At 37.0% G+C, this 57671-nt stretch carries 54 protein-coding genes, 9 tRNA genes, 1 rRNA gene and 1 other RNA gene (1 of these 65 running past the window's edge); 48 read left to right on the forward strand and 17 right to left on the reverse strand.

Annotated features, from left to right (window positions below):
- Positions 1 to 329: 329 nt before the first annotated feature.
- Entirely contained in the window at positions 330 to 812 is a 483-nt protein-coding gene (locus GHI45_RS03575) for a sigma-70 family RNA polymerase sigma factor (protein WP_147779470.1), read from the reverse strand.
- 509 nt (positions 813 to 1321) lie between these two features.
- Here GHI45_RS03575 and dnaA point away from each other — a divergent pair.
- From dnaA to GHI45_RS03600, 5 genes are all read left to right on the forward strand, one after another.
- Positions 1322 to 2692, forward strand: a complete 1371-nt coding sequence (gene dnaA / locus GHI45_RS03580) for a chromosomal replication initiator protein DnaA (RefSeq protein ID WP_147779471.1) — start codon at positions 1322 to 1324, stop codon at positions 2690 to 2692.
- Positions 2693 to 2842: 150 nt separating this feature from the next.
- Positions 2843 to 3985, forward strand: a complete 1143-nt coding sequence (gene dnaN / locus GHI45_RS03585) for a DNA polymerase III subunit beta (protein ID WP_147779472.1) — start codon at positions 2843 to 2845, stop codon at positions 3983 to 3985.
- Between the two features lie 112 nt (positions 3986 to 4097).
- The gene (gene rexB / locus GHI45_RS03590; RefSeq protein ID WP_147779473.1) at positions 4098 to 7394 is read left to right on the forward strand and encodes an ATP-dependent nuclease subunit B; all 3297 of its coding nucleotides are present in this window, start codon (positions 4098 to 4100) and stop codon (positions 7392 to 7394) included.
- Between the two features lies 1 nt (position 7395).
- A complete protein-coding gene (addA, locus tag GHI45_RS03595; RefSeq protein WP_147779474.1) occupies positions 7396 to 11019 on the forward strand; it encodes a helicase-exonuclease AddAB subunit AddA in 3624 nt (1207 codons plus the stop codon).
- Positions 11020 to 11028: 9 nt separating this feature from the next.
- Positions 11029 to 11232 (forward strand): DUF951 domain-containing protein, encoded by a 204-nt coding sequence (locus GHI45_RS03600; protein ID WP_147779475.1) that lies wholly within the window; start codon positions 11029 to 11031, stop codon positions 11230 to 11232.
- A gap of 27 nt (positions 11233 to 11259) precedes the next feature.
- Here GHI45_RS03600 and GHI45_RS03605 read toward each other — a convergent pair whose 3' ends face one another.
- A complete protein-coding gene (locus GHI45_RS03605) occupies positions 11260 to 11931 on the reverse strand; it encodes a helix-turn-helix domain-containing protein (protein WP_187230062.1) in 672 nt (223 codons plus the stop codon).
- A 250-nt stretch (positions 11932 to 12181) separates the two neighbouring features.
- On the opposite strand from GHI45_RS03605, the gene ychF reads away from it, so the two are divergent.
- The 4 genes from ychF to mfd all read left to right on the forward strand — a co-directional run bounded on the left by ychF (position 12182) and on the right by mfd (position 18027).
- Positions 12182 to 13297, forward strand: a complete 1116-nt coding sequence (gene ychF / locus GHI45_RS03610; protein ID WP_147779477.1) for a redox-regulated ATPase YchF — start codon at positions 12182 to 12184, stop codon at positions 13295 to 13297.
- A gap of 45 nt (positions 13298 to 13342) precedes the next feature.
- The gene (locus tag GHI45_RS03615; RefSeq protein ID WP_147779478.1) at positions 13343 to 13582 is read left to right on the forward strand and encodes a hypothetical protein; all 240 of its coding nucleotides are present in this window, start codon (positions 13343 to 13345) and stop codon (positions 13580 to 13582) included.
- A gap of 387 nt (positions 13583 to 13969) precedes the next feature.
- Positions 13970 to 14536, forward strand: a complete 567-nt coding sequence (gene pth, locus GHI45_RS03620; protein WP_147779479.1) for an aminoacyl-tRNA hydrolase — start codon at positions 13970 to 13972, stop codon at positions 14534 to 14536.
- Positions 14536 to 18027, forward strand: a complete 3492-nt coding sequence (mfd, locus tag GHI45_RS03625; RefSeq protein WP_147779480.1) for a transcription-repair coupling factor — start codon at positions 14536 to 14538, stop codon at positions 18025 to 18027. The genes pth and mfd overlap by 1 nt, the downstream gene beginning before the upstream one ends.
- 87 nt (positions 18028 to 18114) lie before the next feature.
- Here the strand turns inward: mfd and GHI45_RS03630 are convergent, their stop codons facing one another.
- Positions 18115 to 18951, reverse strand: coding sequence for a WxL domain-containing protein (locus GHI45_RS03630; RefSeq protein ID WP_147779481.1), 837 nt, complete (start codon positions 18949 to 18951; stop codon positions 18115 to 18117).
- A gap of 257 nt (positions 18952 to 19208) precedes the next feature.
- Between GHI45_RS03630 and GHI45_RS03635 the strand changes: the two genes are divergently transcribed.
- From GHI45_RS03635 to GHI45_RS03725, 19 genes are all read left to right on the forward strand, one after another.
- Positions 19209 to 19484 carry an RNA-binding S4 domain-containing protein gene (locus GHI45_RS03635; protein WP_147779482.1) on the forward strand — a complete coding sequence of 92 codons (276 nt, stop codon included), beginning with the start codon at positions 19209 to 19211 and terminating at the stop codon, positions 19482 to 19484.
- A complete protein-coding gene (locus tag GHI45_RS03640) occupies positions 19474 to 19839 on the forward strand; it encodes a septum formation initiator family protein (protein WP_228386007.1) in 366 nt (121 codons plus the stop codon). The genes GHI45_RS03635 and GHI45_RS03640 overlap by 11 nt, the downstream gene beginning before the upstream one ends.
- A complete protein-coding gene (locus GHI45_RS03645; RefSeq protein WP_147779483.1) occupies positions 19839 to 20126 on the forward strand; it encodes an RNA-binding protein in 288 nt (95 codons plus the stop codon). Before GHI45_RS03640 ends, GHI45_RS03645 begins: the two co-directional genes overlap by 1 nt.
- Positions 20123 to 21562, forward strand: a complete 1440-nt coding sequence (locus tag GHI45_RS03650; protein ID WP_147779484.1) for a 4-hydroxyphenylacetate 3-hydroxylase N-terminal domain-containing protein — start codon at positions 20123 to 20125, stop codon at positions 21560 to 21562. The genes GHI45_RS03645 and GHI45_RS03650 overlap by 4 nt, the downstream gene beginning before the upstream one ends.
- Before the next feature lie 25 nt (positions 21563 to 21587).
- Positions 21588 to 22859 (forward strand): serine hydrolase, encoded by a 1272-nt coding sequence (locus GHI45_RS03655; protein ID WP_370450743.1) that lies wholly within the window; start codon positions 21588 to 21590, stop codon positions 22857 to 22859.
- On the forward strand, positions 22856 to 24136 hold the full coding sequence (gene tilS, locus GHI45_RS03660; RefSeq protein WP_147779486.1) for a tRNA lysidine(34) synthetase TilS: 1281 nt from the start codon (positions 22856 to 22858) through the stop codon (positions 24134 to 24136). Before GHI45_RS03655 ends, tilS begins: the two co-directional genes overlap by 4 nt.
- Positions 24129 to 24668, forward strand: a complete 540-nt coding sequence (hpt, locus tag GHI45_RS03665) for a hypoxanthine phosphoribosyltransferase (protein ID WP_147779487.1) — start codon at positions 24129 to 24131, stop codon at positions 24666 to 24668. The genes tilS and hpt overlap by 8 nt, the downstream gene beginning before the upstream one ends.
- 172 nt (positions 24669 to 24840) lie before the next feature.
- Complete coding sequence (ftsH, locus tag GHI45_RS03670) at positions 24841 to 26919, forward strand: ATP-dependent zinc metalloprotease FtsH (RefSeq protein WP_147779488.1); 2079 nt, start codon at positions 24841 to 24843, stop codon at positions 26917 to 26919.
- A 154-nt stretch (positions 26920 to 27073) separates the two neighbouring features.
- Positions 27074 to 27145, forward strand: a tRNA-Glu gene (locus GHI45_RS03675).
- Positions 27146 to 27167: 22 nt separating this feature from the next.
- Positions 27168 to 27257, forward strand: a tRNA-Ser gene (locus tag GHI45_RS03680).
- A 10-nt stretch (positions 27258 to 27267) separates the two neighbouring features.
- Positions 27268 to 27341 (forward strand) — tRNA-Met (locus tag GHI45_RS03685).
- A 19-nt stretch (positions 27342 to 27360) separates the two neighbouring features.
- Positions 27361 to 27433, forward strand: a tRNA-Phe gene (locus GHI45_RS03690).
- Positions 27434 to 27463: 30 nt separating this feature from the next.
- Positions 27464 to 27534, forward strand: a tRNA-Gly gene (locus tag GHI45_RS03695).
- Between the two features lie 14 nt (positions 27535 to 27548).
- Positions 27549 to 27622 (forward strand) — tRNA-Ile (locus GHI45_RS03700).
- A gap of 2 nt (positions 27623 to 27624) precedes the next feature.
- Positions 27625 to 27740, forward strand: a 5S ribosomal RNA gene (gene rrf / locus GHI45_RS03705).
- A 7-nt stretch (positions 27741 to 27747) separates the two neighbouring features.
- Positions 27748 to 27821, forward strand: a tRNA-Asn gene (locus tag GHI45_RS03710).
- 82 nt (positions 27822 to 27903) lie between these two features.
- Positions 27904 to 28881 (forward strand): polysaccharide deacetylase family protein, encoded by a 978-nt coding sequence (locus GHI45_RS03715; protein WP_147779489.1) that lies wholly within the window; start codon positions 27904 to 27906, stop codon positions 28879 to 28881.
- 82 nt (positions 28882 to 28963) lie between these two features.
- Positions 28964 to 29150: non-coding RNA, 6S RNA (gene ssrS / locus GHI45_RS03720), on the forward strand.
- Between the two features lie 100 nt (positions 29151 to 29250).
- Entirely contained in the window at positions 29251 to 29979 is a 729-nt protein-coding gene (locus tag GHI45_RS03725) for an epoxyqueuosine reductase QueH (RefSeq protein WP_147779490.1), read from the forward strand.
- A gap of 59 nt (positions 29980 to 30038) precedes the next feature.
- On the opposite strand, the gene GHI45_RS03730 is transcribed toward GHI45_RS03725, so the two are convergent.
- Positions 30039 to 30128 (reverse strand) — tRNA-Ser (locus GHI45_RS03730).
- Between the two features lie 163 nt (positions 30129 to 30291).
- Here GHI45_RS03730 and GHI45_RS03735 point away from each other — a divergent pair.
- Positions 30292 to 30642, forward strand: a complete 351-nt coding sequence (locus GHI45_RS03735; protein WP_147779491.1) for a hypothetical protein — start codon at positions 30292 to 30294, stop codon at positions 30640 to 30642.
- A gap of 34 nt (positions 30643 to 30676) precedes the next feature.
- Here the strand turns inward: GHI45_RS03735 and GHI45_RS03740 are convergent, their stop codons facing one another.
- On the reverse strand, positions 30677 to 31045 hold the full coding sequence (locus tag GHI45_RS03740; protein ID WP_147779492.1) for a TIGR02328 family protein: 369 nt from the start codon (positions 31043 to 31045) through the stop codon (positions 30677 to 30679).
- 99 nt (positions 31046 to 31144) lie between these two features.
- The gene (locus GHI45_RS03745; protein ID WP_147779493.1) at positions 31145 to 31324 is read right to left on the reverse strand and encodes a hypothetical protein; all 180 of its coding nucleotides are present in this window, start codon (positions 31322 to 31324) and stop codon (positions 31145 to 31147) included.
- 208 nt (positions 31325 to 31532) lie between these two features.
- Between GHI45_RS03745 and GHI45_RS03750 the strand changes: the two genes are divergently transcribed.
- The 5 genes from GHI45_RS03750 to recO all read left to right on the forward strand — a co-directional run bounded on the left by GHI45_RS03750 (position 31533) and on the right by recO (position 34783).
- Positions 31533 to 31874, forward strand: a complete 342-nt coding sequence (locus tag GHI45_RS03750) for a helix-turn-helix domain-containing protein (RefSeq protein WP_187230063.1) — start codon at positions 31533 to 31535, stop codon at positions 31872 to 31874.
- 25 nt (positions 31875 to 31899) lie between these two features.
- A complete protein-coding gene (locus GHI45_RS03755) occupies positions 31900 to 32403 on the forward strand; it encodes a GNAT family N-acetyltransferase (protein WP_147779495.1) in 504 nt (167 codons plus the stop codon).
- A 107-nt stretch (positions 32404 to 32510) separates the two neighbouring features.
- Positions 32511 to 32583 (forward strand) — tRNA-Lys (locus GHI45_RS03760).
- A 144-nt stretch (positions 32584 to 32727) separates the two neighbouring features.
- Positions 32728 to 33903 (forward strand): pyridoxal phosphate-dependent aminotransferase, encoded by a 1176-nt coding sequence (locus GHI45_RS03765; protein WP_147779496.1) that lies wholly within the window; start codon positions 32728 to 32730, stop codon positions 33901 to 33903.
- A gap of 115 nt (positions 33904 to 34018) precedes the next feature.
- Complete coding sequence (gene recO, locus GHI45_RS03770) at positions 34019 to 34783, forward strand: DNA repair protein RecO (RefSeq protein WP_147779497.1); 765 nt, start codon at positions 34019 to 34021, stop codon at positions 34781 to 34783.
- A 30-nt stretch (positions 34784 to 34813) separates the two neighbouring features.
- Here recO and lpdA read toward each other — a convergent pair whose 3' ends face one another.
- The 7 genes from lpdA to GHI45_RS03805 form a co-directional block, all read right to left on the reverse strand.
- Positions 34814 to 36232: a dihydrolipoyl dehydrogenase gene (gene lpdA / locus GHI45_RS03775; RefSeq protein ID WP_147779498.1), complete on the reverse strand. Its 1419-nt coding sequence runs from the start codon at positions 36230 to 36232 to the stop codon at positions 34814 to 34816.
- Positions 36233 to 36374: 142 nt separating this feature from the next.
- Positions 36375 to 37955: a 2-oxo acid dehydrogenase subunit E2 gene (locus GHI45_RS03780; RefSeq protein WP_147779499.1), complete on the reverse strand. Its 1581-nt coding sequence runs from the start codon at positions 37953 to 37955 to the stop codon at positions 36375 to 36377.
- Positions 37948 to 38928 carry an alpha-ketoacid dehydrogenase subunit beta gene (locus GHI45_RS03785; RefSeq protein ID WP_147779500.1) on the reverse strand — a complete coding sequence of 327 codons (981 nt, stop codon included), beginning with the start codon at positions 38926 to 38928 and terminating at the stop codon, positions 37948 to 37950. The genes GHI45_RS03780 and GHI45_RS03785 overlap by 8 nt, the downstream gene beginning before the upstream one ends.
- A gap of 2 nt (positions 38929 to 38930) precedes the next feature.
- Positions 38931 to 40055 (reverse strand): thiamine pyrophosphate-dependent dehydrogenase E1 component subunit alpha, encoded by a 1125-nt coding sequence (locus GHI45_RS03790; protein WP_147779501.1) that lies wholly within the window; start codon positions 40053 to 40055, stop codon positions 38931 to 38933.
- A 52-nt stretch (positions 40056 to 40107) separates the two neighbouring features.
- Positions 40108 to 41112: a lipoate--protein ligase gene (locus GHI45_RS03795; RefSeq protein ID WP_147779502.1), complete on the reverse strand. Its 1005-nt coding sequence runs from the start codon at positions 41110 to 41112 to the stop codon at positions 40108 to 40110.
- 318 nt (positions 41113 to 41430) lie between these two features.
- On the reverse strand, positions 41431 to 42279 hold the full coding sequence (locus GHI45_RS03800; RefSeq protein WP_147779503.1) for a glycerophosphodiester phosphodiesterase: 849 nt from the start codon (positions 42277 to 42279) through the stop codon (positions 41431 to 41433).
- Between the two features lie 21 nt (positions 42280 to 42300).
- Complete coding sequence (locus GHI45_RS03805) at positions 42301 to 42948, reverse strand: HD domain-containing protein (RefSeq protein ID WP_147779634.1); 648 nt, start codon at positions 42946 to 42948, stop codon at positions 42301 to 42303.
- 550 nt (positions 42949 to 43498) lie between these two features.
- Here GHI45_RS03805 and GHI45_RS03810 point away from each other — a divergent pair.
- From GHI45_RS03810 to GHI45_RS03820, 3 genes are read left to right on the forward strand one after another with little or no spacing between them, the layout of a single operon-like run.
- Positions 43499 to 44029 carry a hypothetical protein gene (locus GHI45_RS03810; protein WP_147779504.1) on the forward strand — a complete coding sequence of 177 codons (531 nt, stop codon included), beginning with the start codon at positions 43499 to 43501 and terminating at the stop codon, positions 44027 to 44029.
- Positions 44030 to 44045: 16 nt separating this feature from the next.
- Positions 44046 to 44369 carry a hypothetical protein gene (locus GHI45_RS03815; protein ID WP_147779505.1) on the forward strand — a complete coding sequence of 108 codons (324 nt, stop codon included), beginning with the start codon at positions 44046 to 44048 and terminating at the stop codon, positions 44367 to 44369.
- A gap of 31 nt (positions 44370 to 44400) precedes the next feature.
- The gene (locus GHI45_RS03820) at positions 44401 to 44688 is read left to right on the forward strand and encodes a hypothetical protein (RefSeq protein ID WP_147779506.1); all 288 of its coding nucleotides are present in this window, start codon (positions 44401 to 44403) and stop codon (positions 44686 to 44688) included.
- Positions 44689 to 44715: 27 nt separating this feature from the next.
- Here the strand turns inward: GHI45_RS03820 and spxB are convergent, their stop codons facing one another.
- Together spxB and GHI45_RS03830 are read right to left on the reverse strand one after the other, a co-directional pair.
- Positions 44716 to 46419, reverse strand: coding sequence for a pyruvate oxidase (gene spxB, locus GHI45_RS03825; protein WP_147779507.1), 1704 nt, complete (start codon positions 46417 to 46419; stop codon positions 44716 to 44718).
- Positions 46420 to 46614: 195 nt separating this feature from the next.
- Positions 46615 to 47184: a TetR/AcrR family transcriptional regulator gene (locus GHI45_RS03830; protein WP_187230064.1), complete on the reverse strand. Its 570-nt coding sequence runs from the start codon at positions 47182 to 47184 to the stop codon at positions 46615 to 46617.
- Positions 47185 to 47642: 458 nt separating this feature from the next.
- Here GHI45_RS03830 and GHI45_RS03835 point away from each other — a divergent pair, with 458 nt between their 5' ends.
- The 4 genes from GHI45_RS03835 (at position 47643) to GHI45_RS03850 (ending at position 49801) form a co-directional block, all read left to right on the forward strand.
- Entirely contained in the window at positions 47643 to 48647 is a 1005-nt protein-coding gene (locus GHI45_RS03835) for a hypothetical protein (protein ID WP_147779509.1), read from the forward strand.
- Positions 48648 to 48651: 4 nt separating this feature from the next.
- Positions 48652 to 48912 carry a hypothetical protein gene (locus GHI45_RS03840; RefSeq protein ID WP_147779510.1) on the forward strand — a complete coding sequence of 87 codons (261 nt, stop codon included), beginning with the start codon at positions 48652 to 48654 and terminating at the stop codon, positions 48910 to 48912.
- 97 nt (positions 48913 to 49009) lie between these two features.
- Complete coding sequence (locus GHI45_RS03845) at positions 49010 to 49411, forward strand: hypothetical protein (RefSeq protein ID WP_147779511.1); 402 nt, start codon at positions 49010 to 49012, stop codon at positions 49409 to 49411.
- A gap of 45 nt (positions 49412 to 49456) precedes the next feature.
- The gene (locus GHI45_RS03850) at positions 49457 to 49801 is read left to right on the forward strand and encodes a hypothetical protein (protein WP_147779512.1); all 345 of its coding nucleotides are present in this window, start codon (positions 49457 to 49459) and stop codon (positions 49799 to 49801) included.
- A 147-nt stretch (positions 49802 to 49948) separates the two neighbouring features.
- On the opposite strand, the gene trpS is transcribed toward GHI45_RS03850, so the two are convergent.
- On the reverse strand, positions 49949 to 50974 hold the full coding sequence (gene trpS, locus GHI45_RS03855) for a tryptophan--tRNA ligase (protein ID WP_147779513.1): 1026 nt from the start codon (positions 50972 to 50974) through the stop codon (positions 49949 to 49951).
- A 482-nt stretch (positions 50975 to 51456) separates the two neighbouring features.
- Here trpS and GHI45_RS03860 point away from each other — a divergent pair, with 482 nt between their 5' ends.
- From GHI45_RS03860 to GHI45_RS11495, 7 genes are all read left to right on the forward strand, one after another.
- Complete coding sequence (locus tag GHI45_RS03860; protein WP_147779514.1) at positions 51457 to 51897, forward strand: OsmC family peroxiredoxin; 441 nt, start codon at positions 51457 to 51459, stop codon at positions 51895 to 51897.
- Between the two features lie 130 nt (positions 51898 to 52027).
- Entirely contained in the window at positions 52028 to 52399 is a 372-nt protein-coding gene (locus tag GHI45_RS03865; RefSeq protein ID WP_147779515.1) for a glyoxalase, read from the forward strand.
- Between the two features lie 241 nt (positions 52400 to 52640).
- Positions 52641 to 55253, forward strand: coding sequence for a magnesium-translocating P-type ATPase (gene mgtA / locus GHI45_RS03870; protein ID WP_147779516.1), 2613 nt, complete (start codon positions 52641 to 52643; stop codon positions 55251 to 55253).
- A gap of 83 nt (positions 55254 to 55336) precedes the next feature.
- Positions 55337 to 55819, forward strand: coding sequence for a hypothetical protein (locus tag GHI45_RS03875; RefSeq protein ID WP_147779517.1), 483 nt, complete (start codon positions 55337 to 55339; stop codon positions 55817 to 55819).
- A gap of 198 nt (positions 55820 to 56017) precedes the next feature.
- On the forward strand, positions 56018 to 56233 hold the full coding sequence (locus GHI45_RS03880) for a hypothetical protein (RefSeq protein WP_147779518.1): 216 nt from the start codon (positions 56018 to 56020) through the stop codon (positions 56231 to 56233).
- Complete coding sequence (locus GHI45_RS03885) at positions 56230 to 56496, forward strand: bacteriocin immunity protein (RefSeq protein ID WP_147779519.1); 267 nt, start codon at positions 56230 to 56232, stop codon at positions 56494 to 56496. The genes GHI45_RS03880 and GHI45_RS03885 overlap by 4 nt, the downstream gene beginning before the upstream one ends.
- Before the next feature lie 118 nt (positions 56497 to 56614).
- Positions 56615 to 56749, forward strand: a complete 135-nt coding sequence (locus GHI45_RS11495) for a hypothetical protein (protein WP_255471389.1) — start codon at positions 56615 to 56617, stop codon at positions 56747 to 56749.
- A 106-nt stretch (positions 56750 to 56855) separates the two neighbouring features.
- On the opposite strand, the gene plsX is transcribed toward GHI45_RS11495, so the two are convergent.
- Positions 56856 to 57671 carry the 3' portion of a phosphate acyltransferase PlsX gene (gene plsX / locus GHI45_RS03890; RefSeq protein WP_147779520.1) on the reverse strand. It continues 180 nt past the right edge of the window, so the window shows 816 of its 996 coding nt (coding positions 181–996); its start codon lies off the right edge, out of view; the stop codon is at positions 56856 to 56858.

Raw genomic sequence — 57671 nt, forward strand, 5'->3', positions numbered from 1 at the left:
TGCCTTGTTCATTTAAACTTGGCTTTGTTTTTTGTCTCAAAATTTATTCTTTTGACAGGTTGGTTTTTTTGAAAGCTGTCCTTGCTTTACATGAGTTATTCTACTTTATTCAGTTTTCAATGGTCTAGCTGTGCTGTTCTCTAGTAACTTGCGTTCGATTGAGACAACTATTATATTCTATCAAACCTTTATCTACTTGTCAACAATTTAACACGATTTTTTTATTTTTTTTTATTATTTGTTCGTTTTTCATTTACAAAGCCTTGTAATCACTGGCTTTATAAAAAAACAAATCTTCATTTTGGAAATGTCGATTTGTTTTTCTCTTGTTATTCTTCAGCATCCGCATCATCGAATAGGATTTTTTTAATCTTTTCTTTCAAACGATGCTTTTCCATTCTTGTTAATACTTCTCCATCGAGTTGTTTTTTTAATAATCTTCTATAGTTAGGACTGAGTCTTTTTGATACTTCCAATTTTAGACTATTAAAAATCATCACATCCTCTGGAGTATTTTTATTACTATTAATGAAGCTTTCTGATTCATAGACATCAATTCCAACTTCATTTTCCCATGCTCGCTTCTGTGCCTGTGTTTTTCTAACCATGTCAATTAGCTTTTGGCGATACTTAACTTTAAAGTGAACAAAGATTTGTTCTTCGTTGCAGCCAGAATTCAAAAGTTCATTTAATGTAATCAAGCCTTTTTGAAAGTAGTCGTCAATATCCCAAGATTTTACGCGAATGCTTCTTCTCGCTTTCGAAATGATTGGCTTAATTTTTTCAAACAGCGAATTTAGATTATCGGTCAAGTTATTTCCTCTTATTTCTATTTGCATATGGATAAGCGTCATAATTGGATCTTAGTTAACAAGAAAACAGGTATTAAGGTGGCCGGTAATTTAATTTTTGCATTGATTTCCTCCTTCACTCAATTTTTATATTCATTTATATTCATTATAGTAGAAAGAGAAAATAACTTGTTTATTTTATTATATCTAAAATTTAGTTTTCCACCTAGCGAAATACGAAAAGTTTTCAACAAAAATAATCCACAAGTTAAATCATAAGTTTTAATTTATTTTTTTTATTCTATGGATTTTCAACAAAAATTGGAGTTTTCATTGCTTGTGGATAAGTCTTTCGAGTGCTGATATGACTTATTTGAGGGGTTATATATTTTTTTCTTATCCACTTTATCCACAATTTTGTAATTTTTTTTCCACTTCTGTGGAAAACTTTTTTTGATATTAAAAAGTTGTGGAAAAATATTTTTTAACATGCTATAATAAGTTATCAACAATCAATACAAAGGAGTATTATGCCTCTCCTAAAAGAAAACCACGAATTTTGGACTAGGGTTAAAGAGTTGGCACAAAAAAATATTAAGTCAGGGGCTTATGAGTATTTTATTGATCCAGCTCAACTTATGAGTATAGAAAATGATACAGCTAATATTTTAGTTGAATCTAGCTTTCACAAAGATTATTGGAGAAAACAGTCGGACCTTATTAGTACGGCTGGTTTTGAGGTCTTTGGAAAACCAATTTCTTATGCCCTTTATGCAAAAGATGAACTTTCAACGAACGAATTAAACAAGCTCTCACAAGAGCCTGAAGAAGATATTCTTCCTGCTAAAAACAATATGGCTTTGTCGCCTGTTTTAACTGGTTTAAATGGAAAATATACTTTTGAAAATTTTGTTCAAGGACCTGGTAACCGATGGACTTTGGCTGCAGCCGTTGCTGTTGCAGATAAGCCTGGGGATACCTACAATCCGCTTTTCATTTATGGCGGTGCTGGACTGGGTAAAACCCACTTGATGCACGCAATCGGAAATGAGATTTTGACCGATAATCCAAATGCAAAAGTTAAATATGTTTCCTCTGAAAACTTCGTTAACGACTATGTCAATGCCACGCGCAAAAATCAAATGGAAAATTTTGAGCATACTTATCGTAATCTTGATTTACTTCTATTGGATGATGTTCAATTTTTTAGTGATAAAGAAGGAACAAAAACGGAGTTTTTCAACACTTTCAATACCTTGTACGAAAAAGGTGCTCAGATTGTCTTGACTTCTGACCGGATTCCGCAAGAATTGAATAATCTGGAAGAACGACTGGTAAGTCGCTTCTCTTGGGGACTTACCACTGATATCACTGCGCCAGACTACGAAACACGTATGGCTATTTTGCTGATCAAATCTGAAGCGAGTAATTTAGATTTTCCAAGTGAAACATTGAGTTATATCGCTGGTCAAATTGACTCCAACGTTCGTGAGCTCGAAGGAGCATTAAACCGAGTGGAATTTGTGGCAAACGCAAATAATGTCACGCGCGTTGACATTGAAACTGCTTCTCAAGCCTTGCGTTCACTGAAAAGTCAAGCCAATCAATCTCTGTCAAATCTGACCATTAAAAAAATTCAAGATGAAGTTGCTAAATATTATCATATTTCAATTTCTGATTTGATTGGACCGAAAAGACCAAAGGAAATCGCCTTTCCTAGACAAATTGCCATGTATCTCGTTCGCGAATTGCTTGGCACAAGCTTGCCTGCGATTGGAAATGCCTTTGGTGGACGCGATCACACCACAGTCATGTATGCTTACAAGCAAATTTCAGATAAAATGAAAAATGATATCGAAGTCCAAAAAGATATTGATAGCATCAAACGTAAGTTTTTGTGATGTGGATAAATCAAAAGTTATGCCCATAATTATGCAAAAGTTATCCACAGGTTAAAAAGCTTGATATAACTGAAAATAAGTGGTTATCCACATACTCACTTGACCTACTACTATTACTAATATATTTATTATAAATAAATAAGGAGTCCCATGATTAAATTTACAATCAACAAAGCAGCATTTCAGAATGCACTTCGAATTACCAAACAAGCAATTGGTTCAAAAGTTGCTATTCCAGCCCTTACCAAATTAAAAATTGTTGTCACTACTGACGGAATTACATTAGTTGGTTCGAATGGACAAATTTCGATTGAAAATTTCATTCCTGCTGACAATAAAGATGCAAACATGGTCATTGAAGGAGAAGGTTCAATCTTGCTTGAAGCATCATTCTTCGAGAGTGTTGTTAGCCAACTTCCTGAAATTGTTTTAGAATTTACAGAACTTGAACAAAAACAAGTTGTTCTCCATTCTGGAAAATCAGAAATTACTTTGAAAGGTCTTGATGCAGAAGTTTATCCCCGCATCCAAGCTATTTCAAAAGAAACTTCACTCAAAATCAAAGTTGGGCTTTTGAAAGCTTTGTTCACTGAAACTGTATTTGCTGTCAGCAATCAAGAAAATCGTCCTATCTTTACTGGTGTTCACCTCCAAGTAATCAACGGAAACGAATTGAAAGCAGTAGCAACAGACTCACATCGAATGAGTCAACGTATCTTAACTTTAGACGAATCTAATCTGTCATTTGATGTTATTTTGCCAAGCAAATCTATCAATTCATTTAAAAATGTTTTTACAAATGATGAAGAAGAAATCGAAATTTTCATCAATAACAGCCAAATGTTGTTTAAGAATGCAACTGTCAGCTATTACAGTCGCTTGATTGAAGGAAATTATCCTGATACCAACCGTCTTATTCCTAAAGAAAGTGACTATAATTTGGATTTGGTCTTTGATGTTGCCGAACTTCGTCACTCAATGGAACGTGCACGTTTGTTGACTACTCAAACAGCCAATGGTACTGTAAAATTGACTTTCAACGGAGATTCAGTTGTAACGACTGCAAATTCTCCTGAGGTTGGTTCTGTTCACGAAGAAGTTTCAACTCTTGAACAAACTGGTTCTGAATTAGCTATCAGCTTTAATCCTGAATATTTGATTGATGCCTTGAAAGTAATCAAGTCACCAGAAGTTCGCATTCGTTTTATTTCAAACGTTCGCCCATTTACTTTGCAACCAAAAAATGATGAAGAAGGCTTTGTACAGCTGATTACACCGGTTCGTACTAACTAATAAATTTCTGACAGAACTGACAGGTGCTTTAAAATCACCTCTCAAATAAAGTCTGAGCGAAAAAGAAAGATTTTGATATAATAGACTTAACGAAAGTTGGGTCTATTTTTTTATGGAAATTTTTTATACTGAAATTACACAAGATTTGACAGCAAATTTACTTGAGATTGCACAAGAAGAAATGGCGAAAAAGCACAAAGTCTTTTATATCGTTCCTTCATCCATGTCATTTGAACAAGAAAAAGAAATTTTAGAGCGGATCAATGGAGGGGCTGATGCGGCCGTTTTTGACCTGCTTGTGACGCGTTTTAAACAGTTTCCGTACTACTTTGACAAAAATGATCAAACAAGCACACAGGTCGAACTGAGCCCTGCTGGAATGGCCATGCTTTTTAGAAAAGTCATGAAAAATTTTAGTAAAGAGGAAATTCCACTTTATTTTGGTTTGCAAAACTCTGCTAATTTTTTTGAAATGCTTGTTAGTCTAAGAAATGAATTAGAAAAAAGTAATTTGGTCATCGATGATTTGCCAGACAATGAAAAAAATCGAGAGTTGAAACTGATTTTTAATCAATTTGAGGCAGATTTGTCAGCGCATTTTGCTAATTTTTCTAGTTTTTCTGATTTTATTGAAGAAGCAAATGCTGGCAAGTTTGATGAACAACTAAAAAATGTCGTGTGTATTGTCGATGGCTATACACGTTTTTCTGCAGAAGAAGAAAAATTTATTGCTTGTTTTAGTCAAAAGGTTGACCGTTTTATCATTGGAACATTTTCTGAAAAAGTGACTAATAATCAGCGTGTAGAAGATTCTGTTTATGCAAATGCACTTCAGATGATTGATAAATTTTCACTGAAATATCAAGCAAAAGTCAAACAAATTAATGATGGAGCTGTCAATAATGTTTACAGCAAATTGACAGAGCTGATTAAGCAAGATCAAGCTTTTGTCATGACTGACCAACCGCTTGTCATTACTGACAGTGAAAAAAAGCAGTTTTCGATTTGGGAAGCTGAAAATCAAACTGCGGAAATAGAGGCTGTTGCCAAACGTATCCGTCAGAAACTTGTCGAGGGGGCAAGATTTAAGGACTTTACGATTTTAGTTGGGCATTCCAAGCAATATGAAATTCCCGTCAAGCAAATTTTTCAACTTTACGACATTCCTTATTTTTATGCTGAAGAAGAAAAAATGTCACATCATCCACTGATTGTTTTTCTCGAAAGTTTATTTGCTGTTAAGAAGAATAATTATCGAGCAACTGATGTTGTTAATTTACTGAAGTGTAAACTTTATGGCTCCGAAGCAGTCAACCTTGACGACATTGATTTCTTTGAATATTATGTTCATCAAAATAGAATTCAAGGAAAAAAAGCCTTTGCTACGCCATTTGAGCAAAATGAATATGCTCATTTTGATGATGTTGAATTATTCCGTCAGCAACTTTTTGGTAACTCCTCAGCAATTCAAAGTTTACTGTCAAGCAATCACTCCCTTTTAGGGAAAACTTGGGTTGATAAATTTCAAGAATTCTTTGAAGAGGGACAAATCATTGCCCACTTGAATGAATTGTATGAAACTGCAGAAGCTGAAAATAATCATGAAATGGCTGATAAACATGAGCAAGTTTGGAATTTATTATTGTCTATCTTGAAGGAATTCTTAGCTGTTTTTGCTGATTCAAAAATGAAAATTGGCGATTTTCTAGATATTATTTTGGCAGGTGTTCGGAATGCAAATTATCGTCAAATTCCTGCTAATGTGGATGTTGTAAACGTTAAAGATTATAGTTTAGTTGAGCCGAGAACCAATAAATATGTTTACGCTATTGGATTAAGTCAAAGCAATTTCCCAAGAACAAAGGTTAATTCTACCCTGATATCTGATGATGAGCGTGCCGAAATCAATGAAAATGCGAGTGAAGGGAAGTTTATTGAACAACTCAATGTTGTAAACTATCAAACGTCAACCTTTACCAATCTTTCATTGATGAACGCAGCAACAAAAGAGCTGATTTTGTCTGTTCCAAAAATCGTTGAAAATGCGCAAGACGATATTTCACCAGTCATTCAACTGATTTTGGAACATTCTGAACCACAAATTAGAAAAAAAATTCATTCGAGTAATGCAGATGAGACGCTGGTTCATATTGGCAATGCACGGTCCGTTATTTCATCTATCGGTAAAATTGAGCGGCAAATGAATGAAAGCCAGGAAGAAGCGAAACATTCTGCTTTCTGGTCAAGTATTTTCCGTCTGCTAACTAAAAATAATTCAGATTTCAAACAGATATTATTGAATTTAGATAAAGATATTTCTACTGTAAATTTATCAGCAGAAACTGTAAACAAGGTTTACAATGGTCATATTTATGCTTCGGTCAGTAGTTTTGAGCGTTTTTATAATTGCGAATATCAGTATTTCTTGGAAAGTACGCTCAAGCTTGAAACCTTTGAAGAAATTGACATCAATTCAAAAGTGGTAGGGAACTTTTTCCATGCGATTTTTGAGAAATTGCTCATTCAAAAAGATTTGACAAGTGAAAATTTTGATGCACATTTAGATGCTGTCATTGCTGACGTAAACAAGGAATATCGCCATTACTTTACCCAAGGACCATCTGCACAATTTACATGGGAAAATCTGGAAGAAATTGTCTATCAAACTGCGGTCATGCTCAAAAAAAATGTTGCTAATCCTCACTTAACAACAAAAATGACTGAAAGCAGTTTTGGACTTAAAAATAGCGAGCTAGGTGAATTCGTCATTGATGACGTTCATTTGCGTGGCCGAATTGACCGAATTGATGAAACGGATAATGAAAGTTTGGGTGCGATTGATTATAAGTCAAGTGCACATCGTTTTAATCTTCAATCTGCCTTTGATGGCACAAGTTTACAGTTCTTGACCTATCTGGATGTCTTGAAGCAGACCTTTGCTGACCAAAAACTTTGGGGAGCCTTGTATCTTCAATTTCAAAATAGCCCAGTTGAATTAGCAAAAATCAATCAACTGTCAGAGATTACAAAAGAATTAGAAAAAGCAATGGCTTATGAAGGCCTCCTTTTAGCTGAAAGCTCTGCTGATTTGAAAGAAATTGACGGCATTACTATCAATAAAAACAATGTGTATCAGCCAGAAGAATTTGAAAAATTATTAGAAATCAATCGCCAGCATTATCAAAGAGCTGCTCATCGATTAAAAGAAGGAAAAATTGCCATCAATCCAATCATGCAAAGAAGTGAAGGAATTGATAAATCAGGTAACGTCAGAGGCTGTAGATATTGTCCTCTGAAGTCTATCTGTCGTTTTGAGGCAAATGTCCACATGAACGATTACACGCGTGAAATTGGCCAGAAAACAGCGAAAAAGCTAAAAGAAGAACTAAGTGGAAAGGTAAAGGATTAAAATGTCCGATGTAAAATTAACTCCAGAACAAGAAGAAGCCATTTTTAGTACTGGAAAAAATATACTCGTTTCAGCCAGTGCTGGTTCAGGAAAAACATTTGTCATGGCCAATCGGATTGTCGAAAAAGTCCGTTCAGGCGTTGAAATCAATCAACTTTTCATCTCTACCTTTACAAAAAAAGCTGCAGCGGAATTAAAAATAAGATTAGAACGTGATCTGAAAAAGGCAAGGCTTGCCTCAGATGAAAATGAAGAACGCCATCGGTTTACACTTGCTTTACAAGGTTTACAGTCTGCAGATATTGGAACGATGGATAGTTTTACTCAAAAACTTGTTCGCCAATACTTTAATCGGATTAACGTTGATCCTAATTTTAGAATTTTAGCAGATAAGACTGAAAGTGATTTGATTAAACAAGATGTGTTTGATCAGCTGGTGGAAAACCATCTGTCAGAAGAACTTGTCAGTACTGATGACATTACAAAAGATGATTTTAAAAAATTAGTCAAGAATTTTTCAAAAGACCGCAATATCAATGGCTTTCAAAGCGTGGTTTACAGTGTTTACAACTTCATGTCATCAACTGAAAATCCTATGGAATGGCTTGAAAAAGACTTTTTAAAGGCCTATGATACATATCAAAAGTTTACAGATTTACCACAGAAAAATCTGGAGCTTACAGTTGAAGCAGTGAAAGATTTTGTTGAATTATTAGAAATATCACTTACAAACAAAGTCATTTCAGGAAAAATAGGAATTGCTAAGGCTAACGCCTTTCTTGATCATAAAGACGTCTTACTGTCAACACTGACAGAGAAAAATTTTAGTGCTTTTGCGGACTTATTCATCCAGCTTGACACAGTTATTGCTGTGGGAAGTTCAAAAGATGAAACGCTAGGTGCGATGAAAAAAGATTTTTCAGCACAGCGGCAAGTGTTAATCGGTAGTAAAAGTACACCGGGAATTGTTTTTGATTTTTACAACCAAGTCAAGCATGGCGCAATTATAGAAAAATATCAACCTCAAGCCTATCAAATCGTAGTGTCATTGCAAAAATTCATGCGCTCGTTTTATCAGGCCTATCTTGAACAAAAAATAAATGAAAATGCTTTTGAATATGCTGATATTTCTCATTTTGCGATTGAAATTTTAGAAGAAAATCCAGATATTCGTGAAGAATTGCAGCAACATTATGATGAAATCATGATTGATGAATATCAAGACACCAACCACACGCAAGAGCGAATGCTGGTTCTCTTATCAAACGGTCATAATTTATTCATGGTGGGCGATATCAAGCAATCTATTTATGGTTTTCGTTTGGCAGATCCAGGACTATTTCTTGAAAAATATAAGTCTTATGATCAACCAGAAAATCCAAATCAACTGATTCGCTTAAAAGAAAATTTCCGTTCGCGCGGTGAAGTTTTGAATTTCACAAATCAGGTCTTTAAGCACTTGATGGACGAAGAAATTGGCGAGATGACCTATGGTCAAGAAGAAAAATTGGTTCAAGGGAACCTGACAGACTATCCGTCAGAGCTGACAGAAGAATTTTACCCAGAACTATTGCTTTACAGCGTAGATACAGAAAAAGATTCTGACAAAAAAGGACAACCAGATACATCAGAAAATGTGGAAGTCATTTCAGATGGTGAAATCAGAATTGCTGCTCAAAGAATTGTGAGTTTGCTGAACTCAGGTGTAAACCCAAAAGATATTGCTTTACTTGTTCGTTCAAAATCAAACAATAATAAAATCGAAGAAATATTGACTTCGTATGATATTCCAGTTGTTTTGGATGAAGGCCGTGTAGATTTTTTGAAGTCTATTGAAGTGCTTGTTATGTTAGATGTGCTTCGGGCGATTGATAATCCTCTTTATGACATTTCATTGGTCGCAATGCTTCGTTCACCACTTTTCGAATTTAACGAAGATGAGCTGACAAGGATTAGTTTACAAGGTGGAAAGGACACACGTTTTTGGGAGAAAGTTCTGTCATCACTGACAGAAGAAGCAATTAACAAAGAACTGATTACAGTACCTCTTAAGGCTAAAATACAGGACTTTGTCAACAAGTTTACAGAATGGCGTAAACTTGTAAACCAAATTTCAATTCATGAATTACTCTGGAAAATATATATTGATACTTACTATTATGATTATGTAGGGGCTTTGTCAAATGGTGATTTACGTCAGGCAAATTTACAAGCGTTGTCAGTTCGGGCAGAATCTTATGAGAGTTCTGGTTACAAAGGATTGTTCAAATTTATTAGATTGATTGATCGATTTATGGAACAAAACAATGATTTGGCAGCTGTAAATATTAAGCTTCCAGAAAATGCTGTGCGTGTTATGACATTCCATAAATCAAAAGGATTAGAATTTGATCATGTATTTCTTATGAATTTACAATCTTCATTTAATCAATCTGATTTATCAGAAAAAGTTATCATTACACGTAAGAATGGATTAGGGATCAAATATGTTGCAGATTTGAAAAATGAGCCAGATGTTCAGACGGAATTTCCTTATGCCTTAGCAAAAATGGATACATTGCCTTATATCGTAAATAAAGAGACCAAAAAAAGAGCAGGTTTGTCAGAAGAAATGCGTGTATTGTATGTCGCATTGACACGGGCAAAGCAAAAACTTTATTTGGTTGGAGCAACCACTAAAAAAGGCATAGATAGTTATGCGGACGCTGTACTAGAACAGACGACGCTGATTAATAAATATAGAGATTCAGCGAATGGTTTCCAGCACTGGATACTTGCTTTACAGGCTGCTACAAAGCTTTCTGTAAAAATGAATATTTATACAAAAGATGATTTGGTAGAACATCAGACCAAATATGTCCAACCTATTTTCTTTGAAAATTTACTTGAACAGTCAACGCAGCTTGATGGCATTATGCAACAGTCGGATGATATAAAACGTGCCAATGAAATTATGACCTTTCAGTATCCTGAGCAAGCTGCGACACAATTAGCAAGTATTCAAACGCCAAGTCAAGTTAAAAAGCGAAGTTATGAGAAGCAACTAGAGCTTGGCGAAGTTCAACCTGTTACAGAGTTTGTCAGAGCGAAAACATTTGGCTTTACATCGCTTCAGAAATCAAAAGTTTCTGCGACTGAAGTTGGATCTGCAACGCACAGTTTCATGCAAGAAGCTGATTTTTCAAATCCAACTTTGGAAAATTTTCAAAAGACATTAAATCAACTTTCTGTTTCTGACGAACTAAAGAAAAAAATTAACCTTTCAAAATTATTGACTTTATTTGATACGGATTTAGGGAAAATTTTGATTGACAATGTTGACAATACTGTAAAAGAAGCTCCATTTTCAATGCTTAAGACAGATCAGTTTGCAAAGGATCAGTACATTGTGCGTGGGATTTGCGATGGTTATATCCGACTAGATGATAGAATTATCCTTTTTGATTATAAGACGGATTATTTCAATAAAATCAGTGCCATTGCTGAAATAAAGGCACGATATCAAGTTCAGATGGATTTATATGCTGAAGCTCTACAGAATGCCAACCCTACTGTAAACCAAGTTGACAAGTATTTGATTTTATTGGGTGGGCCAGATAAAGTTTTAATTGAAAAACTGGATTGAAGGAGAAAAATGAACACATACGAATTAGGCTCATTTGTTGAGATGAAAAAACCACATGCTTGTACAATCAAATCAACAGGTAAGAAAGCGAATCATTGGGAGATTACACGCCTCGGTGCAGATATCAAAATTCGTTGTAGCAACTGTGGCCATGAAGTGATGATGAGTCGTTTTGACTTTAATAAAAAGCTGCAAAAAGTTTTAGAAAAATAGAAAAATCTGGTGTAAACCAGATTTTTTTTAATGATAGATTGACTTGATATTATATTTATAATAATTGAGAAGCCAATGCAAGATAACTTTACTAATTCTTATGAGAAAAGGAACGAGTAAAAGGCCCACAATCAGCATGATTATTATAAAAAGTATTTGCCACCAATCTAAACCAGCACTGGCAGGACGGCCCAAAAGTGAGACCTGACTTGAATGAGATAAGACCCCCAAAATACTGATAAAAGGAGCAAGGAGCAGGCTCAACTCAAGGGCGTAAACTGTAAAAAGAAAGGCAACAACCAGAGTTAGCAAGGCCAAACCAAAGATACTATTGAAAGCTAAGACACCAAATAAGGCAAAAAGATAGAATATTTTTCTCTTTTCAGGTAGCTTAATTCCAGTAACAATGGTGTTTAAATCAACCTTGTAGAGCTTTGCCAGACGAATAAGAACATAAATATTGGGACTTGTTTTTTCTAGCTCCCATCGGGAAATTGCTTGCCTCGTGTAGTATAATTTTTCTGCAACATCTTCTTGAGAAAGACCAGCATTTTGGCGTGCTTTTTTCAGATTATTACCTAAAGATTGCGTTATATCAATAGTTTCAGGAGGAACTTTTTTAGTATTTTTAAGAAAATCTCCCCTGAGATACGCTAAAATATGAGCGATAGTTTTTGAAAATACGACATTTAGTTTCATGAGATGAACTCCTTGCTTTGAGATATTTTCATTATGGAACATTTGATTTTTAAAGTAAAGCAATAAAGGAGAAACGAGATGTTGCTAGAGCTATTTAGAAATTAAAAGCAAGATTGGAGGTTTACACTGGTGTAAACGTTTGATGGCCTTTTAAATCAACCAACAAACCTGTTACAGCGAAGGTTTTTTTGTCTTTTTATGTGATTTAAGGTATAATAAAATAAGATAACGAACAAAGGAATATAAAATAATGTCATTAACAGCAGGTATCGTCGGACTTCCAAATGTCGGCAAATCAACTTTATTTAATGCAATCACACGTGCAGGTGCAGAAGCAGCCAATTATCCATTTGCAACGATTGATCCAAACGTTGGAATGGTAGAAGTTCCAGATAGTCGTTTGGACGCGATTGCAAAGATTTACAATCCAAAGAAAATTATCCCTACTACATTTGAGTTTACAGATATTGCTGGGATTGTAAAAGGGGCTTCTCGTGGCGAAGGTCTGGGAAATAAGTTCCTTGCCAATATCCGTGAAGTAGATGCGATTATCCATGTGGTTCGTGCATTTGACGATGAAAATGTTATGCGTGAAGCTGGTCGTGAGAGTGATTTTGTCGATCCAATGGATGACATTGAAACCATCAATCTTGAACTTATTTTGGCAGACTTAGAGTCCGTAAATAAACGCTATTCTCGTGTAGAAAAAGTAGCACGTACAACGAAAGATAAAGACGCTGTTGCCGAATTTAATGTCCTACAAAAAATTAAACCTGTTTTGGAAGATGGAAAATCTGCTCGTACCGTTGAATTTGATGCGGAAGAACAAAAAGTTGTAAAAGGACTCTTCCTTTTGACAACAAAACCTGTTTTATACGTCGCAAATGTATCAGAAGATGAAGTTGGCGATGCTGACAATATCGAATACGTTAAACAAATTCGTGATTTTGCAGCTACAGAAAATGCTGAAGTAGCTGTTATTTCTGCTCGCATTGAAGAAGAAATTGCTGAACTTGATGACGATGAAAAATCAGAATTCTTGGAATCTCTTGGACTTGAAGAATCTGGTGTGGATCTTTTGACTCGAGCAGCTTATGATTTGCTTGGCTTAGCAACATTCTTTACAGCAGGTGAAAAAGAAGTTCGCGCCTGGACATTCAAAAAAGGCATGAAAGCTCCACAACTTGCAGGTGTGATTCATTCAGACTTTGAGCGTGGCTTTATCCGTGCAGTGACGATGTCCTTTGATGACCTGATGAAGTATGGTTCAGAAAAAGCTGTTCGTGAAGCAGGACGACTTCGTGAAGAAGGAAAAGATTATGTTGGTCAAGATGGAGACATGATGGAATTCCGCTTCAACGTGTAATCCTACTGTCAACTTAGTTTACAAGATAAAAAATAAAGTGTCATTTTGGCACTTTTTGTTTCACGTGAAATCAAAAAAATGAAAATTTATATAGTTGGTACAGTTGCCAGTGGAAAAAGTACACTCGCTAAAGGCTTATCAAAACAGCTTCAATGTCCTTATTTTTCCTTAGATGATATCGTTCATAAAAGTAAAAAAGATAGCTACGGAAATGAAAAACGTTCTGTTGCTGAGCGTGATGAGATTTTCCAGGAAATATTGAAGCGGGAAAATTATATTATTTAAGATGTTGGGCGTGATTGTTTTTCAAACGCCTATGAACAAGTGGATTTGATAATTTGCTTAGATTTTCCACTTTATATTTTGAGAACAAGAATTATTTTTCGATTTCTTAAACAAAAATTAGGAATTGAAAAAGCAAGTTATCATGTTGATTTTCGTATGCTGAGAATGATGTTTAAGTGGGTGAAAGTATCACCTTTGGATAAATTAAAGGGTAATAGCAAGTTAATCGTTTTAAAAAATAAAGCTCAAGTGAAGGCATATTTAAAGTAATTTTCATAAATTTATTAAAATACTTTGTTCTTCAAATTTGGTATAATAAAGAAAAAACAAGCTGATTTATAAAAAATCGGCCTTTTGATGTTTTGTTTTGATAGAAAAGGGAAAAAAATGACTAAAATGATAGTTGGTTTGGGAAATCCAGGCGATAAATATGATCAAACCAAGCATAACATGGGATTTATGGCGCTTGAATTGCTTGCCAAAGAATATGCTACAGAGTTCAAGATGGAAAAAACCTTTATTGCTGAAGTCGCTCAAACTTTTGTTAATGGAGAAAAGCTGTTTCTTGTGAAACCTCAAACCTTTATGAATGAGTCAGGACGTGCTGTTAAACCGTTGTTGACCTATTTTAATATTGATCCAGAAGATTTAACGGTCATCTTTGATGATATGGACTCTCCAGTTGGGCGCGTGAGATTGCGTCAAAAAGGTTCTTCTGGTGGACACAACGGTATTAAGTCAATCTTGACTCATGTGGGAACGGAACATTTCAATCATGTTAAGATTGGGATTGGCCGTCCTAAAAATGGAATGAAAGTTGTCAATCATGTTTTGACAAAATTTGACAATGAAGATGCTCAAGCTGCACAAGAGGGAATTTCCAAAGCTGTTGATGCGGTTAAGTTTTATGTTGAAAATAATGATTTTACGAAAGCAATGAATAAGTACAACTGATGAATATTATTGAATTTTTTGATGGAAATCGAGATATCCAAAATTGGCAACGGAGCTTTTCAAAACGCGAACGCCATTTGCTGACAGGTCTTACAGGGACTGCAAAAGCACTTGTTATGGCTAACGCCTATGAAAATAATCCGGATAAATACGTCATCATCACTGACAGCCAATTTCATGCCAATGAACTTTACGATGAGCTTTCCTCGTTGATTGACGAAAATGACGTGTATCAATTTTTTAGCGATGATAATGTCTATGCCGAATTTGCATTGGCGTCAAAAGACCGGATTGCTTATCGATTAGAAGCCCTAAATTTCCTGTTGGACAATCAGAAAACAGGTTTTTTGGTCGTTCCATTTATGGCCTTGCGGAGTCAACTTCCAAGCCCAGATAATTATTCAGAGAACTATTTATTATTGACTTCTGGTGACGAATACGACTTGTCAGAGCTGACAGTTTTGTTGACTGGAGCAGGTTACGAAAAAACACAACGTGTTATGACTCCTGGTGAATTTTCACAAAGAGGAGATATTTTTGATGTTTACCCACTAGATGCAGAAAATCCAATTCGAGTGGAATTTTTTGGTGATGAGGTTGACGCAATACGTTCATTTGATGTGGAAAGTCAACGGTCACTAGAGAGTCTTGAAAGGCTTGAAATATACCCTGCAAGCGATATGATATTAACTGACAACGAGTTTACACGAGGTGTAAAACAGTTGTCAGCTCTGACAGAAAATCTTGATGATAACAAAACAAAATCATATTTCGAAGAGCTTATTTCGGCAAGTCAGAATCATTATTTTCACAAAGATTTAAGAAAATTTGCAGAGTATTTTTATGAAAAATCAAGCTCATTATTAGATTATTTACCAAAAGGAACTCAAGTTTTTATTGATGATTTTCAGAGAATAAATGAAATGAACAATAAAATTGAGATGGAATTAGCTGATTTTATCCTGTCAGAAAAATCGATGAATCGTGCGCTTGACAATCAAAAATATTTGTTAGACACGATTGCTAAGGTTAGAAATTACAAGCCTGTTAGTTTTTTCTCCAACTTCCAAAAAGGACTTGGAAATATTAAATTTGATGGTTTACACAACTTTAATCAGCATTCTATGCAACAATTCTTTGGTCAAATGGAGCTGTTTTACACAGAAGTTGACCGTTATGTAAAGCAGCAATTTACAGTTGTCTTAGCTGTTCCTAATGAAAAATTACAACAAAGTTTACTTGAACTTGACTTGGAGATAGCCCGTACAAGTGCTGATGATATTCAAGTTGGAAAAATCAATCTTGTCAACCTTGCCTTGTCAAATGGTTTTAATTTTATAGACGAGAAACTGGTTGTCATTACTGACAGTGAGATTTTTGGAAAAGTTCGGAAGAAAAAAGCACGTCGTCTCAATATCACAAATGCTGAACGGCTGAAAGATTACAATGAGCTTGAAGTTGGGGATTATGTTGTTCATAAAAATCACGGGATTGGTAAATATCTAGGCATTCAGACGATTGAAATTGACGGCATGCATCGTGATTATCTGACCATTCAATATCAAAATAATGATACGATTTCTATTCCAGTTGATCACTTGGATATGCTCAGCAAATATACGGCTGGTGAAGGAAAAGCACCTAAAGTCAATAAATTAAATGACGGTCGTTGGCGCAGAACCATGACTTCTGTCAGCAAACAAGTTGAAGATATTTCTGAGGATTTGATTAAATTATATGCAAAACGACAATCTCAAAAAGGCTATGCTTTTGCACCTGATGATGTCAGTCAAGAAGAATTTGACAATGGATTTGCATATCCCGAAACACCTGATCAGTTACGTTCAATCAATGAAATCAAGCATGATATGGAATTGTCACGCCCGATGGACAGATTACTTGTTGGTGATGTTGGATTTGGTAAAACTGAAGTCGCAATGCGCGCAGCTTTTAAAGCAATCAATGACGGAAAACAAGTGGCGGTTCTTGTACCAACAACAGTTCTTGCGGAGCAGCATTATAAATCAATGACCGAAAGGTTTGTAAACTTTGGTGTAAACGTCGCCGTATTAAGTCGTTTTCAAACGAAAGTACAACAAGAAGAAATAATCTCAAAACTGAGAAAAGGTCAAATTGATTTGATTATTGGAACCCATCGACTTTTATCAAAAGATATTGAATTCTTTGATTTGGGATTGATGATTATTGATGAGGAACAGCGTTTTGGTGTCAAACACAAAGAACGTCTAAAAGCGTTAAAATCACAAGTCGATGTCTTGACCTTAACAGCAACGCCTATTCCGCGTACTCTACATATGTCCATGCTTGGGATTCGTGATTTATCAGTCATTGAAACGCCACCTACTAACCGCTATCCAGTACAGACATATGTTATGGAAAGCAATTATGGTGTTGTCAGAGATGCTGTTTTACGGGAAATATCTCGTGGTGGACAGGTTTACTACGTTTACAATCGAGTTGACAGTATTGAACAAAAGGTTTCACAGCTTGAAGAACTCATTCCAGAAGCTCGGATTGGCTTTATTCATGGTCAGATGGGCGAAGTCCAACTTGAAAATACCTTGCTCGATTTTATCGCAGGTGATTATGATATTTTGGTGGCCACAACCATTATCGAGACGGGGGTTGATATTCCAAATGCCAACACTTTGTTCATCGAAAATGCTGATATTATGGGACTTTCACAACTTTATCAACTTCGTGGACGCGTGGGCCGAACCAATCGGGTTGCGTATGCTTATTTCATGTATCGACCTGAAAAAATCCTTTCAGAAGTCTCTGAAAAGAGACTGGATGCCATAAAAGGCTTTACTGAGTTAGGTTCCGGGTTCAAAATTGCCATGCGTGATTTGTCTATTCGTGGAGCAGGAAATTTGCTTGGTGCAGAACAATCAGGCTTTATTGATAGCATTGGGTTTGATTTGTACTCGCAACTTCTTGAAGAAGCTGTTCAAAAACGTTTGGGACACACGAAGACCAGACGCAAGTCAAACTCAGAAATTGCTCTGGGGCTTGACGCCTTTATTCCTGGCTACTTTATTTCTGATGAACGACAAAAGATTGAAATATATAAGCGAATTCGTCAAATTGACAGTCGGCAGACTTACGAAGAGTTACAAGATGAAATCGTCGATCGTTTTGGTGAATATCCAGATGAAGTCGCCTATTTACTCGAAATCGGACTTCTGAAAAACTTCGCAGACAATGCTATGGTTGAAAAAATTGATAAAACTAAATTTGAAGTCATCATTGCTCTTGAAAAATCTGCAAATACGATGTACGATCCTCAACAATTCTTTGAGGCTTTAGCTCAAACGACTTTGCCAGCTACATTAGGTGAGGCGTTTGGCAGAATGACTTTCAAATTTAAGATTGAAAATCGTTCATCAGTTGTTTTGTTAAGCGAAATTATGAATTTTGTTGAAGCACTCTCAAAATTACGAGACAAAAATGAAATACATCAAAAATAAAAAACTGTCAGAGCTGACAGTACAGAAAAAAACCAAAGTACAAGACTTTAGATAGTTTTGAGCTTTGGTTTTTTCTGTTTTATTTACTCAAGGGGCAGTTGTTAAATCCCAAGTTATCGTTCCAGTATATGTATCAGCCAGTGGCACTCCCGAAGGAATCCATAAGGTAAGATTAGCAAAAGGAATTTGTGATGTTCCAGTTGCGTTTAACTCTGGAGCTGGTTGAGGAGTTGAGCCTGATGAGGCAACTTCGAGTGCTGGATTTAAAGACTCGGGAACATTGCCGATCCAAAGTGGATAATTGATTGTGTATTGTGCTTTTATATAAGTTGGTAATTTATCAAGGGCATCATTTACAATACTTCCAGTGGGGTTTACCCCGATAGTGGCGCCATATAAAATGTAACCTTTTGACGAAATTAAATTTGATGGGTAGGCATACAATGACCATCCAGTATCAGTACCACGAGAATCAGTTATCTGTACACCAGCATATTTAAGTGTCGGACTAAAAAGGGAACCAGCCGGTGCAAAATTAGAATTAGAAATCGTTCCAGAAGGGAGATTGGCTGTGATTTCGTCAGATTTTGAATATTGAGTACCAATGGAAGCAGGAACCCAAACATCATCACTCACATTATTGTGTATTGTAGTGCCGTATGGTAAATCACCAGCTTGATGAGTTTCTATTTGTGTACTTTGAAAATTCCAAGTTGTTGCACCGTCAATGGTCAAAAAACCTGATGCTAGAGTTACCGAGTCAGGTACGGTTTGCGTCACATTTGTTGTATTTCCTGTCGAACTTGGAGATGTTGCTGCAAACGAAACGATTGGCGTACTTAATGTGAAAAGTACGAGAGATGCAAAAGAGGTTGAAAATAAATGCAAAATAATTAAGAAAACATTACTTTTTATCTTATTCATTTATTTTTACTCCTTTCTTGATTGGGTGTATTTTATAGACTTCTTAATTCAATTATATAATATTTTTTTTTTTTTCAGTAGACGACATCAAAATAACCTAAAAAATTTTTTTAGATTTAAAAATTAAATAATTGTAATATTTTATTTTTATCTATCTTCCGGAGTGATTTGTCAGAGCTGACAGTTTTTTTTGTCAGAATGAGTAAAACAAGCGCTGTCTGTTTTTCAAAAAAAAATAAATATGTTATAATCGACACATGAGATTAGATAAGTTTTTAAAAGTGTCACGTTTGATTAAACGTCGCACAGTTGCTAAAGAAGTTGCAGACAAAGGACGCGTTAAAATTAATGGAAAATTGGCTAAATCTTCTAGTGATGTTAAATTCAATGATATTCTAGAAATTCGCTTTGGAAATAAAATTGTTGAAGCCAAAGTTTTAGAAACAAAAGAGTTTACACGTAAAGAAGACGCAGAAAAAATGTATGAGTTAATTTCTGAAAAACGCATCAAAGAGGAAGAAAATGATGGATAAACAAGTCATTCATCTGAATAACGACTATACAAAACAAAAGAACAGTGAGAATAAAACGTCCATGCCTCCAAGGAGAAGACATTTAGGACTTATTTTGATTGTTGCGATGGTTCTTTTTAGCTTGGTGAGCTTGAGTTTGGTTCATGCCTATCAAGGCTTTCAAAAACAATTGAAGTTGCAGCAAGTTGTCCTCCAAACGAACACTGAACTTGTAAATGATAACAAAATAAAAAGCGAAGAAATCAAAAAATTAAAAGACAGTGATTTCCTTGCAAAATATGCTCGAACACAAGGTTATTCGGAAACAAATGAAAAAGTTTTTGAAATTCCAGGCATGCAGAATAGTAATAACTAATGATTGGTCAAATTTCAAATATCACAAAATTCGGATTGTTTGTTCGTTTTGATACATCAGAACGAGGCAAACAAAAAGGCCTTTTACGGTGGTCAGCAGTACCCAAAAATTTACCTAAGTTCCAAGTCGGAGATTTTATTGGCATCGAAATTTTAAAAGAACACGATGACGATAAAATTGATTTGAGCTACCTTGATAAAGATTTCAAAAAAACATTCGGCACCTTTATACATGAAACAGGTGAGCGAATGGAAATAATTCATAAAATGAATGAGGAATTAAAATGAGTACAAAAGATGGAAAATTGAATGATGGACGCACTGTTTTTTACGGTGGAAAAAAAGTTGAAGATTTATCGCAAGAACCTGTTTTTGCTAAAACTTTGAAAGTTGTTCAACGCTATTATGAACTTCAAGAAGAAGACCCTGAAACTTATGTTTACGAAGAAAATGGTGAAAAACGTTCCATTTTGTTTATGCCAACGATGACAGTTGAAGATTTGGCACACAAACGTAAAATTTACGAACAAATTGCAAGAGAATCTTATGGTTTTCTTGGACGCACTCCTGATTTTATTGATACAGGGGTTGCCATTTTAGACTTTTATGCAGATATTCTTGGTAAAGACGATCGGACAGATTATGCCAAAAATGCGCGTGATTGGGCAAATCGAGTAAAAACGCAAGATTTATTTATTTCACATGCCATTCAAAATCCACAAGTTGACCGTCAAAAAGGTCTTGCACAACTTTTATCAGAGGGACAAGAATTTGCGGCCGTTTGGGTTAAAGAAGAACGTGAAGATGGAGTCATTGTACGTGGTGCCAAGCAAGTTAACACACTTGCACCATTGGCTGATGAATTACTGATTTTTAATTTGCCAGGCTTGTCTCCAGAAGATGAAAAATTTGCACTTGCGTTCTCATTGCCACTCGCAACTGAAGGTGTCAAGATGGTCTGCCGTAAACCAACCATGAAAAACGATTTTTCATTAAAGGATTATCCATTATCAGGTAACTTTGATGAAATGGATGCTTTTATCATTTTGGATGATGTTTTTGTTCCAAATGAAAACTTGTTCGTTTGTGGTTCAGTAGATAAATCCAATGCTTTCTTCCCAGGTTCAGGATTTTTTGTACATACAGCACATCAGGACGAGGTCAGAGGATATGTAAAACTTGAATTTGTAACGTCACTTGCTATACGTTTGGCTGAAAAACTTGGATTGACAGGATTTTTACGTGTTCAAGAAATGCTTGGTAGTTTGACTGTAAACCTAGAGATGATAAAATCAAGTATCATTGCCAGTGAAGTCACAGCGCACATGGAAAATGGTGTTTTAACACCAAATATGCAAGTTTTACTTGCTGTTCGTGCAAGCTTGACCAATTATTACGATGAGGCAATTCGTGTGATTGCTGAGTTTTCAAGCGGATCAGTAGTCGGAGTTCCAGATTTCCGTGAATTTGAAAACAGTGAGATTTCCGAAATTTTGAAAGCAAGCATGACAAGTCCATTGATTGATGCTGAAGATAGAGCGCTATTGCTTAATCTTGCTTGGGATGTGACGGGCGAATCATTTGGACAAAGACAAAGAACGTATGAGTTTCTCCATGGAGGAAACCCTATGTGGATTAAAAATATGCACTGGTTAAGCGAAGACTTAAGTCAAGGTAATCAGATGTTGGACAAGGTTTTAAATAATGCAAAAGCTGAGCAATAAAGTGAATATCGGAGTGGGCTTGGCGATGATCTTAATGATCATCCCAAGCTTTTTTACATTGTGGTATCAAGATAGTAGTAAAGAAAATCAAAATCAAACAAAGAATGAAACGGTTGTAAAGGCTGCAGATATAAAAGTTGATTATTGGGAAACAATTCCAAGAAGAGCTATATCAGTTGAGCAAATGAACAAATATGCTGATGTTTCACTAACAAAGAAGCTCGGAGTAGTTGCAGCGAAAACTCGACTTAGTATTGTTGGATTAAAGGATAATTCATTCAAACTTAGTGATGGCACCTATGTTTCGGCAAAAAAAGCACAAGTTTCGTCTGACATTGTCCAAAAAACGGAAGATAAATCAGTTGAAATCTATACCAAGAGTACGACGCCAGTTTATTATAATCCTTATACAAGTTACAATACAGAAAGCTTTACTTCAGTAGCAGCTTCTGAATTATTTACAAGCATACAGGTTGCTCAAACACTTTGGGGAACTTACTATGAAGTTAGTTTGCCAAATGGGCAAAAAGGCTGGATCAGTCAAGCAAATGTATCAGAAACAAATCCGAAAATGCAGCAAGTTCAAACCTTGCTCAATCAAAAATACAACGACTCTAAATATTCAATTTATGTCAAACAAATTGACACTAAGTTTACAGCAGGTGTAAACCAAAATGAAAAAATGTATTCTGCTAGTTTAGCTAAAATTCCAATTTTATACTGGACTCAAAAGCAAATAAATAGTGGATATGCGAGCCTTTCGGATGGCTTACGATATGATTCAAAAATCAATAGTTTTTATGGAAGCTACCAACCTCAAGGAACTGGAAATTTACCAAAAACTGCTGATGATAAAGTTTATAGTTTACAAGATGTTATCAATCGGACAGTAAAATTATCTGATAATGTTGGAAGCAATCTTTTGGCTTATTATGAAACCAATCAATTTAGCCAGGCATATCAAAATGCGATTAGCAAACTTGCAGGAGAGGCATGGAATCCTAAAACCAGAGAAGCGTCTGCGCAAATGGTCGGAAATGTCCTCGAGGGCTTATATGAAGAAGGCGGAGCCTCTTTTGATGCACTCTTTAATACTGCTTTTGATAATGTAAAAATAAAAGCAGGCGTTCCTTCAACAGTGTCGGTAGCTCACAAAATTGGAAGTGCTGGATCAGAAAATCACGATGCTGCAGTTGTTTTTGCATCGACACCATACATATTAGTCATTGAAACAACAGGTGGCTCAGACCAACAAATTCAACAAATTTCTCAAGACATTTATGAGGTATTGAAATGACGCATTCAAGCTCAAAATTGAAATTTTTAAAGACAGTAAAAGAAAGACATTATTTTGACCAGCATCAGAAAGTTCTGGTGGCTCTTTCTGGTGGCATTGATTCAATGACCTTGTTTAATTGGCTTTACGAGTTTCAAGAAACTTTAGCGATTGAATTAGGCATTGTCCATATCAATCACGGTTTACGTGAAGCGTCTGAAAATGAAGAAAAGCAAATTAGAAAACTGGGAAATGATTTAGCTGTTCCAGTTTATGTGGCACGGTTTACAGGTGAGTTTACAGAGCAAAATGCGAGAGATTTCCGCTATCGTTTTTTTCAGGAAACCATGGAAAAGAATGCATATACAGCACTTGTCACAGCACACCACAAAGGAGATCTTGTTGAAACGGTTTTGATGCGTCAAATTACAGGAAGACCTTTGCGAAGTTTACAGGGAATAAAAGAGTGTCAACCTTTTGCATCGGGCGAGCTTATAAGGCCTTTGCTTGACTTTTCAAAAACAGATTTTGATGCCCCAGTTTTTTACGAAGATCAGACAAATTTTGGTTTGGATTATTTTCGAAATCGAGTAAGAAATCAGCTCATTCCGGAAATGACAGAAGAAAATCCACGCTTTTCTGAAGCTATTGCTGACTTATCTAGTGAAATTAAAAAGGCGATGACTGTCATTACTGACAACATTCAATCACTCGGTGTCATTGGTGACACCGTTGATTTGACTCTTTTTTTGAAACAGTCGCCAAGTTTACAGCATTTTATTTTACAAGAGTATTTGACAAAGTTTTCAGATATTCAAATGTCTAAAGCCCAATTTGCCGACTTATTGTTGATTTTGAACCGGCATCAGCAATACCGCTCAGAATTAAATAAAGATTATATTTTCGTAAAAAATCATGAAAATTTTTACATTGAAAAAAAGCCAAAGTCATTAGACGACGATTGGTCAAATTATCTGGAAATTTTATCAGAAAATCCCCATGATTCTTCGTATTTTCAGATTGATTTACCACAAAATGGCAAAATCGAAATCCGTCGCAGACGACCACACGATGTCATTTTAATCAATGGAAATCATAAGAGTTTGAGAAAATATTTCATTGAAAAACACGTTTCCTTAGAAAAAAGACAAAATTTTCTTATTTTGGTTGAAAATAATGTCTATGGAATCGCTAATTTAGTGTGTTCTGATTTGAGTAAAGCGCTCAAAAATGATAAAATGAGAAGAACATTATGGGTCAAGCCCATCCTAAGAGAGGAAAAAGTAGAAAATGCTTGAAAAAGATATTGAAAAGGTACTTGTTTCAGAAGAAGAAATTCGTGTTCGTTCAACTGAGCTTGGAGCAGTACTTACTGAAGAATATAAAGATAAAAATCCGTTGGTTCTTGGGATTTTACGTGGTTCAGTCCCTTTTATGGCTGAGCTTATTAAACACATGGATTGCCATTTAGAGATGGATTTCATGACTGTTTCAAGTTATCATGGTGGTACTAAATCCTCTGGTGAAGTGAAATTGATTATGGACGTTGACACAGCTGTTCGTGACCGTGACATCCTCATTGTTGAAGATATTATTGATACAGGTAGAACTTTGAAATACCTTAAGGAACTTCTTGAACACCGTGGTGCGCGCGTTAAAATCGTCACTCTCTTGGACAAACCTTCTGGACGTTTGATTGACATTGAACCTGAATGGACAGGATTTACTATTCCAAACGAATTCGTTATCGGATTTGGATTAGACTATGAAAATAATTATCGTAATCTTCCTTATGTCGGTGTCCTTAAAGAAGAAATTTACACCAAATAATTTCTGTCAGCTCTGACAAAAATGGGAATGCTTACATCCAAAAATCAGACTAAAGTATGAAAAGCAGTTTGACCAATACTTACTAATAGAAATTAAAAAAAAAATATGTTATAACTATTACAAAATAGTACTGAATTTTTTCAGTATTAAATAAAATTAAGACAAGGAAAATATGAATAATAACAACCAAAAAAATGGCGGATTCATTAAAAATACTTTTTTATGGGTTCTTTTAGTCATTGTTGTTGTTGTTGGTATCAACTATTTCTTTAGTAACAACAATTCCAATGTTGACAAAATTAGCTACTCACAGTTGCTAACAAACATCAAGGACAAAGACATCAAGTCGGTTACAATGCAACCTTCTGATAGCTTGATTACAGTCACAGGGGAATATAAAGAAGCTAAAAAAGTTGAGACTCGCACACCTCTTATGGGGACGACAACAACAAGTGTATCAAACTTTCAAGCCTATATCATTCCAACAGACAGTGTCATTAAAGATATTCAAAATGCTTCAAGTGACAATGGTGTTGAATTGAATGTTATTCAAGCTTCATCTAGTGGTGTTTGGCTTTCATTGCTTTCTCCATTATTGACAGTTCTCCTCATGGTCGGTATTTTCTGGCTCATGATGGGCGGAATGGGCAATCGTGGCGGTGGCGGTGCGGGTAATCCAATGTCATTTGGTAAATCTCGTGCTAAACAACAAGACGGTAAAACAACAAAAGTTCGTTTTGCAGATGTTGCCGGTTCAGAAGAAGAAAAACAAGAACTCGTTGAAGTTGTTGATTTCCTAAAAAATCCTAAGAAATATCATGATTTAGGCGCGCGTATTCCTGCGGGTGTCCTCCTCGAAGGCCCTCCAGGAACTGGTAAAACATTGCTTGCTAAAGCAGTTGCTGGTGAAGCTGGCGTGCCATTCTACAGTATCTCAGGTTCTGACTTTGTCGAAATGTTTGTCGGTGTCGGAGCTTCTCGTGTGCGTGATCTCTTTGAAAATGCAAAGAAAACTGCTCCATCTATCGTCTTTATTGACGAAATTGATGCAGTTGGTCGCCAACGTGGTGCTGGTATGGGCGGCGGAAACGATGAACGTGAACAAACCCTTAACCAACTCCTCGTTGAAATGGATGGTTTCCAAGATACTGGTGAATCAATCATTGTCATTGCAGCAACTAACCGTTCAGACGTACTTGACCCAGCTTTGCTTCGTCCAGGCCGTTTTGACCGTAAGGTTTTAGTTGGCGCTCCTGACGTTCAAGGTCGTGAAGCAGTACTCAAAGTACATGCTCGTAATAAGAAATTGGCTCCAGATGTCAGTCTTAAAACAGTAGCTCAACAAACTCCAGGTTATGTTGGGGCAGATTTGGAAAATGTCTTGAATGAAGCAGCACTTGTTGCAGCTCGTCAAGATAAAAAATTCATTGATGCTTCTGATATTGATGAAGGTATGGACCGTGCAATGGCTGGTCCTGCTAAGAAGAACCGTCTCCAATCAATGCGTGAACGTGAAATCGTGGCTTACCACGAAGCTGGTCACGCCATCGTTGGACTTGTGCTTGAAAATGGTAGCACTGTGCGTAAAGTTACTGTCGTTCCTCGTGGACGTATCGGTGGCTATATGCTTGCCCTTCCTGATGAAGAAATTATGCAACCAACAAACTTCCATCTTAAAGACCAATTAGCGAGTCTGATGGGTGGTCGTCTTGGTGAAGAAATTGTCTTTGGTGTAGCAACACCAGGTGCTTCAAACGATATTGAAAAAGCGACACACATCGCTCGTTCAATGGTTACTGAGTACGGGATGTCTGAAAAACTTGGTATGGTTTCATACGAAGGTGATCATCAAGTCTTTATTGGACGTGATTATGGTCAAACCAAGACATATTCAGAAGCTACGGCAGTTATGATTGACGATGAAGTACGTCGTATCTTGTCTGAAGCCTATGATCGTGCCAAAGAAGCGATTGAAACACACCGTGAGCAACATAAAGCAATTGCAGAAGCATTGCTCAAATATGAAACTCTCGATGCAAATCAAATCAAATCTCTCTTTGAAACAGGGGAAATGCCAAACGAAGTGGTTGAATCTACTGAACCAAAAACATTTGAAGAGTCACTTTCAGATAAAAATCATGAAGATGGTGAAAACAATCTTGTTTTTGAAGATGAAATCAATGCGTCAACTCAAGCAGAACAAACTGAACATCTGCAAGAAAATAACAAAGAAAATGAAACAGCTGAATAAGCTGTTTTTTCTTTGTTTTAAAGGATTTTCGAGGCTCAATCCGAATGAAGATGAAAAAAAATAAAAAAAATCGTAGTTTATTCTTGACTTTTCTCCTGAATAGTATATAATAGAGAAGTACTGTTTTGGAGGACACAAAGCAGGTCGCGAAGTTGGTCGATTGGTCAAGGGGTTAAGACACCGCCTTTTCACGGCGGTAACACGGGTTCGAATCCCGTATCGACTATTGATATAAATATATCAGCCATGGAGGATTACCCAAGTCCGGCTGAAGGGAACGGTCTTGAAAACCGTCAGGCGGGTAAAACCGTGCGTGGGTTCGAATCCCACATCCTCCTTTTATTTTATCGCGGGATGGAGCAGCTAGGTAGCTCGTCGGGCTCATAACCCGAAGGTCATAGGTTCAAATCCTATTCCCGCAATTACAATTTAATTTGTTTTGGCTCGGTAGCTCAGTTGGTAGAGCAATAGATTGAAGCTCTATGTGTCGGCGGTTCGATTCCGTCCCGCGCCATTGATGATTTTAAATCATCTTATCTCTTATGCGGATGTAGTTTAGTGGTAGAACTTCAGCCTTCCAAGCTGACCATGCGAGTTCGATTCTCGTCATCCGCTTTAATAAATATTTAGGGAGACTAGCTCAGTTGGTTAGAGCACTGTGTTGATAACGCAGGGGTCTCAGGTTCGAATCCTGAGTTTCCCATATTTGGTAATTTTGCCATAGGAGATACACCTGTTCCCATGTCGAACACAGAAGTTAAGTCCTATCGGGCTGGAAGTAGTTGAGGGTCGCTCTCCGCGAGATAAAGTCGTTGCCAAGTTAGATATTGCGGTTTAGCTCAGTTGGTAGTAGCGCATGACTGTTAATCATGATGTCGTCAGTTCGAGTCTGACAACCGCAGTAAGTAAATCAGCTAAGGCTGATTTTTTTTTATTCTTTTTTTGCATTTTATGGTATAATCGCGACATTGGAGGAAGATCACAATGAATAAACGTGTTCAACGTAGAAAAAAGAAAAACAAATTTGGAATTTTTATATTTACTTTTATTTTGCTTTTACTTGTAATTGGCATTGGAACTGTGACGGTAAATTCGTTGCTAACTAACAAAAAAGCGACGACTGCCAGCTCAAGCAGTCAATCGACGAAGCTTTCAATCTCCTCAACTTCTAAAACGACAGTATCGACCAGTAAGAACTCATCATTGACTTCAACTTGGATTCAATCAAGTGCTGATAATCAAATTCCGATTTTGATGTTTCACTATGCTTCCTCACAGGCCTCAGATTTGGCAGGAGGGAGCAACTGGATGCCTGACTCAACTCTGGAGGCAGACTTAGCTGCACTCAAGGAGGCGGGCTATACGACGCTCACAGCACAAGAAGCAGTTAAAGTCTTGACGACAAAGACCAAACCAAGTAATAAAATGGTATGGTTAACCTTTGATGATGGTTCATTGACGGTTTATCGTGACATCTATCCTTTATTGAAAAAGTATAATATGCATGCGACAGCAGCCATTATAACTGGATTTGTTGACAATCATCAACCCGGAATTTTGACTTGGGAACAAATCAAAGAAATGAAGGCAAGTGGTTTAGTTGACTTTATTAGTCATACGGTCAGCCATCTTGACTTAGGCACATTGAGTACTGCAGATGCAACTTATCAACTCAAACAATCTAAAAAGGAGCTTGATGAGCAACTTAATCAAAATACAAACATTATTTGCTATCCAGCAGGAGGTTACAATCAACAAACCATTGAGATTGCAAAATCTTTAGGCTATAGCTATGGAACACTTGATCCAGGTAGAAATGGTGCTGTTGCTGAAGAAGCGTCCGCTGCAAATGGACTCTTTACCTTGCCACGTTTCAGAATGTCGAGTACAACAGGGCCTGATTTGATGATGTCTTATTTGAAACCTGCTACGACTTTTAATGAGCAAAATGTAAAAAATTGAAACCAATCTGTATGAGCTTTAAAATTTAAAATAGCGTTTACAGTTGAAAAAAAATGAATTTCATGTTAATATTAGATTATATAAAGCACTGGAATGTGCGAGCTTACTCTTTTAATTGACCGACTATTTTTTGTATTGCATAGGGGTTCATGAGACATTCCGTAGTATGCAGACCTTCGGGGAGCGACTAAGCGGAAGCGAGAACACCCACCTGGCTTTTGAGCGGGTTCAATACGTGGGTAAGCACACGGCATTCAATCAGTGCTTTTTGTGTTAATTTGTAAAATAACGGCTTTCTATCTTAGATAGGAAGCTTTTTTGTTATTGTTTTCACATGTGATATAATGTAAAAAGGAGGATACAGGTCTTATGAAAAATAGTTTAGAGATTATCAACAAAATGAATAGCAATCAAAAAATTAATTATGATCGTGTATTTCAGAAAGTTAAAGAGACTTGGGAAGTTGAAAACATTCGTCCATCAATCTTGCTTCATAGTTGCTGTGCACCTTGTAGCACCTATTCGTTAGAGTATTTGGTTGGCTATGCTGATGTCACAATATTTTTCTCAAATTCTAATATCCATCCTCGGAGTGAGTATGAGCGAAGAAAAAGTGTTCAAGAGAAGTTTATAAGTGATTTTAATAAAAGAACAGGGAATGCTGTAAAATTCATTTCAGATATTTATCAACCTAGTCAGTTTATGAAAATGGTTAAGGAAAAGGGACTAAGTGACGCACCTGAAGGCGGATTGAGATGTGCCTCTTGTTTTGAAATGAGATTGGATGCTGTGGCTAAGAAGGCAGAAGAATTAGGTTTTGATTATTATGGAAGTGCATTAACGATTTCTCCAATGAAAAATAGTCAAACCATCAATGAAATTGGATTGGACATTCAAAAAATCTACAAGACACTTTATTTACCAACCGATTTTAAAAAGAACAATGGATACAAGCGTTCGATTGAGATGTGCAAGGAATACGATATTTACCGGCAGTGTTATTGTGGCTGTGTCTTTGCTGCCAAGCAGCAGGGGATTGATTTGAAAGCAATCAATAAAGAGGCAATCGAATTCATTAAATATAATCAAGGTTCTTAAATTCGTTCGTTTATAAACAAAAAAAGCCTAGAATACTAGACTTTTTTTGTTTTTTATTAAGGAGGATGTGGGATTCGAACCCACGCACGGTTTTACCCGCCTGACGGTTTTCAAGACCGTTCCCTTCAGCCGGACTTGGGTAATCCTCCAAATTCCATAAAAATATAATAACATAAGATGATAATGATTGCAAATACTAGCTATGAAAGTGGCTATTCAATAAAAATACGAGAGATGATGTAAAATTGTGAGTACATTTTTTTATGAAAAATGATATAATGAGGCTAATTTTTAAGGAATAGTGGAGAAAAAATGGAAGAAAAAATAAAAAATGCAAAAATTGTACAATGGACGATGTTAGTCCTGGTTATTCTTAGTCTCTTAATCATTCTATCGATGATGGGAGTTTTTGAACCTAATTTCAGAATACTGATTGCACTTCTTTTTTTAGATGCTTTGTATCTATTTATTTTTCATTTTTCTGAATTTCGATTGACCAAAGAAGCTTATTCAGAGAGTCAAGATGATATTGTCCCTAGACTCACAAGAAAAGGGAGGACAGTCAATCCAAACACGCTAAAAGGAAAAAGAGTTTGGTTTTCAAGATTTATATTTCCATGCGTGATTATGCTAATGATGCTCTTTTTATTTTTCTTTATTTGATGAAAGTGATTGTGAGAGTATCGGATATTGCAGACTATAATTCAATGGTTATTCCTTTGGATTTTAAGTTCAGTAAACATTCCTTAAGATAAGTGGCATCGTGTTCGGAATAAATGGGAGTGGTTATCTTGATTTCAGTTACTGTTGGGTAAGCACTTGTCTGCTGACCTCGATAGGCTGGATTTCGCCAAGTTAAATTTGGCTTATAGGCTCGCTTTTCCATCTCGTCCATGACAAGACAATGATACTGATACAATTTATAAGGGTCATGTGAAAAGACATAGTTGACAGTTGCGTGGTTTTTGCCCCAGCCTTTTCCTCTTAATGCGCAGCATTCTCTGTGCTGTCCGAGCAGTTGTTGCCTTGGTAAACGTGTTATCAGTGATTGATGCCATAATCTCATCAAGAAATCCTCATTTTCTCTTTTTTTATATTATATCAAAATAAGAAAGGGAATTTGGAAACATAAAAAGCAACCAGATATTGTCTGATTGCTTTGATTTTATCCGTTATAGACCTCTCTAAAGGCGTCTTTATAGAGTTGCAAGAATGTTTGTAAAGGGGCAAATTCGTTTGTGATGTCAACTTTTCTAGCTGATGTCTTGAGTTCGTATTCTGAAATGCGTCGGTACTCGGTTGTTGCAAAGGCCAAAGCAAATTCATGCGCTTGTTGTTTGTCCATCGTTTTCTCCTTGTATATAAAGTAGATAGTATTATCTTATAAACATTATAGCAAGAAGTTGTTTAATATGAAAGCCTTTTTTTAATTTCTTTTGTCAGTGCTGACAGCTGTTTTTCTCGCTTTATAGCACTAAAAATCCTAGGAGGGTCTGCCAAAAAACAGATAAATGAGGTATAATAGAGACAAAAAAGGATGGAGAGGTGAAAAAATGACATTGACGGCAGACCGAATTAGGCAATCGAGAAAAGATAAGGATTTTACCCTGCAAGAATTAGCAAATTTAATGCAAGTAAATAAAAGTACGATTGTGAAATGGGAAAATGGGACGAATGCGCCACGATTGGCAACACTTGAGAAATTGTCAGGTTTTCTTGAAGTGGACAAGGGTTATTTGGTTGGCACACAAAATGAACGCCGAACGCAATCACTGACAGAATTTGTCGAATCAACAGACGAAAATCAGTTGATTTATCATTATCGACATCTTTCGAGAGAAAATAAGGATATTCTAAAAACTTTGGCAGGTCTGATGTTTGAAAAACAAAAGTGATGTTGAGTCACTAGAACGAGGATATATGAAAATTAGAGCTTTGGAACGTACTGATTTGAGACAAATACATATTATTGATAATAAGGCTGAGACCATGCGTTTGTGGTTTGAAGAGCCTTATGAGTCACTTGATGAATTAACCAGCTTGTACGATAAACACATTCATGATACGCATGAAAGACGTTTTGTTGTCGATGTTGATGATGAATTTGCAGGAATTGTTGAACTTGTCAGTATTGACTACATTCATCGAAACTGCGAAATTCAGATTATCATTACTGACCGATTTTCAGGGCAAGGTTTGGCACAGCAAGCTTTACGAAAAGGGATTGATTACGCCTTTCACACGTTGAACATGTACAAGGTTTATCTATGGGTCGATGTTCATAACGATAAGGCGGTTCATATTTATAATAAACTGGGCTTTACGATTGAGGGGACAATAAAACAGCAATTTTTTGCTGGTGGAAAGTATCACGATTCTTATTTTATGGGAATTCTCAAGTCTGATTATATCGAAAATCATTAAAAAACTTGTTTTGGACAAGCTTTTTATTTGCTAAATATGAACAAATCCTTGCAATTTATCATAAAAATGGTAAAATAGTTAAGTACGTTCTCGTAGCATACAGATATGGCCCGGTAGCTCAGTTGGTAGAGCAGTAGACTCTTAATCTATGGGTCCAGGGTTCGAGCCCCTGCCGAGCCATCACCTTTCCGTGAACTTTCGTAGTTCACAGATACGCTGTCCATTGGACAGCTTTTTTTATTCTATAAAATAATAGTTGCAATCGTGAAAATTATCAGAAAAAATTATATAATAGAAACCAAATAGATTTTATCGGAGGCTTCTATGGACTTAACAAAAAAATTTAATCCAAATTTAGACAAAATTGCAGTATCAATGATTCGTCAATTTGACCAACAAGTGTCAAACATTCCAGGTATCATCAAGTTGACACTTGGAGAACCAGATTTTTACACGCCAGAACACGTCAAACAAGCGGGTATTGCAGCGATTGAAGCAAATCAAAGCCATTATACGGGTATGGCTGGTTTACTTGATTTGCGTTTGGCTGCCAGTGACTTTTTATCGAAAAAATATGGTTTACATTATCAGGCTGAGGATGAAATTTTGGTCACTGTTGGTGTTACAGAAGCGATTTCGGCGACTTTGCTTTCGATTTTGGTTCCAGGAGATGAAGTTTTGATACCTGCTCCAGCATATCCTGGCTATGAGCCTCTCATAACGCTTACTGGTGGCACTCTCGTTGAAATTGACACAACTGACAATGATTTTGTTTTGACGCCTGAAATGCTCGATTCAGCCCTCACAGCACATGCTGGAAAAGTAAAAGCCGTGATTCTGAATTATCCTGCAAATCCAACAGGTGTAACTTACTCAAGAGACCAAATCCAAGCACTTGCAGAAGTAGTGAAGCGCCATGAAGTTTTTGTCATTGCTGACGAAGTTTACAGTGAGTTAAATTATACCAACGAAGCTCATGTTTCGATTGCAGAATTTGCGCGTGAACAAACCATTGTGCTCAACGGTCTATCGAAATCTCATGCCATGACAGGTTGGCGAATTGGATTGATTTTTGCGCCTCAAGCATTGACAGCTCAAATCATCAAGACACATCAATATCTTGTGACTTCAGCTGCAACGCAAGCTCAATTTGCAGCCATTGAAGCACTTAAAAATGGACAAGATGACGCTTTAGCAATGAAAGCAGAATATCTCAAACGTCGTGATTATATTCTCACTCACATGGAAAAACTTGGCTTTGAGATTATCAAGCCTGACGGCGCCTTTTATATCTTTGCCAAAATTCCAGCAGACTTGATTCAAAATTCATTTGATTTCTGTGTTGATTTTGCAAAAGAACAGGCCGTTGCTATTATTCCAGGCATCAGCTTTGGACAATATGGTGAAGGCTTCGTCCGTCTTTCCTATGCAGCTTCTATGGAAGTGATCGAAACAGCGATGAGCAGGCTTGAAGCTTATGTTTCTGAAAAAAGAAAATAAAAAAATTAAACTTCTGTCAGTACTGACAGAAGTTTTTTGATATAATGAAAGGAGATAAGCACAAGGTTTACAGCGCTGTAAACCTTGTTTACAAAGTTGAAATGAAAGGAGCAAGATGAGAGACGCTGAAAGCAAAGCACTTGTGCTTTATAGTCAAAATTATAAAGAAAAAGATAAACTGGTCAAGATGTTTACAGAGAGTTTCGGAAAACGGATGTTTTTCGTCAAAAACTTCAGTAAATCTAAATATGCCAGCAGTTTACAGAACTTTACAACTGGTCAAATCATTGCTGTCATCAATGACGAAGGGTTTAGTTTCTTGGACGACGTCAGTGAAACGGTAACCTATAAGCATATTGCAGAAGATATTTTTATCAATGCGCACGCGAGCTATATTATTAGCCTTGCAGATGCAGCGATTGCTGATAACCAGTATGATCCAGCCCTTTACAGCTTTCTTATTCGCGCTCTTGAGCTTCTTGATGAAGGATTTGATATGGAGATTATCACTAATATCTTTGAGCTTCAAATCATATCAAGGTTTGGGATTTCATTAAATTTTGCTGAGTGTGCTTTCTGCCATACAACACAAGGGCCGTTTGATTACTCCTACAAATATAATGCCTGTTTATGCCATAAGCACTTTGATGAGGATTTACGTCGGTCGCATCTTGATCCAAATATTATTTATTTTTGTCATTTGTTTCAAGAAATCTCGCTTGATGATTTAAAAAAAATCTCGATTAAGCCAGAAATGAAGCATAAATTGCGTCAGTTTATTGATGGACTTTACGATGAATATGTCGGACTAAGACTGAAATCAAAGAAGTTTTTAGATGGAATGCAACCAGGTTCTTGGGCTGATATTATGAAAAAATAAAAAGGACTCTTTCGAGTCCTTTTTATTTTATTATACGTGAATTGGCAAGCCATCAGCAAGCTCAGCAGTATCCATGATTGCTTCACCAAGTGTTGGGTGAGGTTGGATTGTGAGTGAGATGTCTTTAGAAGTCAAACCATTTTCAATCGCAAGTGAGAGACCTGAAATCAAGTCTGAAGCACCAGGACCAACGATTTGAGCACCAATGATAGCACCTTCTTTTGTTTCAGTAATCAAACGAAGGAAACCAGTTGTGTCGTTCATTGAGATGGCACGTCCATTTGCAGCAAATGGGAATTTAGAAATCTTAACGTCTGTGCGTCCTTGAATTGAATCTGGTGTTTCACCAACAGTTGCAAGTTCTGTTGTTGTATAAGCAACAGCAGGGAGTGCAACGTGAAGGTCAACAGCATCTTCAGCACCAGCAATGGCAGCAGCAGCAACTTTCGCTTGGAATGAAGCTTTATGTGCAAGCATTGGGCCAGGGACAACGTCACCGATAGCGTAGATGTGAGGAACGTTAGTTTCATAAGAATCAGTAACTTCAATCAATCCGCGGTCAGTCATTTTAACGTCTGTGTTGTTCAAACCAATCAAGTCTGTGTTTGGACGGCGTCCAACAGAAACAAGAAGGTAATCACCAGTAACGGTTTGTTCTTTACCGTCAACTTCAAAAGTCAAAGTAACGTCTTTGTCAGTTTGGACAGCAGATTTTGCCATTGCTGATGTGAAAATTTCAGAACCAGCAGATTTAACGCGTTTCGCGATAATGTCTGACATTTCTTTGTCAAAACCGTTCAAGATGTGATCAAGTCCTTCGACAATCGTGATTTTAGAACCAAGCATGCGGTAAGCACCACCAAGTTCAGAACCGATTACACCACCACCAACGATAATCAAGTGTTTAGGCACTTCAGGAAGTGACAAAGCACCAGTTGAATCAACGATACGTCCGCCAAATGGGAACGGTGGAATTTCGATTGGACGTGAACCTGTTGCGATAATTACATCGTTGAAGTGAAGCAATTTGAAGCCGTCTTCTTGTTCAACGTTGATTGTTTCATTGTCAACAAATTCAGCAGTTCCTTTGATAACATCAATTTTATGCTTTTTAAGCAACATTTTAACGCCACCAGTTAATTGGCTAACAACTTTATCTTGTTTCCAAGCTTGAGCTGCATCCCAGTCCAATTTAACATCATTTACAGAAAGGCCAAATGGATTTTTCTTTTCAGCTTCTTCCATTGCATCTGTGTAGTGGTGACCAATATTGATCAAGGCTTTTGAAGGGATACATCCGATATTCAAACATACACCACCAATATTGTCTTTTTCAATAATTGTTACTTTTTTGCCAAGTTCAGCAGCACGAATAGCAGCAACGTAACCGCCAGGGCCTGAACCAATAACAACTGTATCTACATCTGTGGCTTGTGCACCAACAACCATTTTTTACATCCTCCAAATTTTTCTGTCAGTAATGACAAGGAATTGTCAGCTCTGACAGAATCTATTATGAATAAGGTAGCAAGTGTCCGCTAGGAACTTGCGTGGTAGAAATAGGCGCTTAAGCGTCATTTCTACCGCCCTATTAAATTTCCATCAACATGAACTCAGGGTCAGCAAGAAGTGACTTCAAGTAGTTCAATGATGTTTGTCCGAGCATACCATCAATCAAACGGTGGTCGTAAGTCATAGACAATTTCATGTTTTGACCAACGACGATTTCGCCTTCGCCATTTACGATTGGTTCTTTAACGATTGAACCAAGACCGAGGATAACGACGTCAGAGCCGTTGATGATTGGAGTAAACCAAGTTCCACGAGCTGAACCGATGTTAGAGATTGTGATTGTTGAGCCTTGCATTTGTGCTGGTTTCAATGAGCCATCACGTGTTGCAGCTGCCAATTCAGCAATTTCTTTAGCGATTTCAAGAATTGATTTGTTTTCAGCTTCATGGATAACTGGTACGTAAAGTCCAGTTGGTGCATTTACAGCGATACCAACGTTAACGTGTTCATGGTAAACAATTTCTTGTTTTTCATAGTCAACAGAAGCGTTAATGTCTGGGAATTTGTGAGCTGTTGTAGCTAAAGCTTTAGCTACATAAGCAAGATAAGTCAATTTGATGTCTTGTTTTGCAGCAGCTTCTTTGAATGAAGAACGGTGTTTTACAAGTTTAGAAACTTCAACTTGGTCAAAGTTTGTAACAGGTGGGATGTGCGTATGTTGCGCAGTCATCACTTTAGAAACAACTTTACGAGTTGGGTTCATGGCAACACGTTCGTCAGTTGCACCAGATTTAACAGCAGGTGCTTTTTCAGCTTTAGGTGCTTCAGCTTTAGTGGCTGGTTTAGCATCAGTAGCTGGAGCAGCAACAGGAGCTACAGCACCAGATTCGAAAGCTTTAACATCAGCAAGTGTTGTGTGACCGTGACGACCAGTTGCAAGAACTTGAGTCAAGTCGATACCAGCTTTACGCGCGTAGTGACGTACTGAAGGCATTGCAAGAATACGACCAGTTGAACTTGTCTTAGTCAATTGACCTTCGCTAGCAGCAACAGGAACAGTAGCAGCAGCGGCTGGGGCAGCTGTAGTAGCAGCAGCAACAGGAGCAGAGTTACCGTTTCCGTTGTATTCGATCAAAGGTTCGCCAACGGCAACAGTTGTACCAGCTTCAACGAACAATTTTGTGACTTTACCAGTGTAAGGAGACAAGATTTCTTGCATGAGTTTATCATTTTGAACTTCAGCAACAGGATCATCTTCTTTAACATCGTCGCCGACTTTAACAAGCCAGTTTGCGATGTCGCCTTCGGCCATACCTTCACCAATGTCAGGCATTGTAAAGATCATTGCATCGCCAGCAGGAGCAGCTTCAGCAGGCGCTTCCGTTGCAGCAGGAGCTGCGGGAGCAGCCGCCGCACCAGTTCCGTCACCATCGTATTCGATCAAAGGTTCGCCAACGGCAACAGTTGTGCCAGCTTCAACGAACAATTTTGTAACAGTTCCAGAATATGGAGACAAGATTTCTTGCATGAGTTTGTCATTTTGAACTTCAGCAACAGGATCGTCTTCTTTAACTACATCGCCGACTTTGACAAGCCAGTTTGCGATGTCGCCTTCGGCCATTCCTTCACCGATATCAGGCATTTTAAAAATTTCAGTCATAATTTACCACCTCTTTAACTTTAGCAACAATATCAGCGTCTTTAATCATCCAGTCATTTTCAGCTTGTGAGAATGGGAAGATTGAGTCTGGACCAGAAACACGACCGATTGGAGCTTCCAAATCAAGAACGAAACGTTCACCGATTTCAGCCATGACGTTAGCAGCAATACCTGCTGTACGTTGAGCTTCTTGGACAACAACAACACGACCAGTTTTCTTAACAGTTGCACCGATTGCTTCAATATCAAGAGGAGCAACTGTGCGAAGGTCGAGAACTTCAGCGTTGATACCTTCTTTGGCAAGTTCATCGGCTGCTTTCAAAGCAAGTGGAACTGTACCACCGTAAGCAATGATAGAAACATCTGTTCCTTCTTTTGCTACAGCAGCTTTGTCAAGAGGAGTAGTGTAATAACCTTCAGGAACTTCACCTTTAAGTGAACGGTAAAGGTGCAAGTTTTCAAGGAACATAACAGGGTCGTTATTTTCGATTGAAGCAAGGAGCAATCCTTTAGCGTCAGCTGGGTTTGAAGGCATTACAACACGCAAACCAGGGATTTGTGAAAGCAATCCTTCGATTGAGTCAGCGTGCATTTCAGGTGTTTTAGTACCGATACCGTAAGGTGTACGAACAACGATGTTGTTAGAACGAGTACCATTAAAACGGTAACGAGTACGTGACATTTGACCAGCAATAGAGTCAAATGCTTCGAAAATAAATGTTCCGAATTGGATTTCCATGATTGGTTTGTAACCTTGAGTTGCAAGACCAATAGCAAGTCCGCCGATACCTGATTCGGCAAGTGGTGTATTAAATACGCGGTCTTCGCCATATTTAGCTTGGAGTCCGTCAGTAGCACGGAATACTCCACCATTTTGACCAACGTCTTCACCAAAAATCAATGTGTCTTTATCTTTTTCAAGGGCAAGGTCAAGCGCCTCTGTAATAGCAGCAATATATGTCTTTTTAGCCATTATTATTTACCTTCGCTTTCAAATTTCGCAAGTTGTTCTGCCATCGCTTGGCTAGGAACTTCAAGAGTATTCTTGATGAAGCTTGAGATTTTTTGTTTTTCAACAGCGTTAGCTTTCTTCACGTTTCCATCAATGAGGGCGTCAAGTTCAGCAACGTATGCTTCTTCTTGTTTTTCATCCCAGATGCCTTTTTCAGTTAAGAAATTACGCATACGGATGAGTGGTTCTTTCTTCCACCAAGCATCAAGTTCTTCTTTTGTACGGTAGCGAAGTGGATCATCACCAGCAGTTGAGTGTGGTTCAAGACGGTTTGTAATTGTTTCAATAACAACAGGCCCGTTACCAGCAACAGCCCATTCACGAGCTTCTTTAGAAGCAAGGTACATGGCGATAGCATCCATACCATCAACAACGATAGAAGGAGCACCAGCAGCCCAACCTTTAGCAGCCAAGTGAGGTGCAGCAGTTTGCAAGCTACGTGGTGTAGAAATTGCATAACCATTATTTTGAATGAAAGCAACGAGTGGTGCTTTGTATGCAGAAGCAAAGTTAATTCCTTCGTAAGTGTCACCTTGTGATGAACCACCGTCTCCAGTATAAACAAATGCTACAGCATCTTTTTTACGTTTTTTAAGTCCAAGAGCTACACCAGCAGCTTCAACGTATTGAGCACCAATGATGATTTGTGGGAACCAAGAATTAACTGGTTTTCCATCTTCAGTAGTGTATTCGTTTCCGAGTTGGTGTCCACGGCTCCAAAGGAGACCTTTCCAGATTGGCCAACCTTTAGAATAAATTTGTGGAAGGTCACGATAACCTGGGAAAAGCCAGTCTTCATCAGTGAAAGCAAAGGCTGAAGCCATTTGAGATGCTTCTTGGCCTGCGTGAGGTCCGAAGAATCCCATACGTCCTTGTTTTGCAAGTTTCATAGAACGGATATCTACTTGGCGTGCGAAAAGCATTTGTTTGAAGAGTTCTACGAGTTTTTCGTCTGAGAGACCCGCGCGTTTGAGACCGTCTTTATCGACGACTTTACCGTCTTCGTTCAGGATTTGCAACATTGGGAATGCAGTGTCTTGCAGTTCCAATTGTGCTTTGAAATCTAAGATCTGTGTGCTATTTGACATGATCGATTTCCTTTCTTTTAATTAGAAATTTAGCAGTTGTGGGTTGTATAAATCAGTTGCTTTCAGTCAATTGATCAGCTTTGAACATTTGTGAAAGTTCAAGATTATCGATTGTTCCGAAATATTGTCCTTCTTTGTTCTTTTCAAGAACATCAAGAACGGCTTCTGGTGTGAATTCGATGCCAATAAATTGGTCTTTAATATCACGCCAGTCTCGAACACCAAGGAAGTCCCCTAGGAAATTGACCTCTGCAATTTTACCGTGTTCAACGTTTACTTGAACATCAATGCCACCGCCAGTGAATTTTGCATGGTTGCTAAATTCAAATTTTGGTGATTGGCCATAATTCCATTCCCATGTTGAAAACTGATTGTCGCGCCATTCCTTGATACCAGCGAGTTGTTCGTCAGTCAAGACGATTTCGCCATCTTTTCCTTCATCAGTCAAATAATATTTCAATTTGTCGATGAATGTATTCAAGTCAAGGTCTGGTGCGAAGTCTTTAATGTTTCCGACACGCGTACGGACAGATTTTGCTGCTTTAGAAACAAACTTTTCATCTGAAACATTGAGTGAGCGAATCATCGCTTCAACATCTGTGTCCCAAAGTAATGTTCCATGATGCATTAAGTAGCCACCCGCATAACGTTGGGCGTTACCAGAAACTTTCTTTCCTTCAACTTCAAGGTCGTTACGTCCGGTGATTTCTGCATTGATGCCTACGGCATGGAGTGCGTCATACATTGGTTGAACGAATTTTTTGAAATTAACAGTTCCTGAATTTTCAACAGGAACGAAGAAGGTAAAGCAAATGTTTCCTTCATCATGGTAAACAGCGCCACCACCAGAAACACGGCGCACGACTTGTACGTCATGGCTATCGATGTAATCTTGATTGATTTCAGCGAATGTGTTTTGGTTTCGGCCAACAATAACAGCGCGTTTATTTTGCCATAAAGCAAAAACTGGCTCAGTCGGCTTTAAGTTGTAAAGCAGCCAACTGTCCATCGCAATGTTAGTATAAGCATCTTGTCCAAGATAATTAATAAATTGCACGGTTAGAACCCCTTCTAAATTGAGCTTGGAAAAACGTAAAAAGTATTTGACATTTACGCTTTCAAGTACATTATATCATTTGGAAAAACAATGTAAAGAAAAACGTAAAAAATCTTTGACTTTTGAAAGCCCTCCATTTCTTATTATATCATTTGTGAAAAATATGTAAAGAAAAATAGTTCGCGTTTTCATAAATTGATTTAATCATGTTCTAGATGAAAAGATTGTGATATTTTTTACCTAAAATGTAATCTCGTGCATACCCTTACATTGATTTTTAAAAAATTGATTTATAACAAAAAAAGCACAAAATGTGCCTTATTTTGAAATTTCATTTCGTATTTGAAGTGCTTTTTCTGGATAATCGGTGATAATTCCTGCAATATTTTCCTGAAAAGCTAGAAGCATTTCTTTTTCACTATTGACGGTCCAAATGCGAATCGGTTTTGTTGAAAAAGAAGTGAGAACAGGGTGCTTAAACGCATAAGTTTTACGCGGGTGAATGCTTTGAATGAAGTCTTCAATCAAGCCACGTTCGATTTTTCTGATGCTATTTTCCGTTAAGAAACTTAACTCTGTGTCAGGTTCAAGGTCTTTCATCTTGCGAAGAGATTCAAGATTGAAACTGCTGTATAAATGCTCAAAAGGCCACTCTGTCTGTGTCATCAGCTCTGACAGAAGCTTTTCAATGTTTGGATATTGATGCTTATCTGTTTTTATTTCAATATTTAGAACACCAGTAAAAGAATTTTCTGTCAGCAATGACAGCACCTCTAAAAGTGTCGGAATGCGTTCGCCAGTAAATTCGGTACCAAACCATGCACCAGCGTCATAACGCTTGAGTTGTGCTAAAGTCAGCCGTTGGACAAGTCCTTTTCCATTGGTTGTTCGGTCGATTTTTTCGTCATGAATGACAACGAGTTCGTTGTCAGCGGTCAAATGAACATCGAGTTCAATCCCATCAGTTCCCACACGAAGTGCCTCGTGAAAGGCAGATAGAGTGTTTTCTGGACGGTTGCATTTTGAGCCACGATGTGCAAAAACCAAGGTTTGAATGTCATGATTAGCTGGCTGATGAAGCCGGATCCAGCGTTCTGCACGATCAGCTTTTCGGCGGTCGAGATTTCGTCTGACGCCGTTAATAATTTTGTTTAGTCCTACGACCATTTTTCCGCCTTTCTTAACTTTTTAGTGTGTATTTTCCTGAAATTCTGACTCAATAGCATGAACAAAATCATGCATAATCTTGTCACGACTGACAGCAATTTTTTTTGCCTCGGAAGTGTTGAGGAGGTCTTTCAGAAGAAATAATTTTTCATAAAAGTGATTGATTGTTGTGTTTTTATCTTGCTGATGATAGTCTGTTTTTGAGTTGTAAGTCATCGGTAAAATTTCTGGATTATAGAGTTCTCGCTCTTTTTTCCAGCCGTATTGAAGGGTGCGCACAATGCCCCAAGCTCCCATTGCATCAAGCCTGTCTGCATCTTGAACGATTTGTCCATTGAGGTCGAGGCTTCTTTTTTCATGCAAATTTGAAGAAAAACTCATGTTATCGATAATATAGATGATTTCGTCACTTATTTTATCCTCTGTCAGCTCTGACAAAAATAATTTGACTTTGTTTTTCTGTAATTCGACATTTTTAGTTATTTTTTCGTCATATGTGTCATGAAGATAGCAAGCTGCAAGAACGATTTCTGGATTAGCCTCTGGCTCAGTCAAGAGAATTTTCTTTGCGATTGCGACGACACGTTCGATGTGGTCAAAACCGTGACCATCGCCATTTCCTGCATGAATTGATTTTGCGAAACCCGCAATTTTTTGAAGCTTATCCATGTTCAAATCAGTCATTTTTAACAACTTTCTAGGGAAAAATTGGGAAATGAAAAATGAAAATCAGAAGTTCATTTCCTCCTTTAATTATAAACTAATTAAAATAAAATAAACAGAAATATAGAAAATATTTAGCTAGAAAATGTCAGTCAAAAATGATAATTTGTCATTTTTATTTTTGGAAAAAGTTGAATATTCCTTGACAATCTGATACACTTAGCTTGATTGCAGAAGTCAATAGATTACAAACTTCTGAAAGGATAATTATGAAATCAACAAAAAGTTATCTCAGTATTATTTTAAGACTTTCCTTATTTCTAATTGTATTTCTTTTTATCTTTACTTATTAGTTGCTCTAATCTTTCTTTCTATATCAATTTTTTTGACATTTGTTGCTACTCAGTCTATAATCGCATTCATTTTAGGAATAATATCACTTATCCTAATTAGTACATCAGGATTTTTGAAAGCTAGATATGTCATTTTCCTAGATATTAAATTCAAGTAGTGGTAAGGAAGAAAGCCATAAAAGGAGAAATAGTAGGAAAATAAAATGAATTATAATTATGATTTAAGCTTTGAAAATCTCAATACCTTTGATATTGAGTTATTTGATGATGAGACACTTGAACTATCTCCAACGGAATTACTTAAGCGTGAGGAACAACTGAAAAACATTTTGAATAGCCTCTTTAATGATGAACAAGAGATTGAATGCAGATTCTCAAGCATCTCCAATTTTACAAAAAATAGGTTACTATCCCAGTTGAATAGTAATGATTATAATTCTGTATTATGTAAAGTTGAGAACGGTGTACTGCTAACAACGATAACAATCAAATTTAAACATGAAAAAATAAGAAAACTTGTAAAGAGCATCATCACCTCGGATTTTCCTGATTTTAGAAAAGAACTAAATTATCCTAAATTTCATGCGGATAGTCTTATACTCACTGACATTGAGCGTAAAAATTCAATTCAACTGTTTGACGACCGATATGTGAGAATAAATTTTTCGGAAGAAGAAACTCAATTAAAATTCGCTAATAAATATAAACTTGAGCGCCCAGAAGATTGGGGATAATAAAGGGAAGTGATTTATGAATAAAAAAATTATTATTTTATCAACTTTAGTGATTGCTATTTACATTATTTATAGAATAATTGGAACGCATCTTAATTGGTATGTGTTTGGCGGACTTTCTGCTATGCTCATTTTGCCCATCGTCATTTCAGATAAAAAGGAAAAAGTGAGCTTACTTGTTACTCTATTTTCTCTCATCTCTGTGAATGTCTTTTACTTTGTTTTAAATTTTTCTTTAAAAGTCTTTATGAATTTTGATTTTTATATATGGGTTGGTTTCGTTTATAGTTGTCTATTTTTAAACATTTCTTACTTACGAACCTTAAAATATTCTAAGTGATACAACTGTCCGTTCTATGGAGGAACAACACATGAAAAAAAGAGATCCATTTAAAACAAGTAAATTGAGTTGGTTTATGCTTACACTTACTTCATTAGGGCCTTCCCTTTGGCTTATTGTTAATCTAGATATGCCGATAACACACACACAGAAACTATTTGCGACTTTTTTAAGTATTCCCAATTTAATTCTTCTTGGATTTTTATGGGGAAGAACCTCTCGGGATAAAGAAGTCATGCGCTTAGCACAGGAAGCGGATGATTTAGAAGCTGAACTAAATCGAATCAAAAATAAAAAAGACATCGGAACAAGGTTCTAATGTCTTTTTATACAATTCTATTTCTACTTAATCTTGATAAAGTTTGCTAAATGGAATCAAACCTTGTGTTTGATATTCTTTTTCGAATTCAGGAGAATCAAGTCTTAATTGTTCTACTGGCAATGGACGATGGTCAAAGATGTTAACATTGATGACTGTTGGTCGATTGGCTTCTTTAGCTTTTGCAAATGCTTCTTTTAGTTCTGTCACATTGTTGACATCAAAACCTAAAGCTCCCAAAGCTGCTGCAGAAGCACCAAAGTCGGCACCAATCAAATCAACGCCTGAGTGTGGTTGTTGTCGGTCGTCTTGCTCTGCTTCGATAAATCCTAAGCTCTTATTTGTCAAAATAATATTGATAATTGGCATGTTATATTTGACTTGAGTCAAAACATCAGGGAAGACCATTGCCCAAGATCCGTCTCCAGAAATTGACCATACTTGACGGTCTGGGTATTGTGCTTTCGCACCAATTGCTGCAGGGAGCGCATAACCCATTGTGGCATACCATGCACTAGTAGTGAATCTTTGTTCTTTACTAGCGTCAAGGAATCTCATACCATCGATGGTTACATTTCCGACATCTACTTGGAAGATGGCATCATCAGATGCCATGGCATTGATTTCTTTAAAGACAGGTTCAACTTCTAGAGGTGAGCTATCAATTTCAGCGCGTTTTGCAAGCCATTCTACCCAGTTTGCTTTGTCAGCAAGCGCTGCACGATACCAATTTGTTTCTGGGAGTTGTTCTCCGACTTCCAACAATCTCTTGATGGTCAATTTAGCGTCTGCCAAGATTGACAAGTCAACATGGTGACGACGTCCAAATTTAGTGCCGTCAATATCGACTTGAATGTATTTAGCATCTTCAGGAATAAAGAAAAATTGGAAGGGCATGTCTGAGCCCAAGAGCAAAACAGCATCTGTGTTAGAAGCGATTTCGACACCTGGTTTAGAGGCAACGCGTCCTGCTGAACCCATGTAAGCTGGGTCAGTATCAGGAAGAATTCCTTTTCCTAAGGCAGAACTCAAAATTGGCGCATGGAGCATTTTAGAAAGTTCCAAGATTTCCTTGCGGGCGCCTCTTGTTCCTTGTCCAACATAGATTAAAGGACGTTTAGCATTTTTGAGGATTTCCCAAGCTTTTTTAATTCTCTCAGGGTCTGGTTCCAAAGGCATTGGTTTTTGGTATAAATTAGCAGAAGAAACATAAACATCTTCGATTTCTTGCCAACCTAGGTCTTTAGGAATAGTAACGACAGCAACACCGCGGTTAGCATAAGCTTGACGAATGGCTTCATCCACAACAAAAGGCATTTGTTCTGCAGTCATTACGGTTCTGTTATAGATGCTGACATCTTCAAACATTGGGTTTTCATTAAATTCTTGGAAATAATTGGTGTTCATCACGCTTGTTGGAACTTGACCAACCAAAGCAAGTACGGGAATATGGTCATATTTCGCATCGTATAATCCGTTTAATAAGTGAACGGCTCCTGGTCCAGCTGAACCAAAAGTTACACCGAGTTTTCCGGTGATTTTTGCTTCCCCAACGGCTGCCAAAGCACCGACTTCTTCGTGGCGAACTTGAATGTAGTTCAAGGTGTCTTTGCGGTTATGTAATGCGTTCATTGTTGAATCAAAAGACCCACCAGGTAAACCGTAGATATTTTTGACGCCCCAATCTTCAATAACTTTTAACATCGCATCGGATGCATTTATTTTTGTCATGGTTCTCTCCTTGATTTTATATCTATTAAATACTAACTACTTTGAAACGATTTCCATTTTTTCGCTTTTATGAAGTAAATAAATTACGTTTCAAGTAGATTATAGGTTAAAAATGCTTAAAAGTAAACTAATTGAGTCTGTCAGCAGAAAGAAAAAAAGAACCGTATAAAATGACTCTCCTTTTATTGTCTATTATTATAATTTTTCCTGTTGTTTATGAACAAACTGGATTAAAGGTGTCTCGATAAGCAGTAAGAATTTTTCCTTGAAAATCTTTGGTTTATCAGGAATTGGCTCACTAATCCAAAGTGAAATCATTGTAATCATTGACTTTGCCATATAGCGAAGTAAAAACTCATCAGAAATTTCATATTGTTCACCAGCTCCTTCATAATAAGGCTTTATCCAGTCCATATAACGCTGTTCCAAAAATCCCCACCATTCAAAATCAATTCCCGAAGTATATAAAATCCGTAGGCGTACTCGATTTTTATAAACAAGAGGTAAAATTTCATCAGCGATAATCTCAAAAGAAGCGCTATTCTGAGTCGGAGTGTGCTTTTCCATAACTGCAAAAATCGCATCATCAGTTCGCTCACGAATTGCGATTACAAGTGCATCAATCGACCTAAAGTGGCTATAAAAAGTTGGTGGCGTAATATTTGCTTTTTTGCAAAGTGTTGCGACAGTAATTTTTTGATTTCTCCCAGCAAGATTAAAAAAACTATCAATAATGCGGTTTTCAGTTTGTTCACTTTTTCCCATAACATCACTCTTTCTGAGCATATTATACCAAAGATTACAAAATATTACATTGATAAAGTATAAGATTTTTGAAAATAAAATCGCTTGGTTATCGTGTTTTACTTTTAAATTCTTTACAATTTATAAAGTTTCTAAAATTTCACAAATAAATATTTGCAAAAAAATCAGCTATTATCACCATTATTGAGCTATTTTTCACTGTAACTTAAACTTAATTTATAAAAAATTGATATAAAAATTTTATAAGTATTAAAGTTTTTAAGGATTGAATTTTTATGAAATTCATAGAAAATGGAGTATAAAAGGATTTCACATTCTTCACAAATTATAAAACTTTATCATATATAAAGTTTTGCGAAACCTTGTACAAATAGGCTTTATCTGTTAAAATATCCTCAAGAAATAAAACAGCGCGCAATGATATTTCTTAAATTTAAAAATTTTAAGGAAATCAAAAAATGAAATTCACAAAATCTATTGCAATCCTGTCGTTGGCAGTTCTTTCTTTGTCAATCGCACAACCAATTTCAGCTTTTGCCGAAACAAATTCAGAAGCAAGTCAAACAGCAACTGCTATCTCAAATGCAACCTCCAATGACAACGTACAAGTAAATGACTTACAAGTCGGAAAATCAGCAACAACTGATGAAAAAGATTTGCAAGTTACTCTTCCTAAAGACGCTGACGACGATATCAAGTTGACTAACTCAGAAGATTCAACCAATAATATTCAAGTCAGTTTGCCTGATGAATTCTCATCAAAAGCAACAGCCGTAGGTGATACAGCGGTTTACACAGGGGACGACAGCAGTTCAAATCTCGGTTTGCAAAATACAGATAATGGTTTCCGAGCTTTAATCTCTATTAACAGCGCTGACGCGAGTCATGATTATAGTTTTGATTTAGATTTGCCCGACGGTTATAAGTTAATTGATGCTTCATCTATTGAAAATAAATCTCCAGGTACAGGTGATATTTACGTTCTGAACGAGGATGATTTGCCTGTTAATGAATTACAAGCGCCTTGGGCAAAAGATATAAACGGCAATGCAGTTCCAACTCATTATGTAATTAACGGTCACACTGTCACACAAGTTATTGATTTTGATGAAAAGAACTTTGTTCCACTTGTTGCAGACCCCAATTTACGATTTTTAGGTAAGCATTGGTATAATAAAACAACAAATATTGCAAAAGCTATTGATTTAGGAATCTTAGCGTGGCAAGTGTATAGTGGAGCTAGAGGAGCTGTAATGGTTGCACAAATTATCAGAAAGAATAGAACAGCTATAACACGAATAGTAGAAAAACAAATTCTGAAAATTGTCGGTCCGAATCTAGCTGGTCTTGTTTTAAATGCAGTAAATGCTGCTGCAATTGTTGGAGGATTTTCTATTGGTAGCGCAATAGCTGGCGAATTAGATAGGTTAGATGGCTGTCGCAATGGTTACATTGGAGGATAAACGCATGAAAAAAAGTAGTTTAAAAGTTGGGAAATCTTTTTACATTCTTTCCACATTGATTTGCCTTGGACCGTCTGCCAGCTTGCTTTTGAATACAAATGGGATATTAAATATGAAGCAAATTGGCAGTATAATAATAAGTATCCCCATGCTACTTATTTTAGGTTTTATATTTGGCAGAGGCTCTCGTGATAAAGAGGTTATGATTTTAGCCAAAGAAGCTGATGAGTTAGAAGCTAAGCTAACTCAATCAAAACGAAGCTGACAATCGTTAGTTATCAGACTTTTAGTAGCGTATAACGTTACTTCTTTGAGAATGATACTATATTGACATTTTGTGTAAGAAAGTAAGGTAAAACCAAATGGAAAATATGAAACATATCGAACAAATGGAGATGAAACTTCATACAATGAAAGAAGCGCTCGCTGAGGTCGCTTATCATTCGGGGGACTCTTCGTTCGACCCATATTCGATTCATTTCTTTTTATTGGAAATGGGACTTGATGGACGACATTTTGACGCCTTGTATTGGTCGCTTCGGCAGCTAATTAAAGAAAAAACGGTAGAGGAACTAAAATCGCTTGAACTAGAAACTATCCAAAAAAAGATCAATCAGATGTTGAAAGAAAAATTTGATTTAGAAGATTATTTTTCTCCCCTTTCAATTTGGAGTCTGCTTTATGGTTTTAGCCATGATTATCTTCCAGAATTGTGGATTATTGTGAATGCTAACGCGTTGGGTGTTCGTGTTAATGATTTTTAATCAAAAGCGAGGAAGATGTCTTTGGATAATAAGAGGTAATAATCTATGACTAAAAAAGCTATCATCGCTATAAAAATCATCATGTTCATATTGGCTATCAATCCTGCTTATCTTTTTTATGCACCCGCAAATTCTAGTGTGATAAGTTGGCTGACCTATCTTTTGGGAGCAATCATTATTTTTAGCGGAGTTTCGTATCAATCAGAAAAAATGGTTTATCGTTTTGAAAAAATCAAAGCATCAATGCTTTATCTCCTACTTTTTATTAGTTTGATGACACAATTTTTTCCAATTTCATTTCATTTTAGAGTGGTACTAGCTGTATTTACGATATTGGTTATTTGTGTTTTTATTCTGAAATACTACAATATTAAAGTCAATGAGCAATAATGAAAAAACTAGCATGAGATATTCTTGATAAAAATATCTCAAGTTGGTACTTTATAGCTCATTGCCTTATGTTTATTTATGCAGTATGGACACTTATAAGGATTTATAGAAAAAAATAAAAAATGCCAGTAGGCATTTTTTGTATTATTATTTAAAATAGTTAATTCCCATTGCTGATTTGACTTCGTCAAGTGTATTTGCGGCAACAGCTTCGGCTTTTTCTGATCCTTTTTTGAGGACGTCGTAAACATAGTCCATATTTTTGGCAAATTCGATACGGCGTTCGCGGATTGGTGCGAGTTCGCGATCAAGGATTTCGAGCAGGTAGCGTTTTGTTTTGACATCGCCTAAGCCACCAGCTTGGTATTGGGCTTTCATTTCAGCAATGCTGTTTGCGTCTTCTGGACGTCCAAAAACATCAAGATAATGGAAAACCATATTTCCTTCGATATGTCCTGGATCAGCGACATTGACGTGACTTGGGTCAGTGTACATACTCATGACTTTTTTCTTGAGTGTATCTGCATCGTCAGCCAAATAAATCCCATTTCCAAGAGATTTAGACATTTTGGCATTGCCATCAAGTCCAGGCAAGCGTCCAGCAGCTTCGTTTTCAGGATAGATGCCTTCTGGTTCAACCAAAACATCAGTCGAATAAGCATGATTAAATGAACGAACGATTTCGCGTGTTTGCTCAATCATTGGAGCTTGGTCATTTCCGACAGGCACATGTGTTGCTTTGAAGGCAGTAATATCAGCGGCTTGACTGACAGGATACATGGCAAAACCAGCAGGAACACCTTCGCCAAAGTTCTTTTGTTCGATTTCTGTTTTGACGGTTGGATTGCGTAAAACGCGGTTCAATGATGTCAAATTAAGGTAATACATCATCAATTCGCCAAGTTCAGGGATTTGACTTTGGATGAAAATCGTTGATTTTTCTGGGTCAATTCCGCTGGCAAGGTAGTCAAGTGCGACATTTCCGACAGACTCGATGATTTTTTCAGGTTCTTTTGCGTGGTCAGTCAAAGCTTGTTGGTCAGCCATCATGATAAAAGTGTCATAAATGCCTTCATTTTGCATTTGAACACGGCGTTTAAGTGAGCCGACATAGTGTCCGATGTGGAGTTTTCCTGTTGGACGGTCTCCTGTTAAGATAATTGGTTTAGTCATGAGTTTTTACTCGCTTTCTTATGATTTGATTATTTTTTGGTAATAAAAAACGCCGTAGAACGTTCGTTCTACGGGCGCTAATGCACGGTACCACCGTAATTTTGGAATAAAAATTCCCTTTAAGCTCATCAAAAAATGAGTGCTTGGTAACGGAAGCAACGTGATTATTATTGTTTTAAATCAGCTTTATTTATAGATGATAGCCCATTCCTTCATTATAAAATGCCTATTCACATCAACCATAGACTTTCTGAAAAAAATTAACTTGAAGTACTTTTCTATCACATAAATTTTACCCTTATTCATGCAAAATGTCAATTGAAGGCTTTGGTAATAGATGCATTACATAAATGAGCAGATTCTTTGAATAAAATAAGAGAATGATTTATACTGAATTTGTAAAGAATATTTGACAAAAAAGAAAGGCATCGGCGATTGTGTCGATGGATTGAAAAGCTCACATTTCAATCAGGATAACAAACATGGCAAATGTATCAACAGCTTCAGCTCACTGGGAAGATTCACTCGAAGATGGATTTGGCACAATCAGTGCTGAATCTTCACAACTTTTTACAGAAGCTCCATATAACTTCAAAGCTCGTGCAGAACATACAGTATCAATCACAACACCAGAAGAACTTTTGGGTGCTGCACACGCTGCTTGTTTTTCAATGGCCTTTTCTATGATTTTAGGCGAAAAAGGCTACACTGCTAAAAATATTGATACAAGAGCTGATGTTACTTTTGCTGTAACTGCTGACGGTCCTGCTATCACTGAAATTCACTTGAAGAACCACTCAGAAATCGAAGGAATTTCAGAAGCTGAATTCCAAGAAGTTGCCTTGACAGTTAAAGCAAATTGTCCAGTTTCAAAAGCACTTGCAGGTGTTGAAAAAATTACGCTTGAAGCCAGCTTGAACTAATAAATAAGATAAAAATGTGAATAAAATAAAAGATGGACAGATGAATTCTGTCTATTTTTTTGTCAGTACTGACAGGGAAAAAATAGCTGTGATTATGCTATAATGAAAGGACAAACAAAGGAGAACAGCAATGAGTTTTAATATGTGTACCAATCTTTATGTCGAAGATGTGAAAGCAGAAGCCGAATTTTTTAGTGCGATTGGTTTTTATGAAATGTCACGTCAAAAAGTTGGCGAAACGGATACTTTCATCATGGCACCAACACGTAAGGGAAATGCGCGTTTGCAAATTTGGGATATCGAATTCATTCGTCAAATGAGTCCAGAAGTTGCAGAAAGCAAGCCTTCTATTTTATTTACAGTTACTGATGGTCTTGAAAAAATGCGTGAAAAAATTGCAGCACAAGGCTTGATGACAAGTCCTATTTCAAAAATGGGCGAAAACTTGACTTTTAATTTCCAAAGTCCAAGTGGATCATACTTTGCATTTATGCAAGTCTAAAATGCAAAAAAATTGAGTAAAAAAAGCAAAATAGGTGGAGCAATCCGCCTTTTTTGTTATAATCTAAGAGAAATTGATCCTATATCATTTCATTATTTACTTGTTTTCATGTCTGATTATTTGATGAAAAAAATGCCGAAATAAAAAAATTGAATAAAGTTTTTGAGGCTTACATTATAGAGTTAGATGTGTTACAATAAACGAGTAATAAAAAAATTACGAAAGATAGGAGGTATACCAGATGCAAAAAATGACAAAGCGCAACAAAAATGATGAGCTGAAAGATTTTGCACAGCTTGGACACTCAGCAATGCTTGAAGAGATTAACACAAGTATGGCTGGTCTGAGACGAGAAGAAGCCGCAAGACGATTGGAGGATTATGGACCGAATATCGTTGCTGCACAGCAACTGACTCCGTGGTATATTATCCTTTGGCATTCATTTCGTAATCCATTTTCGCTTGTCTTGGCTTTCTTGGCCTTGGTGTCAGTGCTGACAAACGAATATGAACCAGCGATTTATATGTGCGTGATGATTGTTTTATCAGCAACCGTCAGCTTTTACCAAGAATACAAAAGCGAAAAAGCATCAGATGCGCTTCGCGAAATGATTGAAAACACAACGAGCGTCAAGCGGGAAGAAGAATTTTTTGAAATTCCGATGGACGAAGTTGTGCCTGGCGATATTATTCGTCTGCAAACAGGCGATATGATTCCTGCGGATGCGGTTTTATTGAGTTCGAAAGACTTGTTTATCAACCAAGCATCTTTGACGGGCGAATCATTCCCTGTTGAAAAAAAGTTGCCTGAAGAATTTGATGAAGATGAACAAGTGGATTGGGAAAACATTCAATCTATTGATGCGCCAAATGTTCTCTTCATGGGGACGGACGTCTTGTCTGGAAATGGTGAAATCCTGATTGTTAAAACAGGAAAGCAAACCATGTTTGGCGACATTGCTACCAAATCATCAAGTTCAGCAAAAATCCAATCTGCCTTTGATAAGGGGTTGAACAGCGTTTCACGACTGTTGATGACGATGGTTATTATCTTGTTCCCAGTGGTTTTTGCCATCAACTGGATAACAAAAGGCTCTGCCTTTGACGCATTTTTCTTTGCGGTTGCCGTCGCTGTTGGGTTGACGCCTGAGATGTTGCCAATGGTTGTAAATACCAATCTGGCAAAAGGTGCCGTTGCACTTTCTAAGAAAAAAGTAATTGTTAAACAACTTTCAGCCATTCAAAACCTCGGTTCAATGGATATTCTCTGTACAGATAAGACAGGAACAATCACTGAAGACCGTGTGGTCATGATGAGTTATGTTGATGCAAATGGCGAAACCAATGAAAATGTTTTGCATTCTGCATTTATCAATTCAAATTTCCAAACAGGTTGGAAGAATTTGATGGACGTTGCGGTAATTCAATATTTCCAAAAAGAAGAACGAAATTTGGATTTCCAGCACATGGAAAAAGTTGACGAAATTCCTTTTGATTTTTCTCGCCGCTTACTTTCTGTCGTTGTTGACGATAACGGACGCAATTTGATGATTACTAAAGGCGCCGTTGAAGAAATGGACGATATTTGTACACACGTCCTTGAAAATGGCGTTGCGGTACCAATCATACCAGAGAAACTTGAAGCGATGAGAAAAGTCAATCTGGAAATGAATTTGCAAGGCATGCGTGTCTTGACCGTTGGTCAACGTATTTTGACTGATGAAGAATTAGAAGATTTTGACCAATCAAGTGAAAAAGACATGACATTAGTCGGTTTCTTGGGCTTCCTTGACCCAGCGAAAACCAGTGCTAAAAGTGCCATCACAAGTCTCCATGATCATGGGGTAACGGTCAAAGTTTTGACGGGCGATAATGCGATTGTTGCCAAAAAAGTGTGTGCTGATGTTGGTATTCCAGTTGATAAATACTATCTCGGGACACAAATTGACAAGATGAGCGATCAAGAACTGTATAAGGCAGCGATTGACGCACACTTGTTTGCCAAACTTTCACCACTCCAAAAATCAAGAATTATAGAAGTTTTACGAAATGACCATACGGTTGGATTCATGGGCGATGGAATCAATGACGCCCCTGCTTTGCGAGCTGCTGATGTCGGAATTTCAGTAGATACTGCGGCTGACATTACCAAAGAAGCATCGACAATTATCTTGCTTGAAAAATCATTGCAAGTTCTTGAAACAGGCGTCATTGAGGGACGTAAAGTCTTCTCAAACATGATGAAATATATCCGTATCACACTTTCATCAAATTTCGGAAATGTCTTTTCTGTCCTTGTAGCGTCAGCCTTTTTACCATTCTTGCCAATGCTTTCTGTTCAACTTTTAACCTTGAACCTGATTTATGATATTTCTCAACTGACAACGCCTTGGGACAATGTTGACCAAGAAGAAATCGCGCAACCAGTCAAATGGGGAACGCGTGGGCTTGCTAAATTTGCCATCACTATAGGTCCCTTGTCATCTATCTTTGATATTACGACCTTTGCAGTTCTTTGGTTTGTGCTTGGCTACAATAGTGGTCAACACGCCGCTTTATTCCAAGCAGGTTGGTTCATTGAGTCTCTAGCGACTCAGGCACTTGCTTTCCATATTTTGCGGACACGCAAGATTCCATTTATCCAAAGTCGTCCAGCCATGCCTGTTGTCCTTTCAACGCTTGGTGCCTTTGCTGTTGGTTTCTTATTTATGGAAACACCGCTCGGACAAATCATCACACTCAGCCCCGTAGAACCAGTCTTTTGGATTTGGTGGGTTCTGATTGTACTTGCCTATATCGTTGTCCTTCAATTTGGCAAATGGCATTACTACAAAAAATATCCATCAAGAGAATAACAAATAAAAGTGCCATATTTGGCACTTTTTTTGTGTTGAAAAAATTAAGGCTTATAATGAATTAACTAGTAAAGGAGAACCAAATGAACATTAAAGAGGAAAAACTAATCAATTATTTTCTGGGATTGCCAAGAGGAGCAAAAGTGAGCGAAAGTAATCTGCTTAAAATTAAAAGTGTATTAACGCTTTATAGTATTTGTGCATATATTTCTAATATTTGGCTTATCGGACTCTTATTTTTAGGCGTTCAAATGGGGCTGAGTGTGCTGTATTTGTTGGTTTTACTATTTACCGTTAATCTTTTATTTCCACTTCCTTTTTTGTTTTATATCAAAAGTAAAGGCTATGGCAAGATTGAAAATGCAGGGGAACTTACAGCAAAAGTGCCAGTCTTTCTCTTGTTTGTCAGTACGGTGTTATATTATCTAGGCTCGCTTCTGATAGCAGGTAAAGTTGAGCAATTATTTGACGGAAAAAGTGTTTTGGTTGCTGCTTTTTGGGGACTTTTCATGGCTTGGTTTTTCCATATTCATGAAGCTTCAGAAATCCGCAAAAATACCAAATAAAAAAGGTCTATTTATTGGTTTTTTTTCGCCACAAATGCTGAAAAAGAGTATAATAATCCGTAGAATACACGCTTATAATTTTTGATTGACGGAAAGTGTGAGGGTGATGAAATCTTATTTTATTACTGATTTGCCAAGTTGTTCAAAAAGCAAAAATCACATTTTATCAGGAATGATAAATCAATAAAGGAGAAATAAATGGTTAAACTCGGACTTCCAAATGAATATCTTCAACTGCCAAATAAAATTCAAGACATTATTGCCAATCGGAAAATCGCAAGCGATAATGAAAAACAGCAGCACCCCGACGAACGCGGTCTTTTCGGTAATCAGCAGCCATTTTTTCAAGAAACTGATGACACAAACCAAAAGGGCAGTCATTTTAAAGATAGTGAAAGAAGAAAAAATCTATGAAAACGAAAGAAACATTTCTTGAAGAACTTTATCATTTAGTATTGAGCGTTGACGTGACAGCTGATGAGAGGCCAGCTTTTTTGAGAGCCAAACAGGCTTTAGAAGAAGGTCAGGACTTACAAAAAGTGGCTTTAAATTTGAAGCGAGAATTGTCGCCCATCATGGTAGAGCAAAAATTTTCAGAAGAAGGGCTCGCCTTTTTCAAGAGACTAAGTAAAGAATATTTAGGCTTAGGGCCTAAAGGAGCGGTTTTTATACTCTAATGCAATAAAAATCGCCTTGTCAGAGCTGACAGATAGTACTGGGCTAGATTGGAGTGCAAAATGGGATTATGGTCAAACTCAAGAATGAGAGAAGAATTAACAAAAGCAGAGTTAAGTCATGAAGATGAGAAATTTCAGCCACATGATGACAGGGACTTATTTGACGGAGTATCTGTCAGAGCTGACAAAAAATCGGACAATGTGGACTGGAAAGCTGACAGGCCGAAACTTTATCGCTTCTTATGCTTATTGAAGAAGGCACGAAATAAATTTTAAATCTGCAAAAGGATTGCCAATGCCTTGTTTGATTAAGCGTTTGTTGTATAAAAAAAGAATTCTCATCGAATTCTTTTTTTTTATTATTCTTCGCGATTTTCAAAATGTTGAACCAATTTTCCTGTTACATCTGATGCTAACATACGATGGATTTGGCCAATGGCGCTTGTGATTGCTTCAGCACTTGAATTTCCGTGTGCTTTGATGACAGGAGCTTTAAGTCCGATGAAGGCGGCACCGCCAGCAGCGTCAGTACTCAACATGTCTTTCAAACCAGATAAAGGTTTTTTAATCAAGGCACCACCAATTTTTGTGGTAAGACTTCCACCCATAATGGCGGATTTGATTTGTTTCATCAGCAATGACGCAGTTCCTTCGATTGCTTTCAAGACTGCATTTCCTGTGAAGCCATCAGCAACTACGACATCAGCTGCACCTGTCAAAATGTCGCGTGACTCAATATTTCCGATAAAATTGATGTCTGTCATCGCTGACAAGATTTCGTGCGCTTCTTTAATCATTGGTGAGCCTTTTGATTCTTCGGCACCGTTGGATAAGAGCGCAACACGTGGTTTTGTGACCCCACGGACATTTTCGGCATAATAAGAACCTAAAATCGCAAAATCAACCAAATGTTGAGCTGTGTTTTCAGTATTGGCACCTAAATCAAGCATTTCAAAGCCTTTGCCATCAGCAGTAGGCAAGGTACTCATCAAGGCTGGACGACTGACTTTTTTGATGCGTTTGATCAACATCAAACCGCCTGTCAGCAAGGCGCCAGTTGAGCCAGCAGATAAGACGGCATCAGCTTCCCCTTTTTTAACGGCTGTAATTGCACGAACAAGCGAACTGTCTTTTTTTGCTTTGATTGCAGTGACAGGATCATCATGAAAATCAAT

The organism is Lactococcus sp. dk101 (assembly GCF_009601055.1).
Classification (GTDB): domain Bacteria; phylum Bacillota; class Bacilli; order Lactobacillales; family Streptococcaceae; genus Lactococcus.

Excerpts from the sequence above, each read along its gene's own strand:
- GHI45_RS03715 (WP_147779489.1), top strand. The coding sequence starts at position 27,904 with ATGAATAAACGTGTTCAACGTAGAAAAAAGAAAAACAAATTTGGAATT.
- ftsH (WP_147779488.1), top strand. The coding sequence starts at position 24,841 with ATGAATAATAACAACCAAAAAAATGGCGGATTCATTAAAAATACTTTT.
- trpS (WP_147779513.1), bottom strand. The coding sequence starts at position 50,974 with ATGACTAAACCAATTATCTTAACAGGAGACCGTCCAACAGGAAAACTC.
- tilS (WP_147779486.1), top strand. The coding sequence starts at position 22,856 with ATGACGCATTCAAGCTCAAAATTGAAATTTTTAAAGACAGTAAAAGAA.
- GHI45_RS03840 (WP_147779510.1), top strand. The coding sequence starts at position 48,652 with ATGAAAAAAAGTAGTTTAAAAGTTGGGAAATCTTTTTACATTCTTTCC.
- GHI45_RS11495 (WP_255471389.1), top strand. The coding sequence starts at position 56,615 with ATGAAGATGAGAAATTTCAGCCACATGATGACAGGGACTTATTTGACG.
- GHI45_RS03785 (WP_147779500.1), bottom strand. The coding sequence starts at position 38,928 with ATGGCTAAAAAGACATATATTGCTGCTATTACAGAGGCGCTTGACCTT.
- GHI45_RS03755 (WP_147779495.1), top strand. The coding sequence starts at position 31,900 with ATGAAAATTAGAGCTTTGGAACGTACTGATTTGAGACAAATACATATT.
- GHI45_RS03835 (WP_147779509.1), top strand. The coding sequence starts at position 47,643 with ATGAAATTCACAAAATCTATTGCAATCCTGTCGTTGGCAGTTCTTTCT.
- GHI45_RS03820 (WP_147779506.1), top strand. The coding sequence starts at position 44,401 with ATGAAAAAAAGAGATCCATTTAAAACAAGTAAATTGAGTTGGTTTATG.
- GHI45_RS03600 (WP_147779475.1), top strand. The coding sequence starts at position 11,029 with ATGAACACATACGAATTAGGCTCATTTGTTGAGATGAAAAAACCACAT.
- GHI45_RS03780 (WP_147779499.1), bottom strand. The coding sequence starts at position 37,955 with ATGACTGAAATTTTTAAAATGCCTGATATCGGTGAAGGAATGGCCGAA.
- GHI45_RS03865 (WP_147779515.1), top strand. The coding sequence starts at position 52,028 with ATGAGTTTTAATATGTGTACCAATCTTTATGTCGAAGATGTGAAAGCA.
- recO (WP_147779497.1), top strand. The coding sequence starts at position 34,019 with ATGAGAGACGCTGAAAGCAAAGCACTTGTGCTTTATAGTCAAAATTAT.
- GHI45_RS03645 (WP_147779483.1), top strand. The coding sequence starts at position 19,839 with ATGATTGGTCAAATTTCAAATATCACAAAATTCGGATTGTTTGTTCGT.
- spxB (WP_147779507.1), bottom strand. The coding sequence starts at position 46,419 with ATGACAAAAATAAATGCATCCGATGCGATGTTAAAAGTTATTGAAGAT.
- mgtA (WP_147779516.1), top strand. The coding sequence starts at position 52,641 with ATGCAAAAAATGACAAAGCGCAACAAAAATGATGAGCTGAAAGATTTT.
- mfd (WP_147779480.1), top strand. The coding sequence starts at position 14,536 with ATGAATATTATTGAATTTTTTGATGGAAATCGAGATATCCAAAATTGG.
- GHI45_RS03885 (WP_147779519.1), top strand. The coding sequence starts at position 56,230 with ATGAAAACGAAAGAAACATTTCTTGAAGAACTTTATCATTTAGTATTG.
- GHI45_RS03830 (WP_187230064.1), bottom strand. The coding sequence starts at position 47,184 with ATGGGAAAAAGTGAACAAACTGAAAACCGCATTATTGATAGTTTTTTT.
- GHI45_RS03860 (WP_147779514.1), top strand. The coding sequence starts at position 51,457 with ATGGCAAATGTATCAACAGCTTCAGCTCACTGGGAAGATTCACTCGAA.
- GHI45_RS03880 (WP_147779518.1), top strand. The coding sequence starts at position 56,018 with ATGGTTAAACTCGGACTTCCAAATGAATATCTTCAACTGCCAAATAAA.
- GHI45_RS03765 (WP_147779496.1), top strand. The coding sequence starts at position 32,728 with ATGGACTTAACAAAAAAATTTAATCCAAATTTAGACAAAATTGCAGTA.
- GHI45_RS03650 (WP_147779484.1), top strand. The coding sequence starts at position 20,123 with ATGAGTACAAAAGATGGAAAATTGAATGATGGACGCACTGTTTTTTAC.
- GHI45_RS03750 (WP_187230063.1), top strand. The coding sequence starts at position 31,533 with ATGACATTGACGGCAGACCGAATTAGGCAATCGAGAAAAGATAAGGAT.
- GHI45_RS03655 (WP_370450743.1), top strand. The coding sequence starts at position 21,588 with ATGATCTTAATGATCATCCCAAGCTTTTTTACATTGTGGTATCAAGAT.
- GHI45_RS03640 (WP_228386007.1), top strand. The coding sequence starts at position 19,474 with ATGATGGATAAACAAGTCATTCATCTGAATAACGACTATACAAAACAA.
- rexB (WP_147779473.1), top strand. The coding sequence starts at position 4,098 with ATGGAAATTTTTTATACTGAAATTACACAAGATTTGACAGCAAATTTA.
- GHI45_RS03745 (WP_147779493.1), bottom strand. The coding sequence starts at position 31,324 with ATGGACAAACAACAAGCGCATGAATTTGCTTTGGCCTTTGCAACAACC.
- GHI45_RS03875 (WP_147779517.1), top strand. The coding sequence starts at position 55,337 with ATGAACATTAAAGAGGAAAAACTAATCAATTATTTTCTGGGATTGCCA.
- ychF (WP_147779477.1), top strand. The coding sequence starts at position 12,182 with ATGTCATTAACAGCAGGTATCGTCGGACTTCCAAATGTCGGCAAATCA.
- GHI45_RS03630 (WP_147779481.1), bottom strand. The coding sequence starts at position 18,951 with ATGAATAAGATAAAAAGTAATGTTTTCTTAATTATTTTGCATTTATTT.
- pth (WP_147779479.1), top strand. The coding sequence starts at position 13,970 with ATGACTAAAATGATAGTTGGTTTGGGAAATCCAGGCGATAAATATGAT.
- hpt (WP_147779487.1), top strand. The coding sequence starts at position 24,129 with ATGCTTGAAAAAGATATTGAAAAGGTACTTGTTTCAGAAGAAGAAATT.
- GHI45_RS03725 (WP_147779490.1), top strand. The coding sequence starts at position 29,251 with ATGAAAAATAGTTTAGAGATTATCAACAAAATGAATAGCAATCAAAAA.
- GHI45_RS03605 (WP_187230062.1), bottom strand. The coding sequence starts at position 11,931 with ATGAAACTAAATGTCGTATTTTCAAAAACTATCGCTCATATTTTAGCG.
- GHI45_RS03790 (WP_147779501.1), bottom strand. The coding sequence starts at position 40,055 with ATGTCAAATAGCACACAGATCTTAGATTTCAAAGCACAATTGGAACTG.
- lpdA (WP_147779498.1), bottom strand. The coding sequence starts at position 36,232 with ATGGTTGTTGGTGCACAAGCCACAGATGTAGATACAGTTGTTATTGGT.
- GHI45_RS03740 (WP_147779492.1), bottom strand. The coding sequence starts at position 31,045 with ATGAGATTATGGCATCAATCACTGATAACACGTTTACCAAGGCAACAA.
- GHI45_RS03635 (WP_147779482.1), top strand. The coding sequence starts at position 19,209 with ATGAGATTAGATAAGTTTTTAAAAGTGTCACGTTTGATTAAACGTCGC.
- GHI45_RS03850 (WP_147779512.1), top strand. The coding sequence starts at position 49,457 with ATGACTAAAAAAGCTATCATCGCTATAAAAATCATCATGTTCATATTG.
- GHI45_RS03800 (WP_147779503.1), bottom strand. The coding sequence starts at position 42,279 with ATGGTCGTAGGACTAAACAAAATTATTAACGGCGTCAGACGAAATCTC.
- dnaA (WP_147779471.1), top strand. The coding sequence starts at position 1,322 with ATGCCTCTCCTAAAAGAAAACCACGAATTTTGGACTAGGGTTAAAGAG.
- dnaN (WP_147779472.1), top strand. The coding sequence starts at position 2,843 with ATGATTAAATTTACAATCAACAAAGCAGCATTTCAGAATGCACTTCGA.
- GHI45_RS03805 (WP_147779634.1), bottom strand. The coding sequence starts at position 42,948 with ATGGATAAGCTTCAAAAAATTGCGGGTTTCGCAAAATCAATTCATGCA.
- GHI45_RS03735 (WP_147779491.1), top strand. The coding sequence starts at position 30,292 with ATGGAAGAAAAAATAAAAAATGCAAAAATTGTACAATGGACGATGTTA.
- GHI45_RS03845 (WP_147779511.1), top strand. The coding sequence starts at position 49,010 with ATGGAAAATATGAAACATATCGAACAAATGGAGATGAAACTTCATACA.
- GHI45_RS03810 (WP_147779504.1), top strand. The coding sequence starts at position 43,499 with ATGAATTATAATTATGATTTAAGCTTTGAAAATCTCAATACCTTTGAT.
- GHI45_RS03815 (WP_147779505.1), top strand. The coding sequence starts at position 44,046 with ATGAATAAAAAAATTATTATTTTATCAACTTTAGTGATTGCTATTTAC.
- addA (WP_147779474.1), top strand. The coding sequence starts at position 7,396 with ATGTCCGATGTAAAATTAACTCCAGAACAAGAAGAAGCCATTTTTAGT.